The organism is Kribbella koreensis (genome assembly GCF_039525325.1).
Taxonomy (GTDB): domain Bacteria; phylum Actinomycetota; class Actinomycetes; order Propionibacteriales; family Kribbellaceae; genus Kribbella; species Kribbella koreensis.
The window spans coordinates 1-57,671 of sequence record NZ_BAAAHK010000013.1 but is presented as its reverse complement, the minus strand read 5'-3'; the positions used below and the strand labels follow the sequence as shown (position 1 = coordinate 57,671).

Sequence of the window (57,671 nt, the reverse complement as noted above, 5' to 3'; positions counted from 1 at the left end):
GTCGAGCCAGAGGAAGGACGGGATGATGGTTTTGTCCATCTCCATCCGCTCGTGGAACTCGGTGTGGACGAAGCCGGGGCACAGCGCCATCACGGCGACGCCCTTGGAATGCAGCTCGATCGCGAGGCCGGCGGAGAAGTTGGTGACCCAGGACTTGTGGGCGCTGTAGCTGCCGCGCTGCATGAAGCCCGCCACCGACGACACGTTGACGACGGCGCCGGAGCCGCGCTCGATCATCGGCAGGACGGCGGCGTGGGTCAGCCGGAGTACGACCCGGGTGAGCAGGTCGAACTGCTTCTCCTCGACCTCGATCGGGTTCGCCCAGAAGGGTTTCTTCTGGCCGAAGCCGGCGTTGTTCACCAGTACTTCGATCGGGCCGGTCCGGAACCGCTCCTCGACCACCGCGAGCTGGTCCGGCTCGGTCAGGTCCGCCGCGATCACCTCGCAGGCGACGCCGTGCAGCGCGGTGAGCTCGGCGGCGGTCTCCTTCAGCCGGGCCTCGTCGCGGGCCACTAGGACCAGGTCGTACCCCTCGAGCGCGAGCTTGTCCGCGAAGGCCCGCCCGATTCCGGCGGTGGGTCCAGTGATGAGCGCGAAAGCCACAGCTTCGTCCTCCCGTCGATGACGCTGAGCCCCAGTCTGTCACTACTCTGGGACGATGCTGTGTCACGCGGCCCCACCTCACCGCCCCGGTCTGGCCGATGTCGACACCTGGATCCTGGATCTCGACGACACGCTCTACCCGCCGGCCAACGGCCTGGCCGAGCAGATGAAGGCGAAGATCCGCGAATACCTCAGCGAGTACTTCGGCACCGACGACGCCGGCGCCCGCCGGATCCAGGCCGAGCTGATCGCGGCGCACGGCACGACGTTGCGCGGGTTGATGACGACGGAAGGCCTCGACGCGCACGACGTACTGGCGTTCGAGCACCGGCTCGACTACTCGGTACTACGCCCTGACGCGCGCCTGGTCGACGCGATCGCGGCGCTGCCCGGGCGCAAATTCGTGTTCACCAACGGATCGGCGTACCACGCGGAGCAGGCGCTGCCCCGGCTCGGACTGGGTGAGCATTTCGACGGCGTCTTCGACATCCTGGCCGGTCAGCTGATCCCGAAGCCTTATCCGGAGAGCTATCGGCGGTTCGTCGAGCAGTTCTCCGTCGATCCCGCCCGGGCCGCGTTCTTCGACGACCTGGCGGTCAACCTGACGGTGCCGGAGCAGCTCGGGATGGCGACCGTTCTCGTCGGCGGCGAGGCCGCACCCGGCACCGCGCAGTACCAGGTACTGGCACCGCGGCGGTGGCGGGTGTGGGATCTGCCTGCTTTCCTTCTTTCCCTAGGTGGCTAGCCTTCACTCCTTGACGGCGCCGGCGGTCAGTCCCTCGACGATGTAGCGGCTGGCGAAGGCGAACAGGATCATGGTGGGGATGATCGAGAGCACCGCCGCGGCCGACATCGAGCCCCAGTCGATGTTGTAGCTGCTGATGAAGCCGTTCAGGGCGGCCGGAATCGTCTTGTTGCTGTCGCTGTTCATCAGCGTGACCGACAAGAACAGTTCGTTCCAGCAGTTCACGAAGTTGAAGATGTACGACGCCGCGATCCCCGGCGTCATCACCGGCACCAGGACCCGGAACAGCGCCGACAGCCGCGAGCAGCCGTCCACCATCGCCGCCTCCTCCAGCGAGGCCGGCACGTTCTCGAAGAAGCCGCGCAGCATCACCGTGCAGAGCGGGATCGAGACCGCGACGTAGACCAGGACCAGGCCCCACCGGTTGTCGACCAGGTACAGCCTCGTCATCAGGATGTAGAGCGAACCGAGCGCGATGAAGCCGGGGATCATCTGGGTGACCAGGAAGGCGCCCATCACCGCGCCCTTGGAGACGAACTCGAAGCGCGCGAGCACGTACGCCGCGAGCAGCGAGATCACCGTCGCGAACGCGGCCGCGACGGTCGACACGATCAGGCTGTTGACCAGGTAGACGGCGAAGTTCGACTGGTCGAACAGACCGCGGTAGTTGTCCAGCGAGAACTGCGCCGGCCAGTACTTCAACGGGTAGGCGAAGATCGCGCCGGGATCCTTGAAGGACGTCACCAGGATCCAGTAGAGCGGGAAGACCGTGATCAGCAGGCACAGGCCGAGCCCGACGAACCGCGCGATCTTGCCGCCGGTGCTGTAGTCGCGGATCATCGCATCGCCTTCTTGGGCCGGATCGACAGCAGGTAGAAGATCGCGAACAGCATCAGCACGAAGACCACCATCACGCCCATCGCCGACGCCCGCCCGTAGTCACCCTCCTGGGTCACCTGGATCATGTACGACGTGACGATGTGCGTCTCGTTGGCCGGGCCGCCACCGGTCATCCCGAAGATCAGCTCGGGTGAGTTGAAGATCCAGATCACCCGCAGCAGCACGGTCAGCGCGAGCGTCGTCCGGATCGACGGGATGGTGATGCTGAACAGCGTCCGGACCTTGCCGGCACCGTCGATCGCCGAGGCCTCGTAGAGCTCCTCGGGCACCGACTGCAGCGCGGCCAGGATCATGATCGCGAAGAACGTCACGCCGTACCAGACGTTCGCGATGATGACCGCGACCATCGCGTACTTCGCGTCGGCCAGCCACGGCACCGGCTCCACGATCAGGTGCGCCTTCATCAGCAGGTCGTTGACGACGCCGAACTCGCCGTTGAACATCCAGCGGAACAGGATGCCGATCAGGAAGCCCGACACCGCCCACGGGAAGAACACCAGCGCCTGGTACGTCCCGCGGAACCGGAACTTGCGCCGCAGCCACAACGCCATCGCGAAGCCGATCAGGAACTGCGGGACCAGCGACCCGACCACCCAGACGACCGAGTTCTTCACCGTGCCGCGGAACATCTCGTCGTGCAGCAGGGTGCTGAAGTTCTTCAGCCCGACCCACGAGGTGTCGGTCAGGTCGTTCAGGTTGTAGTTGCGGAACGCCATCGAGATGCCGTTGGCCAGCGGGTAGTAGGTGAACATGCCGACGAACCCGATCGCCGGCAGCATGAACAGGAACAAGGTGAGCGCGGTCCGCCCGGTGAACTGCCGTCGCCGGGTGACCGGCCGCCGCGGCACCGGCGCCATCGCGGCGCCGCGGCGTTCCGTGTCGGTCAGAGCCATCGGCTCAGTTCCCCGCCCACTTCTTGGTCCAGTACTCGTCCCAGCTCTTCAGGATCTCGGCCGGCTGGGCCTTGCCGGTGATGAGTTTCTGGACATCGGCGTCGGCCTTGTTGCCCCACTCGGTCGACCACGGCACGCCGCGCGGCTGGGTCACCACGACGTAGGTGTCCGGCGAGGAGTTCATCGCGACGTACGAGGCCCAGGGGCCGTCCTTGAAGTACGGGTCGTCGGCCGCGCTCTTCAGAATCGGGACCAGGCTGTTCTCCTTGGAGAACGTCATCGCCGAGTCACCCGAGGTCAGGAACTTCACCAGCTCCACGGCTTCCTTCTTGTGCGTACTTCCCGCGGCGACACCCCAGCCGGCGTTGGCCAGCGGCTGGGCGGCCTTGCCGGTCGGGCCGACCGGCAACGGCGCCGTACCCCACTGGTCCTCCTTGATCGTCTTCGACTCCTTGACCGTCGCGATCACCTCTGGGTCCTGGAGCAGGAAGCCGGTCGTACCGGAGGTGAAGCCCTGCACCATCTCGGGGTAGCCCCAGCTCACCGAGGACGGCGGCGAGGCGGTCTTGAACAGGTCGACGTACAGGTTGAGCGCGTCGACCGCCTTCGGTGACGAGAAGATCGTCTTGCCGCTGGTCAGCTTGAACGCGTTGTCCTTGTTGAGGTCGTCGATCACGTAGCCGGAGATCACCGCGATCGCGTTGCCGGCCGCGCCGAGACCGCCGCGGAACGAGTAGCCGTACCGGTTCTTCGACGGGTCGTTGATCTTCTTGGCCTGCTCGACCAGCTCCGACCAGCTCTTCGGCGGCCCACTGAAGCCGGCCTGCTGGACGAGATCCTTGCGGTAGAACAGCGACAGGCCGTAGAAGCCGTACGGCACCATGTACGACTTGCCGCCCTGCTCGGTGACCTTGCGCGCGTTCTCGGTCAGCGCGTTCAGACCGTCCCAGCCCTTGAGGTCGGGTGCCATGTCGTAGATCCACTTGTTGGTGGAGAACGGGCCGACCGTGGTGTCGCGGACCTCGAGCACGTCGACGCCCTTGCCGGACTGGAGCATCTGCTGGATCTTCTGGTCCGCGGTGTTGGTCGGTGGTGAGATCAGCTGGACCTTGACGCCGGAGTTCTTCGCCTCGAAATCGGCGATCAGCTTCTTCAGCAGCGCGGTCCTGGTCGGGTTGGTCAGGCTCTCGACCATCTGCAGCTTGACCTCGCCGCCGCTCTGCGCCTTCTCGGCCGGGCCGGGGCCGCAGGCAGTGGCGGCCGCGACCAGGGCAACGGCGGCGGCCAGGGGTGCGAACATCTGTCGGTAACGCATTGGCACTTCTCCTCAGGGGATGTGGGCCAGGGGGACGACTTTGCTCTGACATCAGATGAGTTGCGGAACGATCCCAGCACACTACGCAGATTCACGCCGTGACGACAAGGACTTAGTGAGGACGTGACCGCAAGTGGTCTGAGGACTTACCCTCTGAAGGTGTTCTCACAGGGGAGGTGCTGATGGCAGCCACGGACAAGGCGCTGGCCGGCCTGCGGCAGATGATCGCGTCCGGGGAGCTCGGGCCGGGCGAGAAGTTCCCGCCGGAGCCGGAGCTCTGCGACCACCTCGGGGTGTCGCGCAGCTCCTTGCGGGAGGCAGCGCGCTCGCTGGCGGCATTGGGCGTGATCGAGTCGCGGCACGGCTCGGGCACGTACGTCTCCGCACTGGATCCCGCCGAGATCATCAGCCGGTTCTCGCTGTCGGTCGAGCTGATCCCGCTCGAGGGGGTGCTGGAGCTGCTCGAAGTACGGCGGGTGCTCGAAGCGCATGCCACCGCAGCCGCCGCGGCCAGGCAGGATCCCCTGCTGGAGAAGCAGCTGACCGACATCCTCGACCGGTTGGAGGCGACCACCGACGCGGCCGAGATCCAGGCGCTGGACGCGGAGTTCCACGACGCGATCTGTACTGCGGGTGGCAACCCGACCGTGACCGCGCTGACCGGCGTGATCCGCGGCCGCGGCGGGCACTACCGGATCTTCGAACCGGGCGCGGACTTCGACGCGATCAAGCAGACCAGCGATCGCGGCCACCGGGCGATCCTCGCCGCCATCGCCCACCGCGACCCGGCCGCCGCCGCGACCGCCGCCTCGGCCCACATCGCCCAGACCGAACTCTGGCTCCGCGCCCTTCGCCCCGACCCGCAAGTCGCGCTCGGCGAGGGCTGAAACTCAGGATGTAGAGAGGCCGCCGACAGCTTCGTCCATGGGTACAGCAGCGGCCAGGACAGGCCGCTCGACCCCAGAAGGAGCACCACCGTGACGCTTCAGCGGATGGACAACACCGGCATCGTCGTCGACGACCTCGCGGCGGCCGTCGCGTTCTTCCAGGAACTCGGGATGGAGCTGGAAGGCGAGGCGCAGGTCGAGGGCCCCTGGGCCGACCAGTGCGTCGGACTCGACGGCGTCCGCTGCGACATCGCGATGATGAAGACCCCGGACGGGCACAGCCGGCTCGAGCTGGCGAAGTACCTGAGCCCCGCGCCGATCGGCGACGGACCGCGCGACACACCGCACAACACGGTGGGCATGCACCGCGTCATGTTCGCCGTCGACGACCTCGACGACACCATCGCCCGGCTGCGCAAGCACGGCGCCGAGGTCGTCGGCCAGATCGCCGACTACCAGGACATCGTCCGGATCTGCTACCTCCGCGGCCCGGACGGCATCTTCGTCGGCCTCAGCGAGTTCCGCTAGGACCACTTGCCCGATCGGGCAGAGCTCGGGACCACTTGGTTGGCTCACGATGCGTAGCGGGAAGGTTCCAGGCGGACTAGCCTGAGTGATGTGGATCTCATCCGCCGTGGGGGGCCTCGGCGGGGTCCACCGAGTGGGAGGGGGTGGGCTCGGATGACAGAGCTGCGTCTGCAGCTGTCCGAGTCAGGAGCGGATGCCGAGCGTCTGGACACACTGACGAGGTACCTGCGCCAAGAACTGGTCGACCTCGGCGTCGGTGACGTCACGGCGCAGCCCGCCGGGCCGCCACCACCTGGCGCCCGCGCGTTCGAGGCGCTCGCGATCGGCGGGCTGCTGGTCAGCTTGTCCGAGTCGGCCCAGGGCATCCGGAAGGTGGTGACCGCGATCCGTGGCTGGTTGTCCCAGGGCGGTACCACCAAACGGACCGTACGGCTCGAGCTCGAAGGCGACGTGCTCGAACTGTCCGAGGTCACCGAGAAGGAACAGACCCGGCTGATCGAGCTGTTCGTCAGCCGGCACACGGGATCCGGCGGCTGATGGACGGCCGGCGCAAGGCCCTCATCGTCGCCAACGACGAGTACGACCACGAGGGACTGCGGCACCTGCTGTCACCCGCCGCGGACGCCGAGGCGCTCGCGCGGGTGCTCGGCGACCGGCAGATCGGCGCGTTCGAAGTACAGACCGTCCGCAATCAGCCGACCCACGTGATCCAGACGCACATCGAGGACCTGCTCGCCGACAGCAGCGCGGACGACGTACTGCTGCTGCATTTCTCCTGTCATGGCTTGAAGAGCGAGTCCGGTGAGCTGTTCTTCGCAGCCCGGAACACCCGGCCGAACCGGCTCAGTTCGACGGCGATCTCGGCCGACTTCGTCCAGCGCTGCATGCGGGCGAGCCGGTCCCGCAGCATCGTGTTGCTGCTGGACTGCTGCTACGGCGGCGCGTTCGGGAAGGGCGTCACGGTCCGCTCGAGCGGCGATGTGAACGTGGCCGACAGCTTCCCGGAGAACCGCGTCGGCGGCGGCCGCGGCCGGGCGGTGATCACCGCGTCGAGCTCGATCGAGTACGCCTTCGAGGGTGACCAGCTGGCCGACGACAACACCCAGCGGCCGTCCGTGTTCACCACCGCCCTGGTCGAGGGCCTGGCGACCGGCGACGCCGACCGCGACGAGGACGGCTGGGTCTCGCTGAACGAGTTGTACGACTACGTCTTCGAGCGGGTCCGCGCGCAGACGCCGCACCAGACACCGAGCCGCGACGTCGAGATGCAGGGCGAGCTGTACCTGGCCAGGAGCCGGCGCAAACGGATCAAGCCGATGCCGATCCCGGCCGACCTCCAAGCCGCGATGACCGATCCCAACATGTTCTCCCGGCTGGGTGCGGTCAGCGAACTCCGCACCCGGCTGCTGAGTGAGAACCTGCCGTCGGCGGTCGGCGCCTACGAGGCGCTGGCCGAGATCGCCCGCACCGACATCCAGTACGTCGCAGACCCGGCCAAGGCCGCCTTGGCCGAAGCCGCACTGGACCCCACCCAGACCTCGATCGCCTTCCCCTCGGTCGAACAAGGCGCGGACTCCCCCGCGCAGGAGGTCCGCCTCCAGGGCCCACCGATCGCCCGCGCAGCCATCCCACACGCCGACGACCCCTGGATCCACCTCCAGGAGTCCACCGAATCCTTCGTAGTCACCATCGAAACCACCACCCCCGGCCCCCGCACCGGCACCATCACCCTGAAAGGCCCCAACGGCCAACAAGTAATCCCCGTAACAGCCACCATCACCCCACCCGCACCACCCCCTGCCCCAGAACCCACCCCCGCTCCCACCGAGCCAGCAACCCCACCGGCGAGCACGAAGCCGGAGCCGCCCGCAGCGGGCAGTGCGGCTGTGCCCCCGACGCCCCCTCCGGTGGACGCACCTGCCGTCCCGCCAAAGACGACGCCTCCGGCGGGCGCACCTGCAGCGCCACCCCAGACAACACCTGCGGTAGATACACCTGCTGTCGCGCCAAGGACGACGGCTCCCGTGGGCGCGACGACCACCCCACCAACGACGGCTCCTCCTGTGGGTGCGCCGACTGTCCCGCCAAGGGCGACAGCTCCGGTGAGTGCGCCTGCTGGGCCGTCGCAGGCGGTGCCTCTGCGGAGTGCGCCTGCTGGGCCGTCGCAGGCGGTGCCTCCGTGGGTTGCGCCTATTGCTGCGTCGGTGCCGCCACCGGGTGCCAACCAGGGCTGGGCGCCGGGAGGGTCGAATGCTCCGCAGGGTGTGCCTGCGGGGCAGCTGGGGGTCGGGTCGGCTTTCTGGGCGTTGATTCCGGTTCTGTCGTTGGGGTTGTTGACGCCGGTGCCGTTCATCCACGCGGCGGGCAAGCTCAAAGACGGTGGCGCGACAGCCGCAGCGGTCATCTACTCGGTGGTGTGGCTGGGCCTTCTGATCGGCATCGGCTCGGGCATCCAGTTGACCGCGCTCGTGTTCCTGCTCGCCATCATCGGCACCATCCACGCGTTCGTGCTCCGCCCGCGCGTCTTCGCCCCAGCACCGTCACGCCCAGCGCCACCACCGCAGCCCGTACGCCGGCCCGCAACCCCAACAGCACAAGGGACTCCGGTCACCCTGCTCGCCGGTACGCCGACAGCCCGGCGTACCGCCGAAGCGCCGGCACCGCCGGCCGTCCCGCACTTCCGGGTGGTCGCACTGGGCGTCGCCGGGTCCGGGAAGACCGTCTACCTGTCGAGCATGTTCCACACCGTCAACGTGCCAAAGCCCGGCCGGACCTACTTCCTGGAGACCAACGCGGCCCACCGGGTCTACCTGAGCAAGGTGTTCGACGAGGTGAGCGACACCTCCGAGCCCTGGCCCCGCGGCACCAGGACCGGCGAGACGAGAGAGCTCGACTTCGACTGCGTCTCCTTCGACGCCGGCATCAGGCACACCGTCTTCAGGATCAGCTACCTCGACTACGCCGGAGAGCTCCTGGAGTCCGAGCAAGAAGCAGGCTCCACCGCCCTCAGCGACCTGGAGGCCAGGATTCGCGGCGCACACGGCCTGCTCTGCATGCTGGACGGCTACCGCGTCCTGCAGTACCTCCGCAACGAACCGGCAGGCCGCCGGTACTTCCGCAGCCAGATCCAGCCGATGACCGGCATCATGGCCGGCGCCTCCTGCCCGATCCATTTCGTCCTCACCAAGTGGGACCTCGTCCGCGGCTTCGGCGAACCCGCCGACGCCGACGAGAACACCCGCCTCGATCTCGTCCGCAACGCCTTGCTCGAGACCGCCCATCTCCGTGCCCTGATCCAGACGCACACGTTCGAGAACCGGGTCATCCGGCTGATCCCCGTCAGCGCCGTCGGCCCGCACTTCGCCCAGATGGACCAGCAGGGTCATGTGCTCAAGCTGCCCGGCGGCGAGGTCGAGCCCGCCAACGTCGAGGTACCGCTCACCGCGATCCTCCCGGACCTCTTCCGCCAGGTGGAGTCGTCGCTGGACGCCACGACCCGTCGGCGCCTCACCGAAGAAGCCCGCGCCAGACGCGCCCAGGCAGGGAATGCGTCGCTAGACGGCCTCATGTCGGTACCAGCGGGAGCAGCGCTCCGCCAACGACTCCAAGACGTGGTCGGCGGCTCGTCCGGCAAGGAGGTGATGGGCATGTTCCTCGACTGGATGGGTGGAGCCAGCGCCGAACAGGTCCGCGAGGCCGGTCGCGCCAGGCAGCAGTACCGAGCACAAGCCCAGTCCATCGAAGCTGCCCGCGCAGGAGTCCTGGCGGAGTTCGGCACGGAACTCGACCGGCTTGAACAGCGCCTACCGGCCTCCCGGCTCAGTGGAAGGCAGGGCGAGTGACCCAGCAACCGCCACCCGGATGGGCCTTCCTAGTCGCGCGCGGCCGACGCAAGGGCTACCAGTCCCTGCTCATGCCGGACTTCCTGGTCCAGAGCAATGAGTACGGCGCACTGGGCCAACTGTCGAGCAGTGACCAACCTGGCTCGGCGCCGCGGATCTCTCGCATCGAGGGCCTTGCCGCCGGCGACCTCGCGCTGGCCTACGTCACGTACCGGCTCACCCCGGCCGATCTAGCCGGTACGCCGGCCGTCGGCCCGGTCACCGACGAGTTCGGCCGCCCCCTGGAACTCCTGTACGGCGTCGTCTGCCGCGGCCTCGACATCATCGGCCTCGACGACAGCGATCTCGCGACCGCCCACATCGAGGCCCTGCAGACGTACCAGCGCTTCCTGGCCGACGAATCCGGTTTCGTGCTCGCCTCCGCCCAGCCGTTCGCACTCCGCTCGATCACCGCCCCGATGCCGGTCCGGCAGCCGGCCCCGGTGCCACCGCAACAGCCACCGCTCGGCCTGCTGGAGCAGCCTGAATTCATCGACCAGCCGCCAGTACGGCGAAGGCCGCCCTACGTCCCGATCCTGGCCATCGCCGCCGTCGCCGTCATCGCCCTGATCGCCGGAATCAGCGTCCTCGGCGGCGACGACGGCAAGATCAGCAAAGTCGACTTCGTCGCGCCGACGACGAACAGGATCTCCTGCGACAGTCCGGTCAAGATCCAGGCCAAGGTCACCGTCGACAAGGCGACCACCATCCAGTACCACTGGGAATCGGACCCCGACCTGTCAGCAGAAGAGGGCAACTCGGTGGTCGAACTGAAGCTCCCCAAGGGCGACACGATCATCGAGACGACCGTCGACCTCTCCGATGAAGCCAACCCCACCGGGCTGACCCAGAGCTTCGTGATCGACAGTGCCAATGACAACACCAACGTCGACCACAGGTACCAGTTGACCTGCCGATAGTAGGTTCAGGCGAGAGCGATCGCGACGATGCCGGCCAGTACTACGGCACTGCCGACCAGCCGTCGTTGGGCGCCGGCCTCGCCGAGTACCAGCCAGGCGGCCAGGCCGCTGAGGACGATGCTGACCTCTCGCGCCGGGGCCACCAGGCTGACGGGCGCCAGACGCATCGCGAACAAGACCATCAGGTAGGCGACCGGTGAGAGCGCGCCGACGATCAGCACCTCGCGCCAGTTCTCCTTCCACAGCAGGCGAAGCTGGTCCTTGCCGCGGAGCACCTTCGGGGTGAGCATCGCGCTCTGCAGCAGGGAGCCACCGGCGAAGTAGATGACCGGCGGCACGGCGAGCGTCGTCACGGAGTACGCGTCCCACAGCGTGTACGCCGCGATCAGCGCGCCGGTCGCCACGCCGTACGTGACTCCTGCTCGCACAGCAGATCCCTTGGCGCGCCGGGGGCCGCCACTGCTGATGGTGAGTACTCCGGTGACGATCAGCGCGGCACCTGCCAGGCCAATCGGCCCCGGGCGCTCGTGGAGCAGCAGTACTGCGAACAGGACGGACAGTAGAGGTCCAGTCCCCCGCGCTACCGGGTAGACGACGGACAGGTCGCCGACGTCGTACCCGCGCTGCAGGACGATCCCGTAGCTCACATGCAGTACGGCGGTGACGGCAGCGGCCAGCAACCAGTTCCAGTGCGGCCGTGCATCCGTGACGAGCAAGGTGATGACCAGCGCCGGAAGCAGGAAGATCGCGGCGACTGTGTAGTAGGCCCAGACGAAGGTCGCCCCGCCGTGGCGGACCCGCTTGGCGGCGAAGTTCCACGCCGCGTGCAGGAGGGCTGCGACCAGTACCAGGGACAGCGCTTGGGCGTTCACCGAGACTCTTCAGGCATCGCTTGGCACTCTACCGACGAGCAGGTCTTGTGCGGAACTTTCTTCCATCTGTCGAGATCTTGCAGAGAAACGTCGGCATGCGTAGTGTCCGGGCTCAGTACGGCACCGCCTGTGGGGCGGCCGTGAGTTCGAGGGGGATGTCGCCCGTGTCCCAGCTTCTCTTCCGCCGCCGGCCGGTCGTGATCGGCACAGTCGTCGGCGCACTACTCGCAGTACCAGGTCTGTCCGCGGCCGCCACGTCCAGTCATCATCCACCGCAGCCCACTCCCGCTGCGGTGGTGACCCGCGCGGGGATCGACCCGGCGCTGGTCCAGGGCCGGGGCGCCACCGTTCCGTTCGTCGAGCAGGAGGCGGAGAACGCCGTCACCACCGGCGAGAAGCTCGGCCCCGGCCGCGAGGCGTACACCTTGCCCGCCGAGGCGTCGGGGCGTACCGCAGTACGGCTGAACCAGGCCGGTCAGTACGTCGAGTTCACGCTGTCGCAGCCGGCCAATGCGCTGACCTTGCGGTACAGCATCCCGGACACGGCGTCCGGTGGCGGGCTGCGGTCGCCGCTTGACGTGCTGGTGAACGGCAAGCGGACCAAGACGATGACCCTGACGTCGGAGTACGCCTGGCTGTACGGCATGTATCCGTTCTCCAACGACCCGAACGTCGACCCGATCCCCGGCTGGTGGAAGCCGGAGCCGGACCCGGTCGCCAAGCCGTTCCGGCCGAACCACTTCTACGATGAGCAGCGGCTGTTGCTCGGCAAGACGTACAAGGCCGGCGACAAGGTCCGCTTCCAGTTGCCGGCCGGTGCGCCGGCCGCGTGGACCGTACTGGACGTCGCCGACTTCGAGCTCGTCGCTGCACCGCTGCGGCAGCCCAAGAAGTCCTTGGACGTAAGGCTTTTCGGGGCTGACCCGACCGGGCAACGCGACGCCGCGCCGGGCATCGACAAGACGATCGCGGTGGCCAAGAAGCTCGGCTGGACGGTCTTCATCCCGCCGGGTACGTACCAGGTCAACCGGCACATCGTCGTGGACAAGGTCACCGTCCAGGGCGCCGGCAACTGGTGGACGATCATCAAGGGCAAAGTGCTGCCGCTCGCGGAGCCCGCGCCGGACAAGTCGGTGCACAGCGCGCCGGGCTTCTACGGCAAGTACGCCGACGCCGGCGGCAGTACGAAGGTGCATCTGTCCGACTTCGCGATCGAGAGCGACGTGCGCGAGCGGATCGACACCGATCAGGTGAACGGCATCGGCGGTGCGATCGGTGGTGGGTCGACGATCCAGAACCTGTACCTGCATCACACCAAGGTCGGGATCTGGCTCGACGGGCCGATGAGCGGTCTGCTGATCCGCAACAACATCATCACCGACGCCGTCGCGGACGGGATGAACCTGCATCTGGGTGTCTCGAACGTGCGGGCCACCAACAACTTCGTCCGGAACAGCGGTGACGACGGGCTGGCGATGTGGTCTGAGGCGAACGCGGCCGGGCTGGTCAACCACGACAACGTCTATGACCACAACACGGTGCAGACGCCGGTACTGGCCAACAACATCGCGATCTACGGTGGTCGCGACAACGCGGTGACCGACAACCTCGTCGCCGACCCGATTCGTGAGGGCAGCACGCTGCATGCCGGGTCGCGGTTCGGATCGACGCCGTTCGAGGGGACGCTGTCGTTCGCTCGCAACACGACGGTGCGTGGCGGGCCGCGGGATCTCAACTGGGATCTCGGGCTGGGCGCGATCTGGCTCTACGCGTTGCAGTCGAACATGTCGGGCAAGATCGAGGTCACGGACAGCTCCTTCCTCGACTCGACGTACAACGCCTTCATGTTCGTCGTCGACTGGCCGGTCAAGGACGACTACACCTTGACGAACGTTGCCTTCCGCAACATCAAGGTCGACGGCACCGGCACCAACGTGGTGAACGCCCGGGTCGGCGGCTGGGCCACCTTCGACAACGTCGACGCCCGCAACGTCGGCGCCCCGTTCGTCAACAACTGCGGCACCTTCCACTTCACCGGCACTCCCGAGTTCGACGTCCGCCTGGGCACCGGCAACGACGGCAACTGGACCACCGACGCCGGCGCCCCCGGCCACTGCGAAGACCGCCCACCGGTAGTCCCCCCACCAGCCCCCAGCCCCTGGAACTAGCCCACCACCGTGGGGGTGGGGGCCCGCCCTCACCCCCACCGCACGCCCGACCAGCCCGCCACTGCGGGCCGGCCGGCCTGTCATCCAGCCCACGCAGCCCTGGTGCCTATCCGGCTCGCTCCACGGTCACCCCCACCACAGCTGCGGCCGCTCCTTCTACCTCCGCCGGCTCAGGCGCCGCAGGCGCCTGAGCCGGCGTTGTCTTTGCGCGGAAGGCGAGGATCAATGCGATCGCGCCGAAGAGCGCGAACCCGGCGGCTGACAACGCCGCGACGTGCATCGAGTGGATGAATGAGTCGTTCGCCTGGCCTACCAGCTCGGGGCGACCGATTGCTGCCGCCGTACGCCGGGTCGCTTCGGCCGACCCAGATGCGGCCTCCCGGGCGGCGTCCGGCAGTCCGGCCAGCGACGGGGCGATCGAATGCTGGTAGACGTTCGACACGATCGTGCCGAGGACCGCGATCCCGAGCACGCTGCCGACCTGGCGAATCGCGTTGTTGACGGCCGACCCCGCGCCGATCCGTTCCATCGGGAGCGTTGACAGGATGGCGGCACTGGTCGGCGCAACCGCAGTACCGATCGCGATCCCGGCGACGCCGCCGACGACGCAGTACCAGACGAGTGACGTGTCGACGGAGAAGGTGAGGTTGAGGACGTGGCATCCGGCGAAGACGGCCAGCGCCGTACCGGAGACCGCGGCGACGCTGAACCGGCGGACCAGCCGCGCACCGAGGGCGGATCCGATGACGACGCCGGTCGCGCCCGGCAGGGAGAGCAGGCCGGCGTGCAGAGCCGTCAGTCCGCGAGCGCCTTGCAGGTAGAAGGTGAGGTAGAAGCTCTGCCCGGTGATCGTGAGGAAGAGGGTCGCCATCCCCACGTTGCCCGCGGCGAACTGGCGATTGCGGAACAGGCGGGGGTCGAAGCTCGGGTGGGCTTCCTTCAGTTCGGAGTACAGGAAAGCCGTGATCAGCAGTACGCCGGCCGCGATGCTCCCCCAGACCTGCCAGCGACCCCAGCCGCCACTCTGACCGCCTTCGATCAGCCCGTACGTCACCCCGAGCAGCCCGAACGTCGACAACCCGAGGCCGAGCGGGTCGAACCGGCGACGCTGCGGGCTGCGCGGATTCGGTACGACGAGCGCGGCGCCGACCAGGCCGGCCGCGACGATCGGCAGGTTGATCAGGAAGACCGAACCCCACCAGAAATGGTCGATCAACAGCCCGCCGAGCACCGGCCCGACGGCGACCCCGATACCCGCCGACGCGGACCAGGCGGCGATCGCGCCGGCCCGGCGTTCGGGCGGGAAGACCCAGCCGATGATGGCCATCGAGGTCGGCATGATCATGGCGCCGCCGATGCCCATCAACGCGCGGGCGAGGATCAGGGAGACCGGGCCGTCGGCCCAAGCGGCCCAAGCCGAGGAGGCGCCGAACACGGCCATACCGGACATCAGTACGGTCCGATGACCGAAGCGGTCGCCGAGCGCACCGGCCGCGAAGAGCGCGGTGGCGAAGAAGAGGGAGTAGATCCCGAGCGCCCACTGCAGCTGCCCCGGGGTGGCGCCGAGCCCGTCGACCGGATCGGCGAGCCGCTCCAGCGCGATGCCGAGCACGGTCGAATCGATCCAGATCAGGATCGCGGACACAACAAGAATCGAGAGAATCCGGCGTTGCCGCCGAGGATCGACAGGATGCACGGTGACTCCTACAATTGACAGGGTCCTGACGTGATCGAGTCTGCACGACTCGACAGGAACCTGTCAATCTCTTCGGGCGAACTCTCGGTGGCCGCGGTGCGCGCGGCAGAATGGCGACATGGAGTCTGTCGATGAAGGCATGTGCGTCACCTTCCTGGTCCGCCACGCCTGGCTGAGCATGCGCTCCGCCGTAGCCGTCGCCCTGGCCGAGCACGACCTCTCCGTCCAGCAGTACGGCACCCTGCTCGTCCTCCGCGAAAACCCCGGCCAAACCATCGCCGAGGTAGGCCGCAAGGTAGGCACCGCCCGCCAATCAGCCAACGAGCTGATCACCGGCATGGAACGCTCCGGCCTCCTGGAACGCCGCCCCAACCCGGCAGACCGCCGCACCCACCAGATCTACCTGACCGAATCCGGCCAATCCCGCCTAGCCGAAGCAACCCCCAAAGTCCGAGCCGTAGAAGAAAACCTCGAGTCCGCCCTCACCCCCACCGACCGAGCCGCAGCCCGAGCCTGGCTAACCCGAATGGTCAACCCCGAAGTCCCCATCGACGAGCCGTAGCCCGCCGTGCGGATGCTTCCGCCGAGAGCCAGTGGGTCGGGTTAGGGTCAGAGGCATGCGTGGACAGGCTGGGCGGTTGCAGGGGCTGGGGACGACGATCTTTGCGGAGATGTCGGCGTTGGCGGTGCGGACTGGGTCGGTCAATCTGGGGCAGGGGTTTCCGGATACCGACGGGCCGGATTCGTTGCTGGAGGATGCGATCGCTGCTATCCGCGGTGGGGCGAACCAATACCCGCCGGGGCGTGGGATTCCGGCCTTGCGGCAGGCGATTGTGGAGCATCAGGAGCGGTTCTACGGGCTGAAGTATGACCCGGACACGCAGGTGCTCGTCACCACCGGGGCGACCGAGGCGATTGCGGCCGCGTTGCTCGCGTACGTCGAGCCAGGCGACGAGGTGATCGCACTCGAGCCGTACTACGACTCGTACGCCGCCTGCATCGCGATGGCCGGCGGACGTCGCGTACCGGTCACCTTGCGAGCACCCGACTTCCGGCTCGATATCGACGAGCTCCGGGCCGCGGTCACCCCGCGTACCAAGGTGCTGCTGATCAACTCGCCGCACAACCCGACCGGCACGGTCCTCGACGACAACGAACTGCGCGGCATCGCGTCGATCGCGGTCGAGCACGACCTGGTCGTCATCACCGACGAGGTCTACGAGCACCTGATCTTCGACGGATTGCAGCACCGGCCGCTCACGGCGTACGACGGAATGGCCGACCGCACCATCTCGATCGGCAGCGCGGGCAAGACCTTCTCGGTCACCGGCTGGAAGATCGGCTGGGTCACCGGTACGCCGGAAGTGGTCACCGCCGTGAACACCGCGAAGCAGTTCCTCACCTACGTCTCCGGCGCCCCGTTCCAGCCGGCCGTCGCCGGAGCGCTTGCCCTCGGCAACGACTACTTCGACACCCTGCGCTCGACCATGCAAGCCAAGCGCGACCTGCTCTGCGACGGCCTGCAGTCACTGGGCTTCGGCGTCCACCGCCCGCAAGGCACCTATTTCGTCACCACCGACATCCGCCCCCTCGGCCACACCGACGGCATCGAGTTCTGCCGCATGCTCCCCGAACGCACCGGCGTAGTAGCCATCCCCACCCAAGTCTTCTACGACAACACCGAAGCCGGCCGCCCCCTGGTCCGCTGGGCCTTCTGCAAAAAACCCGAAGTCCTCGAGGAAGCCCTATCCCGCCTAACCAAACTCTGATCTGCCCCAACCTGCCCCACCAATAAACGTGACACCCCACTCACCCCTGTGCAAGACTTGTCTCAGCTCCCTTGGGCTCCATGTGGAGAAGTGAAGCTGGGATTCCCTCCGGATGAAGGGGCCCAGCTTTCGCGCTTCTAGCGCACCTTCACCTGCCGAATGTCAATCGACTCGGAGAGCATGAGTAGCCATCGCGGCTCTCCCAACTCTGCTGCTGTCACCGCACCGGCGAGCGCGTCAGGCAACCAGAGCATCGGTTCATGAGTCGGCCGAGCGAAGTCGACCAGCAAGTCGCGCGAGATCAGTCCCTTCTCTCGCGCACTGTCGACCAGCCTCACATCGTGCCGATCCTGCGCGGGCGCGCGCGATTCGAGCCGGGCACTAGTGACGCCGTAGCCCTCAAGCTCATGCAGCAGGCATTCCATACAGCATCGTCGGGCGCGCTCCTGCTTTTGCCGGTGAACGGGTTTACCAAGGGCCACGACCGAGACGAGGTCCAACTCGGCGATGGTGTGAGTGATCAGGTCGCGTCGCTTCGTCGATTCGGCAACCCAGTGGAGACGGACGACCTTCTTTTCTCTCAAGGCCCGGAAGGTATCGCGAAGGTCATCCACGGCGGATACGTCGGTGATCACCGACGCTAGAGCGTAGGCACCCGGATGATCCTTGCCGACGATGATCGACTCGTCGATCCAGGCGGAGAGAGCGGAAGCAGGCGAATGGTTGCTGAGCATCTGGGGATGATGCAGTGTCTGAGCCGACGTTGGGGGGAGCCACTCGGTGGGCAGGATGGGGCAGCCTTGGGGCAGATCGTCTTACTCGATGGCACACCGATCGCCTTGTATGTAAGGCTTTACCTAGCTCCCGGGGGCTCCTCGTGGAGAAGTGAAGCCAGGATTCCCTCCGGACGGTGGGCCCTGGTGGTCGCGGTCGGCAAGGGCTGGGTACCCCTCGGGAGGGGCGGACCCAGCCCTTGCGGCTTTCTGGCCGTTGGAGTCGGGCAGATCGGGGCAGATCGCTTGGATGGGTGGCAGGCGATTCGCCTTGTGTGTAAGGCTGTTGCCAGCTCCCTAGGGCTCCTTGTGGAGAAGTGAAGCCAGACTCCCGCCGGACGACGGGCTCTGGTGCTCGCGGCACACAAGGCTGGGTCCACCGCTCGGAGGAGTGGACCCGGCCTTGTGTGCTGACTGGGGCAGGGTGGGGCAGATTCGCCGGTGGCTTGGTGCGCGATCGCCTTGTGTGCAAGGGTTGTGGCAGCTCGCCACGGGTTCCTTGGTGGGAAGTGAGGCTGGGATTCCCTCCGGACGGTGGGGCCCAGCTTTCGCGCGTTAGGGACCTAGGAGACGGGTGAGGGTTTCTGGGTCTCGGGCTATGGCTGTGGTGCCGTTGTCTGTGGTGAGGATGGGGCGTTGGATCAGGATCGGGTTGGCGATCAGGGCGGCGATCCAGTGGGGGCGGTGAGCCTCGTCCATGGGGAGAGCTGCGACGGCTTCGGCGGCTGGTTCGTTCATACGAGCTACGTGCCAGGGGGCCAGGTTGAGGCGGGTTAGGACTGCTTCTAGTTCTTCTGCCGTGGGTGGGTCGTCCAGGTAGCGGCGGACTGTGTACGTGGCGCCGGCTTCGTCTAGAGCGGTGGTGGCGGCTTGGCATTTGGAGCAGGCTGGGTTGATCCAGATTTCCATCAGCGGGGGCCTTGGAACCAGCGCTTGGTGGGTTCTTGGAGCATCAGGTATAGGAGGGTGGCGTGGAGGGCTACGCCGAGGATCGATGCTGGTAGGGCGGTGAGGCCGCCGGCTATGCCCAGGGCGGCGACCACGATCAGCAGGGTGCGGGCCCAGCGGCGGCGGTGGCGGAGGAAGAAGGCTGGGAGCAGGTAGAGGGCGCTGCTGATCAGGACGGCGGCGACTACTACGCCTTTGGCCGACGGGTCGCCGGTGAGGGTTTTGGCGATCTCGGTGCCGGCTGAGGTGAGCATGAAGAGGCCGAGGAGGACGCAGAGTACGCCGAGGGCCAGGGAGATCGCAGCGGCGATCTTCACCTGCTTCGGCGGTACCGCCTCCCGCCCGGGAACCGACGAGTACGGGTTCTGGCCGAAGGCCCCGCCGTACGGGCCAGGGCCGGGACCGGAACCGGGCTGTCCGCCAAAGGGGGGTTGCTGGCCGGGCGAGCCGAAGGCGCCTTGGTAGGGGCCCGGCCGATCGTCACCGCCGTACTGATCGCTCACCCCTTGATCCTCGCAGACAAAGCCAAAACCACCCCGCACCCAACAGGCACGAGGTGGTTTCGGGCGGAGGTCAGGCGGCGGTGACCTCCAGGGTGTCCTTGGCCTCGCTGAGGCGGACGTGGACTGTGTCGCCGTCTCGGATGGTGCCGGAGAGCAGGCCTCGGGCCAGTTCGTCGCCGATGGCTGATTGGACCAGGCGACGGAGAGGACGAGCACCGTAGACCGGGTCGTAGCCGGTCATGGCCAGCCACTCCATCGCGTCTTCGCCGACGTCCAACGTGATCCGGCGGTCGGACAGCCGCTTCTGCAGGGCGACGATCTGGAGGCCGACGATCTTGGTCAGTTCCTCCGAGCCGAGCGCGTCGAACAGAACGATCTCGTCGAGCCGGTTGATGAACTCCGGCTTGAACGCCTGCCGGACCACGTTCATCACCTGGTCGCGCTTGACCGAGTCCTCGATCGACATGTCCGCCAGGTACGCCGAACCCAGGTTGCTGGTCAGCACCAGGATGACGTTGCGGAAGTCGACCGTCCGGCCCTGGCCGTCGGTCAGTCGCCCGTCGTCGAGCACCTGCAGCAGGATGTCGAAGACCTCGGGATGCGCCTTCTCCACCTCGTCGAGCAGGATCACGGAGTACGGACGCCGCCGGACCGCCTCGGTCAGCTGGCCGCCTTCCTCGTACCCGACATAACCAGGCGGCGCGCCGACCAGCCGCGACACGCTGTGCTTCTCCCCGTACTCCGACATGTCGATCCGCACCATCGCGCGCTCGTCGTCGAAGAGGAAGTCCGCCAGCGCCTTCGCCAGCTCCGTCTTACCGACACCCGTCGGCCCGAGGAACAGGAACGACCCCGTCGGCCGGTCCGGGTCGGAGATGCCCGCCCGCGCCCGCCGCACAGCGTCGCTGACGGCCTTGACCGCCTCGCGCTGGCCGATCAGCCGCCGACCGAGCTCGTCCTCCATCCGGAGCAGCTTGCCGGTCTCGCCCTCGAGCAGCCGGCCGGTCGGGATGCCGGTCCACATCGCGATCACCTCGGCGATCTCGGTCGGCCCGACCTCCTCGTTGACCATCGCGTCCGGCCCGTCCAGAACCTCAGGCTCCGCGGCGGCCGCCTCCAGCTCCTTGGTCAGCTCGGGAATCTCGCCGTACAGAATCTCGGAGGCACGCGCCAGCTCGCCGTCACGCTGAGCCCGCTCGGCCTGACCGCGGAGCTCGTCGATCCGCTCCTTGATCTCGCCGACCCGGTTCAGCCCGGACTTCTCCTTCTCCCAGCGAGCCTCGAGCGCACGCAGCTCTTCCTCGCGATCCGCGAGGTCCGCACGCAGCCGGGCCAGCCGGTCCTGCGACGAAGCGTCCTCCTCGCGCGACAGCGCGAGCTCCTCCATCTTCAACCGATCGACGGTACGCCGCAGCGAGTCGATCTCGACCGGCGACGAGTCGATCTCCATCCGCAGCCGGGAAGCAGCCTCGTCGACCAGGTCGATCGCCTTGTCGGGCAGCTGCCGGCCGGTGATGTACCGGTTGGACAGCGTCGCCGCGGCCACCAGCGCGGAGTCGGAGATGGCGACCTTGTGGTGCGCCTCGTACCGCTCCTTCAGCCCGCGCAGGATCGCGATCGAGTCCTCGACCGACGGCTCACCCACGAACACCTGCTGGAACCGTCGCTCCAGCGCCGGGTCCTTCTCGATCCGGGTCCGGTACTCGTCCAGCGTGGTGGCGCCGATCATCCGCAGCTCACCGCGCGCCAGCATCGGCTTCAGCATGTTGCCGGCGTCCATCGCGCCCTCGCCGGACGCGCCCGCGCCGACGACCGTGTGCAGCTCGTCGATGAACGTGATGACCTGGCCGTCCGACTCCTTGATCTCGGTCAGCACGGCCTTCAGCCGCTCCTCGAACTCACCCCGGTACTTCGCTCCGGCGACCATCGCCCCCAGATCCAGGCTGATCAACCGCCGCCCGCGCAGCGACTCGGGTACGTCACCCGCGACGATGCGCTGGGCCAGTCCCTCGACCACGGCCGTCTTGCCGACGCCGGGCTCACCGATCAGCACCGGGTTGTTCTTCGTACGCCGGGACAGCACCTGCACCACGCGCCGGATCTCCGAGTCGCGCCCGATCACCGGGTCGAGCTTGCCGTCGCGAGCCCGCTCGGTCAGGTCGACGCCGTACTTCTCCAGCGTCTTCGTCGTACCCTCGGCCTCCGGCGAGGTGATCCGCCGGTTGCCGCGCATCTTGTCGAACGCCTGCAGCAACGCATCCGCAGTCACGCCCAGCGCGGTCTGCGCGACCCCTTCGACGGTGGCCAGCGAGATCAGCAGGTGCTCGGTGGAGACGAACTCGTCCCCCAGCCCCAGCGCCCGCTGCTCAGCCTGGTTGAGCACGTCGCTCGTCTTCGGCGACAGGCTCGGCGCCTGCACGCTGCCACCGCTCGCCTTGGGCAAGCGGCTCATCGCCTCCGCCGTGCGGCGGCGTACCGCGTCGAGGTCACCGCCGGCGGCCTCGAGCAGACCGACAGTGGTCCCCTCGGGCTGCGCGAGCAGTGCCGACAGCAGGTGAATCGGTTCCACGGTCGGGTTGCCGGCCGCAGACGTCTGACGGATCGCGACCGACAGGGTTTCCCGGGCCAGCGTCGTCAACCGCTGAACGTCCATCTGGTTCCAGCCTTTCAAAGCTCAGTTACAGGTCCTACTAGAGACAACTTATCCAAACTTGAGTCCATTCCGCTCAACTCTGTCGAATCCTGGGGAAAACTCAGGGAACTCCCGGGCCGCCCGACCCTTCGAGGAACCTCGAAACGAGAACCACCGGACGCTCAGTCGCGTCTTCCTCACAGAACGCAGCTTCTGCCCACTGGAGGTCCGTCTTGCCCAGCCATCGCTGGATCCCGCCCTTGCTGGGGGCCGCGCTCCTGCTCTCCGCGGCACCCCTGCCCGCCCAGTCAGCACCACCCAGCCAGCCCGCCAAGCGCAGCCACCCCGCCAAGCAACAGGCGAGCGCCACCGTGACCCTGATCACCGGCGACCGCGTCCGGGTCACCACCCGCCCCGGCAAGCCGGACCAGATCGCCTTCGAGCCGGTCAGCGGCAGCCGCTCCGACTCAGCCGTCACCAGCTACTCCAACGGCCACACGTACGTCGTACCCTCCGCAGCCACCGCCGATGTCGTGGCCGGCCGCCTCGACCGCACCCTGTTCGACGTCACCACCCTGATCGCCGAGCACCGCGACGACGCGCACAGCAAGACGATGCCCGTCATCATCCGGTACTCCGGACCCGCCGCCCTCACGAAGGCCAAGGCCAAGATCCCCGGCTCAGCCAGAACCCGCACACTCACCAGCCTCGGCGCCAACGCCGCCGCGATCACCAAGACCAAGGCCGCCGACTTCTGGCGCTCCCTCACCCCGGGCAAGACCGACCGGGTCGCCGGCACCGTCCAGCACATCTCGCTGGACCGCAAGGTCACCGCCAACCTCGACCAGAGCGTCCCCCAGATCGGCGCCCCTGCCGCCTGGCAACGCGGCCTGACCGGCAAGGGGGTGAAGGTCGCGATCCTCGACACCGGCATCGACCCGACCCATCCGGACGTGGCCGGCCGGATCGCCGATACAAGGAACTTCACCCGTACGCCGGACGCGGTCGACCACAACGGCCACGGCACCCACGTCGCCAGCATCACCGCCGGCAATGGCGCTGCATCCGGCGGGAAGTACAAGGGCGTCGCCCCCGAAGCCAGCCTGCTCGTCGGCAAGGTCCTGGACGACGACGGGAACGGCGACTTCTCCGACATCATCGCCGGTATGGAGTGGGCCACGGCCCAGGGCGCATCCGTCGTCAACATGAGCCTCGGCGGCGATGCCAGCGACGGCACCGACGACCTGTCCCAGGCCGTCAACCAGATGAGCCGATCCACCGGCGCCCTCTTCGTCATCGCCGCAGGCAACTGCTTCTGGCCACAACCGTTCACGGTCAGCACACCGGCCGCCGCCGACGACGCCCTCGCCGTCGGCAACCTGACTCGCACGGGCGAGCTGAACGATTCGTCCTGCCGCGGCCCGCGCAAGGGCGACGGCGCCCTCAAGCCGGAGATTTCCGCACCAGGCACCGGCATCGTCGCGGCCCGCGCCGCCGGCACCAGCCTCGGCGACCCGGTCGACGACAACTACACAACGCTGTCCGGTACGTCGATGGCCAGCCCTCACGTCGCCGGCACGGCAGCTCTCGTCGCGCAGGCCCACCCGACCTGGAAGGCCGCGCAACTCAAGGCCCGCCTGATCTCGACGGCCGACCCGCAGCCCGGCAGCCGGGTCGACGAACAAGGCGCCGGCCGCGTCGACGCCGACCAGGCCACCGACGACAGCGTCACGGTCGGCACGGGCGAGCTGGAGCTCGGCGTACTGCGCTGGCCCTACCCCGCGAGCGACCCGGTCAGCCGCGAGCTGACATACCACAACCCCAGCAGTTCTCCGGTCACACTCGACCTCGCCGCCGACCTCGACCCGGCCAAGGCGGCCCCGAAGCTCAGCGCGAGCCAACTCGTAGTACCGGCTGGTGGTGATGCGACGGTGACCGTCACCGCCGATCGCGCGGCGGCCGGCACGGGCACTTTCTCGGGTCGGGTCACAGCGACCGCGGCCGGCGCGGACCCGATCGTGACGACCATCGGCTGGTACGCCGAGCCCGAGCTCTACGACCTCACCATCAAGGGCATCAACCACGACGGGAGCCCGGCCAACACGTTGCTGAACATCGCCCGGCTCGACGGCGAACCGATCGACTTCGGCCCGTTCGGCGTCGCGATGCAGGACGGCACGGTCACGGTCCGGGTGCCACCGAGCAAGTACGAGGTGACGAGCACCTTCATCGGAACGTGGCCCGAGAGCGGCCTGCAGCGGTTCGACCTGGTCGTCGGCCCGGAAACGACCGTCACGAAGGACACCACCGTCACGCTCGACGCGCGCAAGACGAAGCCGGTCCAGACCAAGGCACAGGGCCGCCCGGACCTGACCTTCCGTGAGGCCGGACTCTCCTACCTGCGCAACGGTTCCGACGGCAACCTCGCTGGCGGCAACGGCATCTCGTTCACCGGCGCGCCCCGCGTCCTCGCGGTCACTCCGACGGCGAAGGCGACGATCGGCCGGAGTGAGTTCTCGACCGGCGGCCGGCTGGAGGTTCCGCCGTACCGGGCCAAAGTCGTTGGCGGCAAGGCGATCACCGCCCTCGACTTCTACGTCGGCCCGCGCTTCACCGGCACCAAAACCCTCGATCTGTACGACGGTGGCGCGGCGAACCCGGGTGAGCTGGCCGGCGCCAAGGGCAAACTCGTCCTGATCAAGTCGACCGACACCGACCCGCGCTGGAACGGCGTGCTGGTGAAGCTGGCCGAGGACGCCGGCGCCGCCGCGACGCTGCTCTACAACCCGGACTACCCAGGCATCGACGGTGTCTTCGCCTACTGGGCGACCGGCGACGGCCCCGTAGCGACGATCCCGGCCGCTCGCACGTCACGCGTGCAGGCCCAGCAACTGATCGACCGGCTGAAGAAGGGGCCGGTGTCCGTCAAACTCACCGGCGTGACCGCGACCCCGGTCGTCTACGACTACGCGAAGGCCTGGGCGAATCAGGTCCCGGCAGGCGCCCAGCTCGTCCTGAAGCCGAACCAGCTGGCCCGGGTCGACGACATCTTCGGCGCGCACGTCGCGGGCACCGAGACGTCGGAGATCCGCACGTCGACCACCCCGCTGGGCGGCGGATTCGGCAGCTGGCTGCTCCCGGTCATGCCCACACCGGTACGCCGTACGTCGTACGTGCTCGCCAACGGCCTCAAGTGGAACAGCAGTCTCGTCGTCAACAACAACGGCGACGGCGCCGGAGTCCAGACACCCGACAGGACCTACCGGGCCGGGACTCACACCACTGAGCGCTGGATCGCGCCGGTGGAGAACAGCGGCCTGCCCGCGGCGACGACGCCGTACGCCTTCGTGAGCAGGGCCGACAACGGTCTGGGCGTCTCCCTCAGCCCGTTCCGGCGCGGGCCGTTCGAGTTCGGCGACACGTTCGGCGGGCTCGGCGAGTTCGCGACCACGCTCCAGCGCAACGGCGAGGAGGTCGCCTCCTCCGACCAGCCGGGGCTCTGGGCTGAGGTGCCCGCGGACGCGGCGGAGTACAAGATCACCCTCGACGCCAAGCGGGAGGCGGCGTTCTGGCTGTACTCGACGCAGGTGAAGTCGGTCTGGTCGTTCAGGTCGAGCGGTAGCGACGAGGAGGTGATGCCGCTCGTGCTGGCGGATGTCGATGTGCCGCAGGCGGACGACCTCAACCAGGTCAAGGTGGGCAAGCCGACGACGATCACCCTCGGCCTGCGGCACCAGGCCGGCTCCAGCTCGAAGGCGAAATTCACCGAGGCGACGCTGGAGTTGTCGTACGACGGTACGCACTGGACCACGCTGCCGCTGACGAAGGTTGCTGACGGCAAGTACCGGACGACCGTGACGCACCCAGCCGCTCAGGCAGGCAAGGCGCCGTCGCTGCGACTGACCGTCGGCGACTCGGCCGGCGGCAAGCTGGAGCAGCAGATCACCAAGGCCTACGGGCTGAAGTAGCCGGTCGAGGGGGTGGCTGAAACCACCCCCTCGACTTTCTTCAGGACTGGTAGGCGCCGGCGTCCAAGTGCTCGATACCGGCCAAGGGCTTGCCCGCGAGGTCGAACGCGAAGTCGGAACTCTCACCGCGTCCGATGGCCGGGCTGCCCGCCTTGGGGCGCAAGTTGGTGGCGCTGGTGAAGAGCGGGTCCGCCTTCACCGAGTTCGGACCGAGCGTGAACTGGTACTGGCTTCCGGAGTAGACACCACGGTCCTCGTCCGCGCTGTCGGCCGGGTTGCCGGTGTCGAAGGCGTCCTCGTAGCCGACCTTCTTGCCGACCTTGATGATGTTGCCGCTCAGCTTGAGGATCCCCGCGCCACAACCCTCGTCGCAGCTGAAGCCGTCGCCGTTGGGCAGGTAGACGGAGTTGTTCCGGGCCACGGTGCCACGGACCGGTCCGATGTCGCTGCTCGCGCCGCGGGTGACCAGGAAGCCGCCCTGGGCCTTGGTTGAGGTGACGCTGTTGTAGCCGAACACGTTGCCGTCCGCGGTCTTGCCGGTGCCGTTGCGGCCGAGTTCGGTGAAGGTCTCGTTGTCGGCGGTGGTGTTGTACTCGATCCGGTTGTCGTTGCCGTTGAAGATCTCGACCGCGGCCCCGTCGAAGCCGTAGTCGTAGCTGAACGCGTACTGGCCGGCGATCACGTTGCGGCTGATCAGGTTGTCGTTGCCGTGCACCAGGAAGCCGAACGCCCCGGCGTCGTCGTCGGGGTCCACGTCCTTCGGTGTCAGCACGCTCATCTTGGTGTTGTCCTTGATCGTGCTCCACCGGACGATGTTGCCGTCCGAGCCGTCGACGATCGAGATCCCGGCGGCGTTGGCGTCGGCCTGGACGGTGTCCATCACGATGTGGTCGCCGAACAGCTCGAAGCCGGCCCACTCGCAGTTGCTCGCGCGCAGGTCGCCGACGAACCAGTACGAGCCGGTGATCTTCACGCAGTCGGTGACCGGGCCGCCGACGACCGGCAGGTTGCCGCTGCCGTAGGCGCCGACGACGATCGGGCTCGCGGCGGTCCCCGATCGCGACAGGGTGAGGGTGCCGGTCCAGGACCCGCCCCGCTTGAAGTTGATCTGGTCGCCGGGCTGGAAGGCGAATCCGTTGACCTTGGCCAGACTGCGCCAGGCGGTCGCAGTACTGGTGCCGACGGCTGAGTCGCTGCCGGCGGACGAGTCGACGTAGTAGGTGGCGGCGCTGGTCGTGGCGTGCGCGGTTGCCGGTGCTGTCAGGAGGGCGGCGGACAGGGCAAGTGCAGGTACTGCGGCTAGCTTTCGCATGCGATCCTCGTTCTTCACGGGGTGCGCTGGCTGCAGCGGCGTCGCAGTTATCTTTCCGGAGTTTTGCCCCGGCCGTCAACGCCTGACATTCACCGTTGGCCCGCCGTCACCAGGCCGGCGTCGTAGGCGAGGATGACGGCCTGGACCCGGTCGCGCAGGCCGGTCTTCGCGAGCATCCGGCTGACGTGGGTCTTGACCGTGTGTTCGGTCAGGTGCAGTCCGGCCGCGATCTCCGCGTTGGAGTTGCCCTTGGCAACCAAGATGAGGACCTCGCGTTCGCGGGCGGTGAGCACGTCGAGCCGCGCGGCGACGGACGGGTCGAGGCTGTTGTCGGCGAAGCGGTCGATCAGGCGGCGGGTCACCGGTGGCGCGAGCAGCGCGTCGCCGGCCGCGATCACCCGGACGGCGTTGATCAGCTCGTCGCGGGACGAGCGCTTGAGCAGGAAGCCGCTGGCGCCGGCCCGCAGCGCGTCGTACACGTACTCGTCGAGGTCGAAGGTGGTCAGGATCAGGACTCGTGGCGCGTTCACCGTGGCGGCCAGCCGGCGGGTCGCCTCGATGCCGTCCATCACGGGCATACGGACGTCCATCAGTACGACGCCGAGGTCGAGCACCGCGGCCGCCTTGCGGATCGCGTCCGCGCCGTCGACGGCCTGCGCCACCACCTCGATATCCGGCTGACCGTCCAGGATCATCGCGATCCCGTCCCGCACCAGATCCTGGTCGTCCACCACCATCACCTTGATCGGCGCACCCCCGTCGCTCACCGACCCACCTCCGCCTTCGCGGCGACCGGGAGCCAGGCTTCGACGGTGGTACCGGTGCCTGGAGACGTGTGGATGTCGAGGGTCCCATGGTGAATGCGGACCCGCTCGCGCATACCGGGGAGCCCATGGCGGCTGCCCTTGCGCGCCGCCGCGAGATCGAACCCACGCCCGTCGTCCGTCACCGTGACGGCAATCCCTTCGGTGCTGATCTTCACCGCCACCTTCGCTCCCGTCGCCTCGGCATGCTTGGCCACATTGGTCAACGCCTCCTGCACCAGCCGGTACGCCGTGAGCTGGTGCCCCACCGGCGGCACCTCGGGATCACCGTCCAGCTCCAACTCGACCGCGAGCCGGTCATGCGACACGTCCCGCACCAGCTGCCTGAGCTCCGCCAGCCCGGGCTGCGGCGCCAGCTGTGGATCCGGCACCCCGTCAGCATCCCGCAACGCCGACAACAACCGGTCCAACTCGCCGAGTGCCCGCCGCCCGGTGTCGCCGATCCGCTGGAACCCCTCCAGCACGTCCCGATCCCCACGCCGCAACAGATCCGGCCCGGTCTCCGCCTGGATCACCATCAGGTTGACCGCGTGCGCCACCACGTCATGGAGATCCCGCGCGATGTTCGACCGCTCGGTGAGCACGACCTGCGCCGCATCCTGCTCCTCGCTCCGCCGCTCCAGCTCGGCCTCACGCGCCGCGGCCGCCCGGTTCCGGCGATAGAGCCTGGCCAGTACGCCGGCAGCGACCGCCAGCGCCAACGCGGCCGACAGCAAGACCGGCCACTGGTGGTCGACCATGATCTCGTACGGGAAGTTCCGCTCCCGGCCGGTGAAGCCGTCCCAGTCCAGATACCCCTTCAGCTTGGGGAAGACGAGCTTCATCTGCGAGTACCTGATCAGCTCGGCGACGACCGGCAGCGCCACCAGCACAGCGGTTGCCACAGGCAACGACAGCCGAAGCCGTCGGTTGGAGGCCAGCGAGTACAGGGCGACCGCGAGCGCCCCGACGATGCTCCAGCTGAACGACGTCTGCCAGTACGCCAGCAGGGCGCCGATCGCGAGCACCACCGCTGGCACGACCGGCCACTTACGCCGAAGTACCAGCGTCAGAGCCGAGAACGCAATGCCGTAAGTCATCCAGCCGGGCGCGCTCCACCACAGCCCTTTGCCAAGGTCCCTGCCGAGGTCGAGCAGGATCAGGGACGCCGCCGCCATGGCCAGGACCCCATCGAGAGTGACCACGGCAGGTACGAAGGCACGGAGGTCATCGAGGCGTCCCCGGGCACCTCGCTCGACCACCACGCGCTGACGGACGAGCCGGTAGACCACGCCCAGCACGCACACCGCGAAGAGCGCGGCCGAGAGCCAGACCGGCCACTCCATCGACAGGATCCGGCTGTAGCCCCCCGGATAGGAATCCGAGGCGTCCGGCAGGCTGGAGTAGTCAACCGCACCGTCGTAGATCGCCGGAAACAGCCAGTTCGCGATGAAGGGCCAGCTGACCTTGGCCCCGATCGGCAAGGCGGTGATCACTGCCCCGGCCACCAGCGCCGTGACGAGTCGGCATCGCGAGGCCAACGACCAAAGGGCGAGCGCGGTTCCGGCCAGGATGACGAAGTCGATGTCCCCGACCACCACCGAGCAAAAAGTACCGATCAGCAGCCCCACCGATGCCAGCACCGGATCGACCCGCCGAATGGCGATCAGCGCCGGAGCGACCGCCATGAACAGCTGAACCGCCAGCGACGCGTGGGTCCATCCCCCATTCACCTTGATCAGCTGCACCTGCGTGATCGCCAGGCCGATCACCGCCAGCGCGATGTCGGACTGAGTGCTCGCCAGGAAGGCTCTGAGCCGGGTGTTCATCCGTTCGCCTGTTCTTCGGAGTACGGGAGCAGGGCGCTGATCGTCGTACCGATGCCTGGCTGGGAGTTGATCGTGAGGGTGCCGCCGTGGACCCGAACCCGTTCGCGCATCCCGACCAGGCCGTGCCGGCCGTCGGCCGGGCTGTCCGGATCGAAGCCCTGCCCGTCATCGGTGATCCGCACCCCGACACCGGTGGCGCTCACCTCGACCAGCACCTGTACGGCGCTCGCCCGCGCGTGCTTGACCACATTGGTCAGCGCCTCCTGCACCAGCCGGTACGCCGTGAGCTGCGCGCCGTCGGGGACCCGGTCGGTCTCACCGTGAATCTCCAAGGAGACGGGCAGGCCCTGCTCGGACAGGCCGTCGGTCAACGCCCGCAGTTCCTTCAGACCCGGCTGGGGCGTGAGCGACGGATCCGGTACGCCGTGCGCGTCGCGCAGCGCCGACAGCATCCGGTCCAGCTCCCCCAACGCCTTGCGGCCGGCGTCGCCGATGCGCTGGAACCCCTGCAGTACGTCGCCTTGCTCACGCTGGACCAGGTCAGGCCCGGTCTCGGCCTGGATCACGATCAGGTTCACGTGATGGGCGACCACATCGTGCAGGTCACGCGCGATCTGTGACCGGCCTTCCAGGAGTACCTGGACCTGCTCGTGTTCCTGGTTCTGCTTGAGCAGCTCGGACTCCCGGACCGCGGCCAGCCGGTTCTCCCGGCCCATCCGCACCAGCAGACCCACTGCCCAGGCGGCGAGCATCAGCGCCGACAACCAGATCGGCCACGCCCTGAGCGCCCACGGCTCGTCTCCTTCGACACTGCCGACGTCGGTGACCAGCCGGGCAATCGGCCTGCCCGCGACCAGCCGGCCCACCACCGGAAGGGCGACGAGACCGCTTGCCGCCACCGCCAGCGATCGTGGCCAGGAGCGCCAGACGCCGAGCGAGTAGAGCGCCACCGCGAGGGCAGGCGTCAGCACCCAATGGGTCTGAGTCACCGGATAGATGAGCAGGCCGGTGAAGCCGAGGATCACGCTGGGGATCTCCGGGGCCACTCGGCGCAGGGTCAGCGACGCGGGAGCAGCGCAAGCGAAGAGCAGCAGCTCGGGCCGGGCTCCGGCCCAGGCCCAGTGCGTCCCCTGACTCCGGTTCGCGGTGATGTCGTAGACCATCGCCGCGACCAGGGCGCCCGCCAGCAGCCCGTCCAGCCAGAGCCGGTTGGCCGGGTCGGTCAGGAATCGCCGGATCGAGGGCAGGGAGGGTCCACTCACCTGTTCATTCTGCGACTTGACAGGGGGCTGCGCCGTCACTCTTTGGAGTGATGGTCTGTTGCGATCGGTCATCCGTTGCAGTGAGCAAGGAAGGCTCTTGACGGCGATGTGGCGGGTGGGGTCCGGCCGCGAGGCTCGAGAACATGACCACAAGTCCCGTTCTCGAGCCGGTGAAGACCCGGAAGCTGCTGCCCTACTTCGCCTTGGCGGCGATCGCCGTCGTCGCCCTCTGTGTGGCGCTCTGGCCCCCGTCGTCGTCGATGTCCGACCTGCGCGTGTACTACGCGGCAGCCAAGGGCTTCGCCGACGGCGAGGACATCTACACGATCCACCACAAGTACCCGGGGATGGGCCTCGGCTTCACGTATCCACCGTTCGCGGCGATGATCATGGTTCCGCTGGCGATCGGCGAGCACTTCGCCCGGCTGCTGATGACCACGCTGTCGGCCGTCTCGCTGCTGACGATCGCCTTCGTCACCGTCCGTACGGTCCGGCCGCTCTGGTCCCGGGACCGCGCCCTCGTCGCCGGGCTGAGCTTCGCGGCACTGGGCCTGCTGCTCGAGCCGGTGCGGTCGACCTTCGGGATGGGGCAGATCAACCTGGTCCTACTGGCCCTGCTGCTGGTCGATCTGCTCGGCTACACGCCGCGGCGGCTCCGCGGCGTACTGGTCGGCGTTGCCACCGGCATCAAGTTGACGCCTGGCATCTTCATCGTGTTTCTGCTGGTCACCAAGCGCTTCCGTGAGGCAGCCGTCGCCACAGCCGCTACCGCCGGCACCCTGCTGCTCGGCTACGTGGTGATGCCCGGCCCGACAGTGGACTTCTGGACCCGCTACATCTTCGACCCGGGCCGCCCGGGCCCAGCGCACTACATCAGCAACCAGTCGATCCGTGGCGCGATCGCCCGGATCACCCAGGGCTCGACCATGACCGCTCCACTTTGGTTGCTCGGTGCAATGATCATCGGTACCGCCGGACTGCTGATCGCCCGTCGCCTGTACGCCGCCGGCCGACCGCTGGACGCGGTGGTGGCGACCGGATTCACCGGGTTGCTCGTCTCGCCGATCTCCTGGTCGAACCACTGGGTCTGGGCCCTCCCGGCCGTCGCCATGGTGTGGTCGTGGGCTGCTCGTAGTACGGCGATGAAGGTGTTCGCTGGCGCCTGGACCGTCGTGTTCCTGATCGGACTGCCGTGGCTGGCGCCGTGGGCGCATGACCAGGAGTTCCACCACACCTTCCCGCAGGCGCTGGTCGGCAACTCGTACGCGATCGCCGCAATCGCCTTGCTGGTAACGGGTCTGCTCACTACATCCAACCAGAAAGAGCTCGTATGAGGACGCTGTACGACGGCCTGCTGCGCCGGCGCCTGCAACTCCTGGTGCTAGTGGTCATCCTCACCCCACTGCTCTACTTCAGCTGGTCGGGCAACGTCGATCTGAATGTCTACCGGACCGGCGGCTACGCGTACCTGCACGACATCAGCCTCTACTCGGAAGGATTCGGGCAGCTCGTCCCCTGGGTCGCGCTCCCCTTCACCTATCCGCCGATCGCAGCTGTGCTCTTCGTCCCGCTGCATCTGCTGCCGATGCCGCTGGCCGACCTGACGATGTGCGTTGGCAGCGCGGCCGGCCTGACGGCGACCATGCTGGTGATCGCCTACCGGCTCCGGGGGTGGAACAAGCACGCCATCACCCTCGGTTTGGCGGCTACCGTCGCGGCGTTCGCCTTCGAACCGATCCGGTCGACGATCGGCTTCGGCCAGATCAACCTCATGCTGATGGCGCTGGTGGCGCTGGACTGCCTGCTGCCCCAGACCCGCTGGCCCCGCGGCGCGCTCGTCGGCCTCGCGGCGGCGATCAAGCTCACGCCGGCCGTCTTCGTCGTCTATTTCCTGGTACGCCGCCAGTACCGCGAAGCGGCCGTCGCGATGGCGACCTTCGTCGGCGTCGGCGTGCTGGGATTCGCCCTCGCCCCGACCGACTCCGCGAAGTACTGGTTCGGCGTACTACTCGACCCGGACCGGATCGGCGGCGCAACCTACGCCTTCAACCAGAACTACCAGGCGCTCCTGAGCCGCGTGATGGCCGACGGCGCGCTCCGCTCACTCCTATGGCTCGGGCTGGTCGCGGCAACCGGCGTACTGGCCGCCGTAGTCGCCCGCCGAGCCCGCACCTCAGGCGACGACGTCCTAGCCCTCCTAGCAATAGCCACCTGGGGCCTCCTGTCCTCCCCCGTCAGCTGGTCCCACCACTGGGTCTGGATAGTCCCCGCCGCCCTCTACTTCCTCTGCACCCGCCACTGGTGGATGCTCACAGCAACAATCGTCTTCGCCATCGGCCCTCACCAACTCCTGGACCCCGAAGGCCGCCACTGGTCCTGGCCAGAACAATTCCTGGGCGACAGCTACGCCGTCCTAGCCCTTGCCTTCCTCGCAACCGCTGCCCTTTCAGGCACCTTCCACCCCCGATTCCCAGTAGACGAACCAACCCCCATCCCCCAACGTCAGTCCTGAAGGCGGGACCCACCCGCCCTCAACAACTCGGGGGAGTTCCACATGCGATCAACCAAACCGATGGCGGCGCTGCTGTCCGCAGCACTGCTGACCGCAGGCGTTGGCGCCGCCGCAGGCGCAACAGCAGGCACCGCTCAGCGCACCGCTGCCGGCCCGCTCTCTGATCCGCCCGGTGGGTGGGAGGTGGGGACGCAGGCGGGGGGTGTGCATCGGCAGTTGACTTTGGTTACGGGCGATCGGGTAGACGTGGAGGTCCGGGCGGGGGTGCCCGAACGGGTGAGGTTTCTGCCGGGGGCGGGCAGTGGGTCGGTTAGTTCTGCGGGTGGGCATTTGTTTGCTGTGCCAGCCGGTGCTCGGGAGGCGATTGCTTCGGGGCGGTTGGATCGGCGGTTGTTCGATGTGACGACGTTGCTGGCTGAGTTGGGGGATGACAGCAAGTCGGCGTCGATTCCGGTGATCGTGGAGTACAGCGGGGATCAGGCCAAGGCACGGCGGGCAGGCACGTTGTTGCCCTCGCTCGGTGCTCGGGCGGAGAAGGTGCGCAGAGGGTCGGCTCGGGACTTCTGGAAGTCGGTTGACGAGACGAGCGCTGTTCGCCGGGTTTCGTTGGATCGGAAGGTGACGGCGGCGCTGGACTGGAGCGTGCCGCAGATCGGCGTACCGGCTGCGTGGAAGCGTGGGCTGACCGGCAAGGGGGTGAAGGTTGCCGTGTTGGACACCGGCATCGACGCAACCCACCCGGACCTGCGCGGCAAAGTCGTCAAGGCCAAGAACTTCTCCGCCGCGGACAACGTGACCGACCACTACGGCCACGGCACCCACGTCGCCGGCACGATCGCCGGCAGCGGTGCCGCATCCAAGGGCAAGTACCGTGGCGTCGCACCGGACGCCACGCTCCTGAACGGGAAAGTCCTCGACGACGGTGGCGACGGCAGCGAGTCGACCATCATCGCCGGGATGGAATGGGCCGTCGCGCAAGGCGCCGACATCGTCAACATGAGCCTCGGGACCCAGGACGAGAGCAACGGCACCGACCCGGTCTCCCGCACGCTCGACGCGCTGAGCAAGAAGTCCGGCGCCCTCTTCGTCGTCTCGGCCGGCAACTGCGAAGGCAAGAACCAGATCGCCGCCCCAGGTGCCGCCGCCCGGGCTCTGACCGTCGCCAACCTGATGCGCAACGGCGAACTCGAGGAGACCTCCTGCCACGGCCCGCGCGCCGACCGCGCGACCAAGCCCGACATCAGCGCCCCAGGCACCGACATCGTGGCGCCGCTCGCAGCAGGCGCAGACATCGGCTCTCCCGTCGGCCAGTACTACACCTCCCTGACCGGTACGTCGATGGCCTCACCCCACGTCGCCGGCACGGCCGCCCTCCTAGCCCAACAGCACAAGGACTGGAACGCCACCCGCCTCAAAGCCCGCCTGATCTCCACGGCCGACCCGCTCCCCAAAGGCCCGGTCGACAACGAAGGCGCCGGACGTGTGGACGCCGACCAGGCCACGGACAACAGCGTCACCGTCGACACCGGCGAACTCGAGTTCGGCACCACCCTCTGGCCACACCCGACACCCAAGCCCGTCAGCCGAGCCCTCACCTACCAGAACTCGACCAAGACAGCCGTGACGCTCAAGCTGACCACCCCGCTCGACGCAGGCGACACCGCAAAGCCTCCGAGGTTGAGCGCGACGCAGGTCGTAGTACCGGCCGGCGGCAACGCGTCTGTCACGGTGACGACCGATCCCGGCGAGGGCAAGGTCGGGCGGCACACCGGGCGCGTGATCGCGACTCCGGCGACGGGCGATCCGCTCGTCACGACGTACGGGTGGTTCCTCGAGCCGGAGATGTACGACGTGACGGTGCGCGGCTACTACAGCAACGGCAAGCCGGCCGACGGCGAATTGCTCTTCGTCACCAGACCCGATGGCGGGCCGGTCGACACGTTCGACGGTCTGGGCGGGCCGGAGATGTTCAACGGCATCGCCAAGATGCGGATCGCGCCAGGGACGTACTCGGTCTCGTCCACCTTCTTCCAGCCCGCGACGGACTCCGCGCCGGACACGTTCACCGTCGTCGCGTTGCCGCAGGTCAAGGTCGCCAAGACGACGCAGTTGACGCTCGATGCGCGCAAGGCGGTGGATGCGGGCGTCTCGCTGGACAGCAGGGTCCAGCCGCCGGCCGGGCGGACGACGCTCGCGTACTACCGGCTCGATCGGTTCGGGAAGCTGAGTGGGTTCGAGGAGGTGTCGAGCAGTGGCGGTCCGGTGCGGACTCTCGCAGTACCGACAGGGCCGGTATCGATCGGCAAGCTGGAGTTCAGCGCCGGGACGCGGCTGGAAACACCGGCGTACAAGCTCTTCCTCGGCCGCGCGAGCCTGCCGGTCGGCGAACTGCCGGGTGGGCCGCGGGTTGCCGGAAGCAAGCAGTTGGTCGTCGTAAAAGAGCTGGCTCACGCGGCCGGCAAGCTGGCGCTGATCGCCGCCGATCCGGAGGACGCGGATCTGGACGCGCTCGCGCTGGAGGCCCAGCAGGCCAAGGCCGCCGGTGTCCTGTTCTACAACCCGTCAGAGCCAGGATTGTCGACCAACCCGACGGCGCTGACCACCACCGGCGTGAAGATTCCGGTACTCCGTACGTCGCGCGCCGTCGCCGACCTGCTGGCCAAGAAGCCCGGCCAGGTGGTCCGCCTCGACGGAACCATCTCCTCCCCGATCGTCTACGACCTTCTGAAGGCCTGGCCGGACCGGATCCCAGCCGATCCCCGGTATGCCGCCAAGGTCGCCGAGCTGGCGCGGATCCAGGAGACGTACGGCGCGCAGACCAAGGCCACACGCCTGGCGGAGACCCGGGTGGGGTACACCCCGCTGGGCGAGGCGCACGGGCTCGATACCCGGCCGCTCGGGGTCGGACCGGTCAATCGGATCGCCTATGTGACCGCCGGTGAATGGGAGCAGCGAATCGAATCGGCTGAAGGCGACAACTCCGCCTTCTGGCGCAGTGGCGTGCATCGCTATCGTGCGGGCGAAAGTCAGTCGATCCGATGGGGCAGCCCGGTGATCAACTCGGGCCTCCCGGCCAAGACGTCGAAGTGGCCGTCCGACGCCGGGGTCAAGCGAACCGGCGGCAATCTGGTGATCGGTCTCGCGGGCTTCACCCAGGGATCGGATCACTACGAAGAGCCGGGTGGCATACCGGACGGAACCTATGCGGTGGCCCTGCAGCGTGACGGCAAGACGCTGGTGAAGGCGGATGAGCTGGTCATCAATGGGCCGGTACCGGAGGCCCCGGGCAGCTACCGGCTGACCCTGGACGCCAGGCGGACGTGGACGAAGTACTCGCCCCGGGTCCAGTCGATCTGGGACTTCAGGTCGCGCGGAGGTGCCGCGGAGGCGATGCCGCTCGTGCTCGCGGACCTCAACCTGCCGCAGGCGAACGCCTTCGGCCAGGTGCGGGTCGGCACGGCGGTGAAGGTGACGCTGAACCTCCGCCAGCAGACCGGCGCCCCGACGGCTGCGTTCACCCGGGTGAGGGTGTGGCAGTCCTACGACGGCAAGACCTGGACACCGGTACTCGTGACGAAAACGCCAACCGGCAGTTACGTTGCCACGAGCAACCATCCTGTCGCGCACGCCGGTGGCACGGTCGACCTCAGGCTCGACGCGACCGACGCCGCGGGCGGCCGGCTGCAGCAGACGATCACCAAGGCGTACGGGCTGACCCGGTGACGGCGAAGGGCGGTCCCTTGTGCAGGGACCGCCCTCTCGTCAGTCTTTGAACTCGGAAGCCCGGATCCGGTAGACCTGCAGGTTCAGGTCGTAGTACTTGTCGGTCTCGCCGACCCACTCCATCCCGAGTCGTTTGGCGGTCGCGATGGCGCGCTTGTTGTTCGGCCGGGCCACCGCGTACAGCTCGTCGGTCGCGCCCTCGTCGAACGCCCACGTCATCAGCGCCCGGCTCGCCTCGCTGGCGTACCCGTTGCCCCAGGCGCTCGGCCGCAACTGCCAGCCGATCTCCAGGTCCTCCTCGTACGGCGGGAGCAGCCGGATCAGCAGCCCGCCGACCACCTCGCCGTCGTCCTTGCGGGTCACCGCCCAGCGGCCGGCCGGTACGACGAAGTTCGGCTGGGCCTCGATCCAGGCCTGCAGGATGACTCGCATCGTGGCGGCATCGGTGACCTTGTCGATCGCCGGCGACAACCACTGAGCCACATCGGCCGAGCCGTAGATCTCCAGCGCGGCGTCGGCATCGTCTTCTTCCCAGTCCCGGATCAGCAACCGGTCGGTCTGCAAGGTGAGCGTCACCCAGCCAGCGTAGGCGGTGTTCGTTAACGGAGTATGAGGAAGCCCCCGGACCTGGGTCCCGGGTCCGGGGGCTCGGGCCGGGGCCGTCTGGGGGAGGACAGCCGCCGGCCGCGGCCGGAGTCGTCTCGGGGGGAGAGACCGACTCCGGCGGGGGCCGGAGAACACCTGAGGGGATCGGGTGTCTCCGGGCGCCGGCAGCTTCTGGGGGAAGAAGCCACCGGCCGAAGCCGGGCGCCCCGCGGGGGTAGAAGCGCCCGGAAGTCTGTCGCCGGAAGCCCCATGTGGGGCTGCCGGACGTTTGGCTGCTCCCTCCGGGAGCCTCGTTGCGGAGGCTCCCGGAGAGGGTCAGCGTTGGCCCAGTTCGAGGGGCTGGGTGCGGATCCAGCGGGTGGTGGTCTGCTGGCGGCCCATGGCGATCACGTCGCCGGCCGGTCCCGCCGAGAAGACCCGGCTGCGCTGGGTCTGCTGGCGGGAGACGCCGACGCCGCGCTGGACCTCGGCGAGGAGCTGGTTCACCCGGTAGCGCAGGCCCTCCACCTCCGACTGGAGGTCGAGGATGTGCCGGATCCCCGCCAGGTTCACCCCCTCCTCCTGCGACAGGTGCTGCACGTACCGGAGCTTGGCCACGTCGTACGCCGAGTAGCGCCGCCCGCGCCCACTCGCCCGGCTCGGCGTCACGAGCCCGAGCCGGTCGTACTGCCGCAGCGTCTGCGGGTGCATGCCGGCCAACTGCGCGGCCACCGAGATCACGTAGATCGGGGTGCGGTCGTCCCAGGTCGGCACCTGGTTGAACGGGATGCCCATCAGGAACTCCCGAACAACCCGGCGCGCAGATCCGGTTGTGCCGACGCGGTGTTGAACTCCTGCAGCTTCGTGCGCTGCTCGTCGGTCAACTCGTGCGGCACCTGCACCTCGATGGTCAGCAACAGGTCACCCTTCGACCCGTCCCGGCGGACCGAGCCCTTGCCGCGAACACGCAACTTGCTGCCGTTCGCCGTACCAGCAGGGATCCGGACCGTGACCGGCAGGCCGTCGAGCGTCGGGACCTTGATCTCGGCGCCCAGCGCGGCCTCGGTGAAGCTCACCGGCACCGCCAGGGTCAGGTGCTCACCCTGCCGGCCGAAGATCCGGTGTGGCTTGACGTGCACGCTCACGTAGAGATCCCCTGCGGGTCCCCCACGCTCGCCTGCGGCGCCCTTGCCCTTGAGCCGGATCCGCTGACCGTCCTGCACGCCCGCCGGGATGCGGACCTGCATGGTCTTGCTCGACTGGCCGCGGCCGGAGCCGTGGCAGGTCTCGCAGGGCTGGTCGACGACCAGGCCGCGACCCTTGCACTCGGTGCACGGCTCGGTCATCGCGAAGACGCCACCCTGGACCGAGGTCTGCATGCCCGTGCCTTCGCACTTCAGGCAGACCTTCGGCACCGTGCCGTACTTCGCCCCGGTGCCGCGGCACGTCTTGCAGGGCTCGTCGCTGGTCATCCGGAGTGCGACGGTGACACCGTTGACGGCCTCGGCGAACTCGATCGTCGCCTCGGTCTCGATGTCGGCGCCACGCCGCGGGCGGGCCGTCGAGGTGGTGGTCGTCGTGCGGCCACCACCACCGAACATGCCGCCGAGGATGTCGCCGAGACCACCGCCACCGCCACCAGCCTGGCCGCCCCGGTTGAACAGGTCGCCGACGTCGAAGCCGAATCCCTGTCCACCCTGCGCCCCGCCACTGCCCGGCATCCGGAAGCCACCACTGCCGAACAGCCGGCGGGCCTCGTCGTACTCCTTGCGCTTCTTGGCGTCCCCGACGACGTCGTACGCCTCGGAGACCTCCTTGAACTTGGCCTCGGCCGACGCGTCCCCGGCGTTGGAGTCCGGGTGGTACTTGCGCGCCAGCTTGCGGTAGGACTTCTTGATCTCGTCCTGCTCAGCCGTCTTGGAGACGCCGAGAACCTTGTAGAAGTCCTTCTCCAACCAGTCTTTCGTACTCATCGACGCCCCACCTCCTCGGGGAGAATCCCTTACTCCGTTGGCTTGTCGGCCTCGTCAGCATCGGCCTGCTCGGCCGGGAGCTGCTCGGTCGGTTCGGAGACCGCGACCCGGGCCGCGCGCAGGATACGCTCGCCGAGGCGGTACCCCGGTTGCATCACCAGCGTCGCGGTCGGACCGTCGACCTCGTCGGAATAGTTGTGCAGCAGGGCCTCGTGGATCCGCGGGTCGAAGGTGTCCCCGACCTCGCCGAACTTGGTCAGCCCCAGCTTCTCGGTGACACGCTCGACCGACTCGGCGACCGCCTTGAAGGCGCCTTCGAGCTCACCCGCCTCGCGGGCCCGGCCGATGTCGTCCAGGGTCTGCAGCAGCTCGGTCAGCACCGACCCGATGACCAGCTCGCGGTTCGTCTCCCGGTCCCGGTCGACCCGGCGCTTGTAGTTCACGTACTCCGCCTGCAGTCGCTGCAGGTCGGCCGTACGCTCGGCGAGCGCCTCGGTCAACAGGGCCTCCTGGGCGGACGGTCCGGCGATCAGGTCGGACGGATCACGCGGCGGCTGGGCGCCCGGCGTACCGGGCATCCCTGCTGCCGCGCCACCCGCGGGGGCGGCTGATTGCTCAGCCGGCTCCCGCAGGTTGCCCGTCTCCGGGTCGATCCGGCGCTTGTCCCGGACGACGGGTTCACCGTCGCCGAACTCGCTGCCTGGGTCGCGATCGGTCACTTGTCGTCCTCAGGCTTCTTGTCCTGCGGACGCTCGTCGTCGACGATCTCGGCGTCGACGACACCGTCGTCGTCGTTGCTCGAGCTGTCGTCGGCAGCCGACGCGTTGTCGTCCGATCCACCGGCGGCCTGAGCGTTCGCGTACATCGCGGCACCCATCTTCTGGCTGGACTGGGCGAGCTTCTCCGACGCCGCCTTGATCGCGTCGTCGTCGGTGCCCTCGAGCGCCTTCTTCAGCTCCGCGACGCCGTCCTTGACCTCGGTCTTGACGTCGTCGGGGATCTTGTCCTCGTTCTCCTGCAGGAACTTCTCGGTCTGGTAGACCAAGCCCTCCGCCTGGTTGCGGGACTCGACCGCCTCGCGGCGCTTGCGGTCCTCCTCGGCGTACTGCTCGGCGTCGCGGACCATCTGGTCGATGTCGGTCTTCGGCAGCGCGGAGCCACCGGTCACCGTCATCCGCTGCTCCTTGCCGGTGGCCAGGTCCTTGGCGTTGACGTGCACGATGCCGTTCGCGTCGATGTCGAAGGTGACCTCGATCTGCGGCACGTTGCGCGGCGCCGGCGGCAGGCCGGTCAGCTCGAAGTTGCCGAGCGACTTGTTGTCGCGGGCCATCTCGCGCTCGCCCTGGTAGACCTGGATCATCACCGACGGCTGGTTGTCCTCGGCGGTGGTGAAGATCTCCGAGCCCTTGGTCGGGATCGTCGTGTTCCGCTCGATGATCTTGGTGAAGACGCCGCCCTTGGTCTCGATGCCCAGGCTCAGCGGGGTCACGTCGAGCAGCAGGACGTCCTTGACCTCACCCTTCAGCACACCGGCCTGCAGGCTGGCGCCGACGGCGACGACCTCGTCCGGGTTGACGCCCTTGTTCGGGTCCTTGCCACCGGTCAGTTCCTTGACCAGCTCGGCCACCGCGGGCATCCGGGTGGAGCCACCGACGAGGATGACGTGGTCGACCTTCGACACGTCCACGCCGGCGTCCTTGATGACGGCCTTGAACGGCGCGCGGGCGCGCTCGAGCAGGTCGTTGGTGAGCTTCTGGAACTCCGCCCGGGAGAGCTTCTCCTCCAGGTGCAGCGGGCCGGAGTCGGTCAGGCTCAGGTACGGGAGGTGGATGCTCGTCTCGGCGGCGCTGGACAGCTCGATCTTGGCCTTCTCAGCGGCCTCCTGCAGACGCTGCATGGCCATCTTGTCGCCGGACAGGTCGGTGCCGTTCTTGTTCTTGAACTGGGTCACCAGCCACTGGACGATCCGCTGGTCCCAGTCGTCACCACCGAGGTGGTTGTCACCGCTGGTGGCCTTCACCTCGAAGACGCCGTCACCGATCTCCAGCAGCGACACGTCGAAGGTGCCGCCACCGAGGTCGAAGACCAGGATGGTCTGCTCGGTGCCCTTGTCCAGGCCGTACGCCAGCGCGGCCGCGGTGGGCTCGTTGACGATCCGGTGCACGTTCAGACCGGCGATCTCGCCGGCCTCCTTGGTCGCCTGGCGCTGCGCGTCGGAGAAGTAGGCCGGCACGGTGATGACCGCGTCCGTGACCTGCTCCCCGAGGTACGCCTCGGCGTCCCGCTTCAGCTTCTGCAGCACGAAGGCGCTGATCTGCTGCGGGGTGAACTTCTTGCCGTCGATCGAGACGTTCCAGTCCTCGCCCATGTGACGCTTGACGGACCGGATGGTGCGGTCGACGTTCGTGGTGGCCTGGCGCTTGGCCACCTCGCCGACCAGGACCTCGCCGTTCTTGGCGAAGGCCACGACCGAGGGCGTCGTGCGCGCTCCCTCGGCGTTGGGGATGACGGTGGGCTCGCCACCTTCCAGTACGGCGATGACGGAGTTCGTCGTACCGAGATCGATACCGACCGCGCGGGCCATGTGTGTTACCTCCACGAAGTTGAGTGATACAGACTCAAGTTTGCCTCCCGGCCTGTCCGGATTCAAATCGGACCGGAGGTCCAGATCCGCAGACTTGAGTTCACCTGGCTCAACATTGCACCACTGCCGGTCCATTCCCAACCCCGGCCCTGGAATTTCAGGGTTCGGGCCCGGTAAGGCCCTGATCGGACCCCTGCCGCGGAAGGGTCTCCGCGTGGGAAGGTGTGCTCGTGAAACTCCGCCCCATGACGTCAGCCGACGAACCGGCCGTGCTCGCCCTGAACGCCGCCGCCGTCGAGCAGACGGACCCGCTGGGCCCCGACCGGCTGGACTGGCTCCGGCTGATCGCCGCCCACGCCGCCGTGGTGGAGATCGAGGGCGAGATCGCCGCCTTCGTCCTCACCTTCGCGCCCGGCTCCGCCCACGACTCCCTCGACTTCCAGTGGTTCGTCAACACCTACGCCGACCGCTTCCTGCACCTCGACCGGATCGTCGTCGCCGAGGCGCACCGCCGGACCGGCATCGCCACCTCGGTCTACCGGGCCGTCGAACGCGCCGCCAAGCCCTTCGACCGCCTGGTCGGGCGGGTCCAGTCCGACCCGCCCGACGCCCCCTCCCTCGCCTTCCACGCCGCCCGCGGCTTCGTCGAGGTCGGCAAGCTCCGCCGCCCGAACGGCACCACCAGCGCCATGCTCTCCAAGGAGCTGGCGGACTAGAGGGTCCGTACGTCGAGCAGTGCCCTGATCGGCAGGTCATGGCGCAAACGGGGGTCCATCAACCCGTCCACGATGACCGCGGCGCCGATCCACTGCGCGCCGCAGTCATCGACCAACTGGCGCACCACCCGGGCGGTCGCGCCGGTATCGGCCCAGTCGTCGACCATCAGCACCCGGTCCCCGGCCCGCACCAACTCACGCCGGAACCCGAAGTCGACATGCCGATCCCGATAGTCCGGCCCGGTAGTCCGCAGTACCCACCGATCGCTGTCATGCGCCGGCCCACCGTTCTTCCGGACCTCCACAAACCCGACACCGAGCGCAGCCGCCGTGAGCGCCCCGACCAGCGACCCCCGAGACACCGGCCCCAAGACGACCGTCGGCTCCGTCTCGTACAAACGCCCCAGCGCCGGCCCTAGCTCCCGCAGCAACGCGGCATCACGCCACCACCCGGTGATGTCGGCGTAATTCCTTCACGTACCGCCGTCGGTCTGCCACCGAAAGGCGGACCGCAACCGCCACCCCAGCGCAACCTCGGCTTTCATCTGCTTGGCCATGCCTCCAGGGTGAGGGGTCGCTGGCGAGCGCGCACCGGGTTTTCCAACCGCCAGCCCATCAAACGACGCCTCCCGGTCGTTCCCCCCGCCTGCGGAGCCCCGACCCGGGCTCCTTTGATGGGCTGGCGGTCGCGGACCTGTGGACAACCCCCGACGCTCCGGGCCGAAATCGGCCACCATCTCCCCCATGGTGGTCTCCCCCACGGCGGTCGCCCAGGTCCTCGGGTCCGCGAACGGCCTGGCCACCTTCGCCGAACTGCGGGCCTCGGTGTCCGGCGACGCCATCCGGAAGGCTCTCGCGGCCGGCTCGATCCAGCGCCTCGCCAAGGGGGTGTATGCGCTACCACCGGTCAAGGACCCCGAGGCGGCGGCTCGTGCCCAGGGTGGGGTCGTGTCGCACTCGAGCGCGGCCGTCCTGCACGGATTCGACGTGCTCGAAGCGCCGACCACGGCACAGGTGACGGTCCCGCGAGGCCAACACCGACGGGCGAGCACGCTCGCTTGCGACCTGTACTGGGCGGACGACGTCCCCGCTTTCGACGGAAGGACCACCAAGCTGCGGACCGTCCTCGACTGCGCTCGCGCGCTGCCCTTCGCGGACGGGCTCTGCGTGGCCGACTCCGCGCTCCGCAAGGGTGCGATCCAGCGGGACCGACTCATGACGGCGGCCGCCGGGCTCGCGGGTCCGGGCAGCGCGCGGGTGAGGCGGGTGGCCGCGGCGGCCGACGGCCGGGCGGAGTCGCCACTGGAGTCCGTACTCCGGGCGAGGCTTCTCGAGGCCGGCTTCGACGAGTTCGTCCCGCAGTGGGTGGTACGGGACAAGACCTTCTCGGCCCGGATCGATCTCGCACAGCCGCGGCTGAAGCTCGCCTTGGAAGCTGACAGTTTCGCTCACCATGGCAGTCGGAGCGCCCTGACCCGGGACTGCCGGCGGCACGCCAATCTGACCATCCGGGGGTGGCGGCTGATCCGGTTCTCCTGGGAGGACGTGATGCTGGATCCGGGGTGGGTGGTGGACGTGGTCACGAAGGCCCTACAACCGCCAAGCCATCAATCGCCCACCGTAGTGACGCCGGTGCGGCTGACGGGAGGCGCCGCGGTGAGGGTTTGATGGGGTGGCGGTTGGGCCCTACCCCTCCCGCCCACCCACGAACGTCCGATGCACCAGCGGAACCCCCGGCCGGTAGGCGAGGTGGAGGTACGACGGGGCGTCGAGGACGGCGAGGTCCGCCCGTGCTCCGACGGTGAGGCGGCCGACGTCCGTACGCCGGAGCGCCGCGGCGCCGCCTGCGGTGGCGGACCAGAGGGCTTCGGCTGGGGTCATGTGCATTTCGCGGACGGCCAGGGCGATGCAGAAGGGCATGGAGGAGGAGTAGCCGGAGCCAGGGTTGCAGTCGGTGGCCAGGGCGATCGTCACGCCGGCTGCCAGGAGGCGTCGGGCGTCCGGGTACGGCGACCGAGTGGAGAACTCGATGGCGGGGAGGAGGCCGGCGACGACGCCGGCCGAGGCCAGGGCGTCGACGTCTGCGTCGGTCAGGTAGGTGCAGTGGTCGGCGGCAGCGGCACCGACCTCGCAGGCGACCTGTACGCCGGGTCCCTCGCCCAACTGATTGGCGTGGACACGGGCCGACAACCCCGCCGCCTGGCCGGCTCGCAGGATGGCGCGGGCCTGGTCGGCGTCGAAGGCGCCTCGCTCGACGAAGACGTCCACCCACTTGGCGTGCTTGGCCGCGGCCGTCAGCATCGGCCCGGTGACCAGGTCGACGTAGCCGGCCGGATCGTCGGCGAACTCCGGCGCCACCACATGCGCACCCAGGTACGTCGTCTCGTCGGTGAAGCCCGAGGCGATCGCCAAGGAGCGCGCCTCGTCGCCGACGGTCAGCCCGTAGCCCGACTTGATCTCCACCGTCGTCGTGCCCTGCCGGCGCATCTCGGCCACCAGGCGGCCGACGTTCGCCGTCAACTGCTCGTCGGCGGCGGCACGGGTCGCGGCGACCGTCGTACGGATGCCACCCGCGCTGTATGGCTGCCCGCTCATCCGCGCCGCGAACTCCTCGGCGCGATCCCCGGCGAAGACCAGGTGCGAATGCGAGTCGACGAAGCCCGGAATGACCGCACGGTCGCCGCAGTCCGTCGAACTGTCAGCCGCCGGCGCGGCCCGGCGCGAGCCGACCCAGGCGACCTTGCCGCCCTCGATCACCAGCGCTGCGTCGTGCAGTTCGCCGAGCGGCCCACCGTGCGCCGGGTCGTTGGTCACCAGCGAACCGATCCCGGTCACCAGCAGGGAGCTCATCGCGTCACCGCCTCGATCGAGGCGGCCAGTTCGGCACCGACCGCCAGCTTCACATGATTGCCTTCAGCCACAACCTGTACGCCGCCGGCCACCACATCGGTCACATCGGCGGCCGACGCGGCGAAGACCGCGGTCTCCACCGACCCACCGGTCCCCGCCGTCCGCACACTGTCCAGCCGCAACGCGACCAGATCCGCCCGGGCCCCGACCTCGATCACCCCGGCGTCGCCGAACCCGATCGACCGATGCCCCGCCACCGTCCCAGCAGCGAGCAACTCAGCCGCCGTCCAGTGCCCACGCTCCTGCGACGCCAGCCGCTCGTCGAGCTCGACGGCTCGCATCTCCTCGAAGAGATCGATCACCGCGTGACTGTCAGATCCCAACGTCAGCGGCGATCCCGCGTCCCGCAATGCCACCGACGGACCGATGCCGTCGGCAAGATCCCGCTCGGTCGTCGGACAGAAACACGAGTACGTCCCGGTACTCCCGAGCAACCCGATATCCACCGGCGTCAGGTGCGTCGCATGCACCGCACTCGTCCGCGGCCCGAGGAACCCGGACTCGTCCAGGAGTTGCGTAGGAGTCCGCCCGTACGCTGCCAGGCAAGCCTGGTTCTCCGCGACCTGCTCGGACAGATGCACATGCAAAGGGGCCTTGGGCAACGCATCGGCGACGGCCGTGAGCTGATCGTCCGGCACCCCACGGACCGAGTGCGCCGCCGCTCCGATCACCACGTCGTCCGCCCCACGCAGGTCGCGGACCCGAGCAGCCCAGCCCGCCGCATCCCCATCACTGAAGCGTTTCTGCACGTCATTCAGCGGCTGATCGATGCCCCCGGCCACATAACACGTGTCCAGCAAGGCGATCCGCAGCCCGACATCCTGTGCCGCCGCGATCAACGCAGCACCCATCGCGTTCGGTTCGTCGTACCGCTGCCCGCCCGGTCCGTGATGGAGATAGTGAAACTCCCCGACCGACGTGATCCCGGCCAGCACCATCTCGCCGTAGACCGCTCGCGCCAACCGGTAGTAGCTGTCCGGCGTGAGCACCGACGCCACGGAGTACATCTGCTCGCGCCAGGTCCAGAACGTCCCGCGCTCGGTCTGCGTGCGACCGCGCAGCGCCCGGTGGAAGGCGTGACTGTGACAGTTCGCCAGCCCCGGAATCACCAACCCAGCAAGCCGTACAGCATCACCAGACTCAGCTCCGACCTCGACCGACGTGAACCGGCCGTCAGCGACGGTAACCAGCACAGACGACGCGAGCCCCGTTGGCAGCAAGGCTTGTGCGCACCAGTAAGCAGTCACTGGGCAAGCTCTTTCAACACCGTCGCCAGCGCCTCGACCCCGGCCAGACAGTCGTCCATCTCGGCATGTTCGGCCGGCGAGTGCGAGATGCCGGTCGGGTTCCGCACGAAGAGCATCGCCGTCGGGATCCCCGCATCGGAGAACACCCCGGCGTCATGCCCGGCCCCCGTCGGCAACACCGGCGCATCATCCAGTACTGCGCTCAGCCGATCCCGCAACCCAGGCTGGAAATCCACGACCGGCGAGACCGACTCCGGCACCATCTCGACCGCGGTCCCGTCCCGCTCAGCCCGTTCGGTCGCCTGCCTGGTGATTGCTGCCAGCAACGACTCCAGCACCTCCGCCGATGCGGCCCGGGCATCCAGCCACGCGGTCACCTGCGACGGTACTGCGTTGGTCCCGTTCGGCTCGACAGCAAGCCTGCCGAACGTAGCCCGCGCACCCGCCAGCCGCGCCTGCTTGTTCGCCGCCAGGGCTGTCATGGCATACGTCAGCATCGGGTCGTGCCGGTCCTCCATCAGCGTCGTACCGGCGTGGTTGGCCTCACCGGTGAAGGTGAACCGGAACCGCCCGTGGGGCCAGATCGAGCTCGCCACCCCCACCGGCGCTGTCAGCGCCCGCCCTTGCTCCACATGCAATTCGACGAACGTCCCCATCCGCGACAACAACGACGACGGCCCCACCCGATCCAGGTCGGCACCGTTGTCTCTCAGCGCGTCGGCCAGCGAGACACCCGTACGGTCCTGCAGCGCGAAGGCCTTCTCGGGCGTCAGCACTCCGGTGGCGATCCGGGACCCGAGACACGGCATCCCGAAGCGTGACCCCTCTTCTTCCACGAAGGCACCGACGCCGATCGGCACCGACGGCACGAATCCCTCCGCCCGCAGTCGATCGACCGCCGAGAGCGCCGACACCACGCCGAGCGGCCCGTCGAAGGCCCCACCGTCGATGACGGAGTCGAGGTGGCTGCCAGTCACCACCCCTGGAAGCCGAGCCCCGTGGGCGGCGCCGACTCCCCGCCCCCCGCCGAAGCCCGCTCCGCCCGACCCCGCTCCGGCGGCGCTTTCGCCGGGTTCCCACCAGGCGACCAGGTTGCCGATGCCGTCGGATTCGATTGCCAGGCCGCGCTGTGCGCACTGGTCGCGGAACCAGGCGGTCGCCTCCCGCTCGGTCGGGGTCCAGCCGCCGCGGTGGTAGCCGCCGGTCGAGGGGTCCTTGCCGATCGCGGCAAGGTCGGCCCACAGCTGCTCGAACGACTCGGTCACGCGCACTCCTCCATCGATCACGACATGGCAAGGGGTCGCCGGGAACCTGTCCCGGCGACCCCCAGCGTTACTTCAGGACAGCGGGTTCTTGCTCAGCCAGTCGGTGGCGACCGCCTTCGCGGCCTCCTTGCCGACGTCGATCCGCTTGACCAGCTCGGTCAGCGCCTCGGTGGTGAGCTTGGCCGACACCTTGTTCAGCACGTCGCTGATGTTGGCGCCGTTGTGGTCGGTCCGGATCAGCGGAACGATGTTGTTCGGCGGCAGGATGTTCTCCGGGTCCTCCAGCTGGACCCAGCCGTTGTCCGCGATCACCGACTGGGTGGTGAAGAAGTTCGACAGCTGGATCTGGTTGGTCTGCAGGGCCTTGGTGCTCAGCGGGCCGCCGGCGTCCAGCGTCTTGTACTCCTTGAACTCGACGCCGTACTTCTCCTTCAGCCCCTTCAGCCCGGCCTCGCGGACCTTGAACTCCGAGCTGCCGCCGGCCACCATCTCCTTGGAGTGCGCCTTCAGGTCCGACAGCGACTTCAGGTTGTACTTGGCCGCGGTCTCCTTGTTGACCACGATGGTGTCCTCGTCGGCGGCCGGCGACTTGTCCAGCACCTCGAGGCCGGCCGGCAGCGCCGCCTTCAGCGCGTTGTACGCCGCGTCGTCCTCGGTCTCGGTGGCGCCCTTCTTGAAGTAGTCCAGCGCCGCGCCGGTGTACTCCGGAAGCAGGTGCACCGAACCGTCCTTGATGGCCGCCATGTAGGTCTCGCGGTTTCCGATGTTCTGCTGGTACTTCACGTCGACGCCCTTGGCCGCGAGGGCCTGGCCGTAGATCTCGGCCAGCAGCTGGCTCTCGGAGAAGTCGGCAGACCCGACGGTGATGCTCTTCACCTCGCTCGGCGCCGGTGAGGTACCCCCGTCGCCGCTGGACAGCGGATCGCCCCCACCCCCACAGGCAGCCAGACCGAGGACCGCGACCCCGGCAATCGCAGTACGGATGAGTGTGTTTCTCAACACGGGAGCCTCCAGGATTTCGATGGGTACCGGCGAACGCCGCCGGTGTTCGGTGTCGAGGGATGGGTTCCGGCCATCAGTCGACCCGTAGACCTTTGGAAACGGTGATCCGGCCGGCCAGCGCGAACAGCAGGTCGAGCAGGATCGCCAGCAGCGCCACCAGCAGCGCGCCGCTGAACATCTGCGGGAAGTCGCGCAGCTTCAGCCCGTCCACGACGTACCGGCCCAGCCCGCCGAGCGAGACGAGCGCGGCGATGGTCGCGGTGGACACGATCTGCAAGGTGGCCGCGCGCAGACCGGAGATGATCAGCGGCATCGCGATCGGGATCTCCACCTTGGTCAGGATCTCCCGGCCGGTCATCCCCATCCCCCGCGCCGCGTCGATCGTGGCCGGATCGACACCGGACAGCCCGGCGTACGTCGAGGTCAGGATCGGCGGGATACCGAGCGCGACCAGCGCGATCAGTACCGGCAGGAAGCCGATCTGGTTGGTCAGCAGCACCGCGATCATCAGCAGCCCGAGGCTGGGCAGCGCGCGGGCGGCGTTGCCGATGTTGATCGCCAGGAACGCGCCGCGCCGGGTGTGCCCGATCCGCAGGCCGATCGGCAAGGCGATCAGCGCGGACAGACCGAGGGCGGCGAAGGTGTACCAGATGTGCTGGATGATCCGGGCCGTGATGCCTTCCGGACCGGACCAGTTGTACGAGTCGAAGAGGTACTCGAGCATCTCAGGCCTCCTGCACCGAGGTGACAACGCGGGCCCAGGGGGTCAGCACACGTTGCAGGGTGACGATCAGCAGGTCGGCCAGCAGCGCGAGTAGCAGGGACAGCACCACGCCGACCACGACCGGGGTGAGGAAGTCCTTCTGGAAGCCCAGCGTGAACAGCTCGCCGAGACCGCCGATACCGATCACCGCGCCGACGCTGACCATCGAGATGTTGGCGACCGTGACGACCCGCAGGCCGGCGAAGATCACCGGTACGGCGATCGGCAGGTCGATCGTCAGCAGTCGCCGGGCCGGGCCGTACCCGACCGCGATGGCGGCCTGCCGGACCTCTGGTGGCACCGAGCGCAGACCGTCGATCACGTTGCGGATCAGCAGCGAGACTGCGTAGATGGTCAGCGCGATGATGATGTTGATCCGGTCCAGCACCCGGGTCCCCAAGATCACCGGCAGCACGATGAACAACGCGATCGAGGGCAGCGAGTAGAGCACGCCGCCGAGCGCGATCAGCGGGTTGGCCAGCCAGGAGAACCGGGTCGCCACGTAGCCGAGCGGGATCGCGATGATCAGCCCGAAGATCACCGGCAGGATCGCCAGGTAGATGTGCTCGCTGAGCTGCTCCCAGATCAGCGAGAGGTTGTCGCCGATCCAGGTCATGACCGCAGCGCTCCGGCGAGGATGTTGTGGTCGACGATGCCGATCGCCTTGCCGGTCTCGTCGACGCAGACGCCCTGCTGGGTCGGCGAGGTCAGCAACGAGTCGAGCGCGGCCCGCATCGAGTCCGACTTGGTGAACACCGGGCCGACCGGGAGCAGGTCCGCGGCGCCGTTGCGCCAGCCCATCGGGCGGCCGGCCTCGTCGAGTACCAGCTCGGCCGGCAGCGGGCCGAACTCGAGCTCGCTGATCTGCAAGAACGTAAGGGCCCGGTAACCGCGGTCCTGGCCGACGAAGCTCTCCACGAAGGGATCCGCGGGGTTGGCGAGCAGCTCCGACGGTGGCGCGAACTGGGCCAGCTTGCCGCCGACCTGGAGCACCGCGACGTTGTCACCGAGCTTGATCGCCTCGTCGATGTCGTGCGTGACGAACACGATCGTCTTGCCGATGTCGCGTTGCAGGCGGAGCAGTTCCTCCTGCAACTGGTGCCGCACGATCGGGTCGACGGCGCTGAACGGCTCGTCCATCAACATGATCTTGGGATCGGCCGCGAGTGCGCGGGCGACGCCGACTCGTTGCTGCTGGCCACCGGACAGCTGGGCCGGATACCGCTCGGCCAGCTTGAGATCGAGGCCGACCCGCTCCAGCAGCTCCATCGCCGTGGCCCGGGCCTTCTTCCTGTCCCAGCCCAGCAACAGCGGCACGGTCGCGACGTTGTCGACGACCTTCTTGTGCGGGAACAGCCCCGCATGCTGGATCACGTAGCCGATCCCGCGCCGCAGGGTGACCGGATCGCCGGCGTTGATGTCCTCGCCGTCGATCGAGATCGTCCCGCTGCTGCGCTCGATCGTCCGGTTGATCATCCGCAACGAGGTGGTCTTGCCACAGCCCGAAGGTCCGACGAACACGGTGATCTCGTTGCTCGGGATCCGCATGCTCAGCTTGTCCACGGCCACGGTGCCGTCGGGATACTGCTTGGTGACGTCTTCGAACTCGATCATGGCGCCCCTTCGCGCTCGTCGGAGATCGCCCGAACGATCCTAGGGGAACGAGAGCCCGCGAACACGGTATTCCCGGGTATCTCGCCCCTCAAGAATGTGCACCTTAGCGCTATGGATTGCCTCGGTCGCACAGTGCAGCGATCAGCTCTCCCGCATCGGGATCCTGACGCCTCGTTCGGCTGCTATTTCTTCTGCTCGTTCGTACCCGGCATCGACATGCCGAATCACACCCATGGCGGGATCGTTGCTCAGTACCCGCTCGAGTTTCTGCCGGGCCAGGTCGGTGCCGTCGGCAACTGATACCTGGCCGGCGTGGATGGAGCGGCCCATCCCGACGCCGCCGCCGTGATGGATGGAGACCCAGGAGGCGCCGCTGGCGACGTTGACCATCGCGTTCAGCAGCGGCCAGTCGGCGATCGCGTCCGAGCCGTCCAGCATGCCTTCGGTCTCCCGGTACGGCGAGGCGACGCTGCCGGTGTCGAGGTGGTCGCGGCCGATCACGATCGGCGCCTCCAGCTCACCCGACGCGACCATGTCGTTGAACCGTACGCCGGCCTTGTCCCGCTCGCCCTGGCCGAGCCAGCAGATCCGGGCCGGCAGCCCCTGGAAGGCCACCCGCTCCTGCGCCATCTTGATCCACCGGGTCAGGTGCTCGTTGTCCGGGAAGAGCTCGAGGATCGCCTGGTCGGTCTTGTGAATGTCCTTGGGGTTCCCGGACAGAGCGGCCCACCGGAACGGGCCCTTGCCCTCGCAGAACAACGGCCGGATGTACGCCGGTACGAAGCCAGGGAACTCGAAAGCCCGCTCGTACCCGGCCTTCCGCGCCTCGTCCCGGATCGAGTTGCCGTAGTCGAACACCTCGGCGCCCGCGTCCTGGAAGCCGACCATCGCCGCGACGTGCCGGGCCATCGAGGCCTGCGCCCGCTCGGTGAAACCGGCCGGGTCCTTCTCGCGAGCGGTCGCCCAGTCGTCGAAGTCCACGCCCACCGGCAGGTACATCAGCGGGTCGTGCGCCGACGTCTGGTCGGTGACGATGTCGATCGGGGCGCCCAGCTCGAGCAGCTCCGGCACGATCACCGCGGCGTTGCCCAGCAGACCGATCGAGAGCGGCTTGCGCGCCTTCTTGGCCTCTTCGGCCAGCCGCAGCGCGTCGCTCAGGTCCTTGGCCCGGACATCGAGATAGCGGTGCTCGATCCGGCGATCGATCCGGCTGCCGTCGACGTCGATGCAGATCGCGACGCCGTCGTTCATCGTGACGGCCAGCGGCTGCGCGCCGCCCATGCCGCCGAGGCCGGCGGTCAACGTGATGGTGCCTGCCAACGTACCGCCGAACTTCTTCGCGGCGACCGCGGCGAACGTCTCGTAGGTGCCCTGCAGGATGCCCTGGGTGCCGATGTAGATCCACGAGCCGGCCGTCATCTGGCCGTACATGGTCAGGCCCAGCGCCTCGAGCCGGCGGAACTCCTCCCAGTTGGCCCAGTCGCCGACCAGGTTGGAGTTCGCGATCAGCACCCGCGGCGCCCACTCGTGCGTCTGCATGACGCCGACCGGCTTGCCCGACTGCACCAGCATGGTCTCGTCGTTCTTCAGCGTGGTCAGCGTTCTGACCATCGCGTCGAAGGAGTTCCAGTTCCGCGCGGCCTTGCCGGTACCGCCGTAGACGACGAGTTCGTCGGGGTGCTCGGCGACCTCCGGGTCGAGGTTGTTCTGCAGCATCCGCAGCGCGGCTTCCTGCTGCCAGCCCTGGGCGGTGAGGGTGGTACCGCGGGCGGCGCGAACGGGACGTGGTCCGGACATGTGTGATCCAGCCTTTCAGAGCAGGGGGCCGGTGACGGCCTCGACAGCGGACAAGAAGGTGCCGTCAGCAACAAGCTGGACGGAGTGTTCGATCTCGGGAGCAAGGTGCCGGTCGGTGCCCGGACCCTGCACGTGCTCGCGCAGCTTGCTTCGTACTGCGGCCGACGCGGGCGACGGCTCGAGCGGCGCACGCAGGTCCAGCGCCCGTGCGGCCGTGAGGATCTCGATCGCCAGAACCCGTTGCAGGCCGTCGATGCTCTTGCGCAGCTTGCGGGCGGCGTGCCAGCCCATCGACACGTGGTCCTCTTGCATCGCGCTGCTCGGAATCGAGTCGACGCTGGCCGGTACTGCGAGCCGCTTCAGCTCCGACACGATCGCGGCCTGCGTGTACTGGGCGATCATGTGCCCGGAGTCGACGCCGGGATCGTCTGCCAGGAAGGCGTTCAGACCGTGGTTGCGGGCAACATCGAGGAAGCGGTCGGACCGTCGCTCGCTGATGCTGGCGACGTCGGCCACCGCGATCGCGAGGAAGTCGAGCACGTAGCCGACGGGCGCGCCGTGGAAGTTGCCGTTGGACTCGACGCGGCCGTCGGGTAGTACGACCGGGTTGTCGATCGCGGCGGACAGCTCGTAGCCGGCGACTGATGCGGCGTGGGTGGCCGTGGCGCGGGCGGCGCCGTGCACCTGGGGTGAACAGCGGAGTGAGTAGGCGTCCTGAACGCGGTTGCAGTCAGGGCCGCGGTGGCTTGCGACGATCCCGCTGTCGCTGAGTACTGCGCGCAGGTTGGCGGCCGAAGCGCCCTGCCCGGGGTGGGGGCGGAGTGCTTGCAGGTCTGCGGCGAACACGCGATCGGTGGCGAGCTGACCCTCCACGCTCATCGCGGCGGCGATGTCGGCCGTCTTGAGCAGCCGGTCGAGGTCGGCGAGCGCGAGCACCAGCATGCCGAGCATGCCGTCGGTGCCGTTGATCAGCGCGAGGCCTTCCTTCTCGGCGAGGACGACCGGCTCGAGGCCGTGTTCGGCCATCGCCTCGGCGGTGTCGCGCAGGTTGCCGTCGGCGTCGCGGACCTTGCCTTCACCCATGACTGCGAGGGCAACGTGGGAGAGCGGTGCGAGGTCGCCGGAACAGCCGAGGCTGCCGTACTCGTGCACGACCGGGGTCAGCTGAGCGTTCAGCAGACCGGCGTACGCCTGGGCGGTCTCGACCTTCACTCCGGTACGGCCGGTGGCGAGGGTGGAGAGTCGCAGGAGGGCGAGGGCGCGGATGACCTCGGTCTCGACCTCGGGGCCGGAGCCGGCCGCGTGCGACCGGATGAGGCTGCGCTGCAGCTGGGCGCGGAGCTCGGGCGCGATGTGTCGCGTCGCGAGAGCGCCGAAGCCGGTGGAGACGCCGTAGTGCGGGGTGTCCGCATGCGCGAGCGCCTCGATCGCCGCCCGGGACTTCGCGATCTCCTCGAGCGCCTGGTCGTCGATCCGCACAGGCGCCCGGTAGCGCGCCACCGCGACGACGTCCGCCGGACTGAGCGGCCCGACACCGACTGTCACTGCCTGGGATGTTTGGCTGTTCACCCGCCCATTGCACCGCGCTGCGGCCCCCGCGGATAGCACCGCCACCCACCCATCCGTCTCAGACCCGAGACATCTCGCGCAGCGGCAGATCTGGTGCCACCGCCACCGGGGAACCGGGGGCCGGGCCCCGCGCCGCTGGGACCGGGGCGGCCCTTGCGAGGATTAGGGTCGGGGGATGGGGTTCGAGGTTCGGGCGGCTACGCCTGAGGATGCGGTCGGGATTGCCGGGGTCTGGGCTGCGGCGATGCCGCACCTGGTGAAGACGGCTCGAGGCATCGAGGCGGAGCTCCGCACCGGAAGCTCGCGGATCGTGCTGATCGCGGTCGAGGACAGCGGCACGGTGGTCGGCTACGGCAACGTGTACCTGCCGGCCCCTGAAGACCTCGCACCACGGGTGCGGATCACCGTGCAGGTGTCACCTGCCAGCCGACGCCAGGGTATCGGCGGCGCGCTCGCCGATCAGATCAGCGCCGCAGCAGCCGCGGCGGGTGCCCACAAGCTCCTGATCGTGGTCAATGACGAGGACGACGCCAAGGAGTTCGCGATCCACCGCGGCTTCGAGATCGGGCGGCGGATGGCACACTCGCGCGCCGACCTCACCGCCGTACCGGAGCCGACGCGGGCGCCGGCCGAGCTTCGGCTCGTCGACTTCACCGACGTCGACCCGCGGCGCCTCTGGGAGGCGAACACAGCCGTCGGGGACGACGATCCGAGCGGGTTGTCGCACACCCCGGAGTACGACGAGTGGTTGGCCAGGGACTGGGGTCACCCGGATCTGCGCCGGGACCTGAGCATGGCGCTGCTCGCCGGCGACCAGGTCGTCTCGTTCGTGAGCACGACGGCGGACGAGGAGCGCCGCGTGATCTGGTCCAATCTGACCGGGACGGTTCCAGCGTACCGGGGGCGGGGGCTGGCGAAGGTGGTGAAGTCGGCCGCGCTCACACGGAGTCGCGACGCGGGGTTCGAGCAGGCGTTCACCGGGAACGACGCGGCCAACAAGCCGATGCTCGCGGTCAACGAGTGGCTCGGCTACCGGGTGGCTGCCGCCGCCTGGACGGCCGAGAAGACGCTCCAGCCGGTGGACCAGACGCCTGAGCCGGCGGAGCAGCCATCTGGACCCGCAGAGCAGACGTCCGAGCCGGTGGAGCAGCAGCGGTGACCCGGTTTCTGCTGTCGGTGGGCTTCTTCGGCGTGCTGTCCGTCGGGGTCGGGTTCCTGCTCTCGGGGGATGACTTCTTCGACTGGTGGACGGCGCTCGGGCTGTTCGCGCTGGCTCTGGTGGGCGAGGGCGTGCGGTTCCGGATCCGGCGCGGACGCACCGAAACCCGTCAATCGTCCGAAATCTGAGACGGGCGGGCTACTCTCACTGTTGTGAGCGGCAACGTTCCCGCCTCGACCCGCACTCTGCGGGTGCTGACGTTCCTGGCCACCCAGCCCGGACCGGTACCGATGGAGCGCATCGCCTCCGCGGTCGGACTGCCACGCTCTTCGACCTACCACTTGCTGAAAGCAATGATCAGCGAGGGATTCGTGGTGCACCTGCCGGAGGAGAAGCGGTACGGACTCGGCGTCGCAGCCTTCGAAATCGGCTCCGCGTACCTGCGCCACGACCCGCTCGAGCGCCTGGCCAGGCCGTTGCTGGCCCAACTCGTCGCCGAAGTCGGCCAGACCGCCCATCTGGGCGTCCTCCATGGGCGGGAACTCGTCTACCTCCTGAAGGAACAGCCCCCGCGGCCGGTCACCCTGGTCACCGACATCGGCGTACGCCTCCCTGCGACCCTGACCGCATCCGGCCGCGCTCTGCTCGCCGCCCTACCGCCGGCCCAGGTCCGCGCCCTGTTCCCCACTCCCGAGAGCTTCGTACGCCGTACTGACCACGGCCCGCAGACGTTGAGTCAGCTCCGACGGATCCTGGCCGACGAAAAGCGGCAGGGGTATGCGGTGGAGGACTCGCACATCACCCCTGGCGTCGCCTCGGTCGCGAGTGCGGCCGTGGACTATGCGGGGCATCCGGTGGCGGCGATCAGCATCAGCTTCCGCACGGATGCGGTCCCGGCCGGCGAACGGTTCCTGCTGGCCCGCCGGACCCGGCAGGCAGCGGACGCCCTCACCCGCCGGCTCAGCCACTGAAGAGGTCTGTAAAACACATTAAGGGCCACCCCTTGCGGGGTGGCCCTTAACAGTGTGAATGTCCGGCGACGTCC

General features: G+C 68.3%; 47 protein-coding genes (1 of these 47 running past the window's edge). 18 read left to right on the top strand and 29 right to left on the bottom strand.

Annotated elements, in window-relative coordinates; genetic code table 11:
- On the bottom strand, positions 1 to 603 hold the 5' portion of the coding sequence (locus ABD116_RS24350) for an SDR family NAD(P)-dependent oxidoreductase (RefSeq protein ID WP_343974552.1). The gene continues 165 nt to the left of window position 1, outside the view; only the first 603 of its 768 coding nucleotides appear in the window; it begins with the start codon at positions 601 to 603; its stop codon lies beyond the left edge, outside the window.
- A 55-nt stretch (positions 604 to 658) separates the two neighbouring features.
- Between ABD116_RS24350 and ABD116_RS24345 the strand changes: the two genes are divergently transcribed.
- Positions 659 to 1,348, top strand: coding sequence for a pyrimidine 5'-nucleotidase (locus tag ABD116_RS24345; protein ID WP_343974549.1), 690 nt, complete (start codon positions 659 to 661; stop codon positions 1,346 to 1,348).
- A 3-nt stretch (positions 1,349 to 1,351) separates the two neighbouring features.
- Here the strand turns inward: ABD116_RS24345 and ABD116_RS24340 are convergent, their stop codons facing one another.
- Genes ABD116_RS24340 through ABD116_RS24330 form a run of 3 tightly spaced genes read right to left on the bottom strand, consistent with a single transcriptional unit; the run spans position 1,352 to position 4,456 of the window.
- Entirely contained in the window at positions 1,352 to 2,188 is an 837-nt protein-coding gene (locus ABD116_RS24340) for a carbohydrate ABC transporter permease (protein WP_343974546.1), read from the bottom strand.
- Positions 2,185 to 3,141, bottom strand: a complete 957-nt coding sequence (locus ABD116_RS24335; protein WP_343974543.1) for a carbohydrate ABC transporter permease — start codon at positions 3,139 to 3,141, stop codon at positions 2,185 to 2,187. Before ABD116_RS24335 ends, ABD116_RS24340 begins: the two co-directional genes overlap by 4 nt.
- A 4-nt stretch (positions 3,142 to 3,145) precedes the next feature.
- Positions 3,146 to 4,456, bottom strand: a complete 1,311-nt coding sequence (locus ABD116_RS24330) for an ABC transporter substrate-binding protein (protein ID WP_343974540.1) — start codon at positions 4,454 to 4,456, stop codon at positions 3,146 to 3,148.
- Between the two features lie 182 nt (positions 4,457 to 4,638).
- On the opposite strand from ABD116_RS24330, the gene ABD116_RS24325 reads away from it, so the two are divergent.
- From ABD116_RS24325 to ABD116_RS24305, 5 genes are all read left to right on the top strand, one after another.
- Positions 4,639 to 5,343, top strand: a complete 705-nt coding sequence (locus tag ABD116_RS24325) for a FadR/GntR family transcriptional regulator (RefSeq protein WP_343974537.1) — start codon at positions 4,639 to 4,641, stop codon at positions 5,341 to 5,343.
- A gap of 90 nt (positions 5,344 to 5,433) precedes the next feature.
- Positions 5,434 to 5,871: a VOC family protein gene (locus tag ABD116_RS24320; protein WP_343974534.1), complete on the top strand. Its 438-nt coding sequence runs from the start codon at positions 5,434 to 5,436 to the stop codon at positions 5,869 to 5,871.
- A gap of 153 nt (positions 5,872 to 6,024) precedes the next feature.
- Complete coding sequence (locus ABD116_RS24315) at positions 6,025 to 6,408, top strand: hypothetical protein (RefSeq protein ID WP_343974530.1); 384 nt, start codon at positions 6,025 to 6,027, stop codon at positions 6,406 to 6,408.
- On the top strand, positions 6,408 to 9,713 hold the full coding sequence (locus tag ABD116_RS24310) for a caspase family protein (RefSeq protein ID WP_343974527.1): 3,306 nt from the start codon (positions 6,408 to 6,410) through the stop codon (positions 9,711 to 9,713). Before ABD116_RS24315 ends, ABD116_RS24310 begins: the two co-directional genes overlap by 1 nt.
- Positions 9,710 to 10,672 (top strand): hypothetical protein, encoded by a 963-nt coding sequence (locus ABD116_RS24305; protein WP_343974524.1) that lies wholly within the window; start codon positions 9,710 to 9,712, stop codon positions 10,670 to 10,672. Before ABD116_RS24310 ends, ABD116_RS24305 begins: the two co-directional genes overlap by 4 nt.
- Before the next feature lie 5 nt (positions 10,673 to 10,677).
- Here ABD116_RS24305 and ABD116_RS24300 read toward each other — a convergent pair whose 3' ends face one another.
- Positions 10,678 to 11,544: a DMT family transporter gene (locus ABD116_RS24300; protein ID WP_343974521.1), complete on the bottom strand. Its 867-nt coding sequence runs from the start codon at positions 11,542 to 11,544 to the stop codon at positions 10,678 to 10,680.
- Between the two features lie 155 nt (positions 11,545 to 11,699).
- On the opposite strand from ABD116_RS24300, the gene ABD116_RS24295 reads away from it, so the two are divergent.
- Entirely contained in the window at positions 11,700 to 13,712 is a 2,013-nt protein-coding gene (locus tag ABD116_RS24295; protein WP_343976801.1) for a glycosyl hydrolase family 28-related protein, read from the top strand.
- A gap of 106 nt (positions 13,713 to 13,818) precedes the next feature.
- On the opposite strand, the gene ABD116_RS24290 is transcribed toward ABD116_RS24295, so the two are convergent.
- Positions 13,819 to 15,408: a DHA2 family efflux MFS transporter permease subunit gene (locus ABD116_RS24290; protein WP_343974518.1), complete on the bottom strand. Its 1,590-nt coding sequence runs from the start codon at positions 15,406 to 15,408 to the stop codon at positions 13,819 to 13,821.
- A 118-nt stretch (positions 15,409 to 15,526) separates the two neighbouring features.
- Between ABD116_RS24290 and ABD116_RS24285 the strand changes: the two genes are divergently transcribed.
- Together ABD116_RS24285 and ABD116_RS24280 are read left to right on the top strand one after the other, a co-directional pair.
- Positions 15,527 to 15,970, top strand: a complete 444-nt coding sequence (locus ABD116_RS24285; protein WP_343974515.1) for a MarR family winged helix-turn-helix transcriptional regulator — start codon at positions 15,527 to 15,529, stop codon at positions 15,968 to 15,970.
- A 55-nt stretch (positions 15,971 to 16,025) separates the two neighbouring features.
- The gene (locus ABD116_RS24280; RefSeq protein WP_343974513.1) at positions 16,026 to 17,177 is read left to right on the top strand and encodes a pyridoxal phosphate-dependent aminotransferase; all 1,152 of its coding nucleotides are present in this window, start codon (positions 16,026 to 16,028) and stop codon (positions 17,175 to 17,177) included.
- A gap of 137 nt (positions 17,178 to 17,314) precedes the next feature.
- Here ABD116_RS24280 and ABD116_RS24275 read toward each other — a convergent pair whose 3' ends face one another.
- The 4 genes from ABD116_RS24275 to clpB form a co-directional block, all read right to left on the bottom strand.
- Positions 17,315 to 17,911, bottom strand: coding sequence for a hypothetical protein (locus ABD116_RS24275; protein WP_343974510.1), 597 nt, complete (start codon positions 17,909 to 17,911; stop codon positions 17,315 to 17,317).
- A gap of 594 nt (positions 17,912 to 18,505) precedes the next feature.
- Positions 18,506 to 18,859 carry an ArsC/Spx/MgsR family protein gene (locus ABD116_RS24270; RefSeq protein WP_343974507.1) on the bottom strand — a complete coding sequence of 118 codons (354 nt, stop codon included), beginning with the start codon at positions 18,857 to 18,859 and terminating at the stop codon, positions 18,506 to 18,508.
- The gene (locus ABD116_RS24265; protein WP_343974504.1) at positions 18,859 to 19,401 is read right to left on the bottom strand and encodes a hypothetical protein; all 543 of its coding nucleotides are present in this window, start codon (positions 19,399 to 19,401) and stop codon (positions 18,859 to 18,861) included. The genes ABD116_RS24270 and ABD116_RS24265 overlap by 1 nt, the downstream gene beginning before the upstream one ends.
- 70 nt (positions 19,402 to 19,471) lie before the next feature.
- The gene (gene clpB, locus ABD116_RS24260) at positions 19,472 to 22,054 is read right to left on the bottom strand and encodes an ATP-dependent chaperone ClpB (RefSeq protein ID WP_343974501.1); all 2,583 of its coding nucleotides are present in this window, start codon (positions 22,052 to 22,054) and stop codon (positions 19,472 to 19,474) included.
- A gap of 212 nt (positions 22,055 to 22,266) precedes the next feature.
- Here clpB and ABD116_RS24255 point away from each other — a divergent pair, with 212 nt between their 5' ends.
- On the top strand, positions 22,267 to 26,001 hold the full coding sequence (locus ABD116_RS24255; protein ID WP_343974498.1) for a S8 family peptidase: 3,735 nt from the start codon (positions 22,267 to 22,269) through the stop codon (positions 25,999 to 26,001).
- A 40-nt stretch (positions 26,002 to 26,041) separates the two neighbouring features.
- On the opposite strand, the gene ABD116_RS24250 is transcribed toward ABD116_RS24255, so the two are convergent.
- The 4 genes from ABD116_RS24250 to ABD116_RS24235 form a co-directional block, all read right to left on the bottom strand.
- The gene (locus ABD116_RS24250; protein ID WP_343974495.1) at positions 26,042 to 27,313 is read right to left on the bottom strand and encodes a hypothetical protein; all 1,272 of its coding nucleotides are present in this window, start codon (positions 27,311 to 27,313) and stop codon (positions 26,042 to 26,044) included.
- Positions 27,314 to 27,402: 89 nt separating this feature from the next.
- Positions 27,403 to 28,080 (bottom strand): response regulator transcription factor, encoded by a 678-nt coding sequence (locus ABD116_RS24245; protein WP_343974492.1) that lies wholly within the window; start codon positions 28,078 to 28,080, stop codon positions 27,403 to 27,405.
- Positions 28,077 to 29,945, bottom strand: a complete 1,869-nt coding sequence (locus tag ABD116_RS24240; RefSeq protein ID WP_343974489.1) for a sensor histidine kinase — start codon at positions 29,943 to 29,945, stop codon at positions 28,077 to 28,079. Before ABD116_RS24240 ends, ABD116_RS24245 begins: the two co-directional genes overlap by 4 nt.
- Positions 29,942 to 31,207, bottom strand: a complete 1,266-nt coding sequence (locus ABD116_RS24235) for a sensor histidine kinase (RefSeq protein ID WP_343974486.1) — start codon at positions 31,205 to 31,207, stop codon at positions 29,942 to 29,944. The genes ABD116_RS24240 and ABD116_RS24235 overlap by 4 nt, the downstream gene beginning before the upstream one ends.
- 143 nt (positions 31,208 to 31,350) lie before the next feature.
- On the opposite strand from ABD116_RS24235, the gene ABD116_RS24230 reads away from it, so the two are divergent.
- Genes ABD116_RS24230 through ABD116_RS24220 form a run of 3 tightly spaced genes read left to right on the top strand, consistent with a single transcriptional unit; the run spans position 31,351 to position 37,442 of the window.
- Positions 31,351 to 32,541, top strand: coding sequence for a glycosyltransferase 87 family protein (locus tag ABD116_RS24230; protein WP_343974483.1), 1,191 nt, complete (start codon positions 31,351 to 31,353; stop codon positions 32,539 to 32,541).
- Positions 32,538 to 33,719: a glycosyltransferase 87 family protein gene (locus ABD116_RS24225; RefSeq protein WP_343974480.1), complete on the top strand. Its 1,182-nt coding sequence runs from the start codon at positions 32,538 to 32,540 to the stop codon at positions 33,717 to 33,719. The genes ABD116_RS24230 and ABD116_RS24225 overlap by 4 nt, the downstream gene beginning before the upstream one ends.
- A 42-nt stretch (positions 33,720 to 33,761) precedes the next feature.
- Complete coding sequence (locus ABD116_RS24220; RefSeq protein WP_343974477.1) at positions 33,762 to 37,442, top strand: S8 family peptidase; 3,681 nt, start codon at positions 33,762 to 33,764, stop codon at positions 37,440 to 37,442.
- 39 nt (positions 37,443 to 37,481) lie between these two features.
- On the opposite strand, the gene ABD116_RS24215 is transcribed toward ABD116_RS24220, so the two are convergent.
- The 5 genes from ABD116_RS24215 to dnaK all read right to left on the bottom strand — a co-directional run bounded on the left by ABD116_RS24215 (position 37,482) and on the right by dnaK (position 42,584).
- On the bottom strand, positions 37,482 to 38,018 hold the full coding sequence (locus ABD116_RS24215; RefSeq protein WP_343974474.1) for a GNAT family N-acetyltransferase: 537 nt from the start codon (positions 38,016 to 38,018) through the stop codon (positions 37,482 to 37,484).
- Positions 38,019 to 38,363: 345 nt separating this feature from the next.
- Positions 38,364 to 38,822: a heat shock protein transcriptional repressor HspR gene (locus tag ABD116_RS24210; RefSeq protein ID WP_343974472.1), complete on the bottom strand. Its 459-nt coding sequence runs from the start codon at positions 38,820 to 38,822 to the stop codon at positions 38,364 to 38,366.
- Positions 38,822 to 40,000, bottom strand: coding sequence for a molecular chaperone DnaJ (gene dnaJ, locus ABD116_RS24205; protein ID WP_343974469.1), 1,179 nt, complete (start codon positions 39,998 to 40,000; stop codon positions 38,822 to 38,824). Before dnaJ ends, ABD116_RS24210 begins: the two co-directional genes overlap by 1 nt.
- 29 nt (positions 40,001 to 40,029) lie before the next feature.
- Positions 40,030 to 40,719, bottom strand: coding sequence for a nucleotide exchange factor GrpE (grpE, locus tag ABD116_RS24200; RefSeq protein WP_343974467.1), 690 nt, complete (start codon positions 40,717 to 40,719; stop codon positions 40,030 to 40,032).
- Positions 40,716 to 42,584, bottom strand: coding sequence for a molecular chaperone DnaK (gene dnaK / locus ABD116_RS24195; RefSeq protein ID WP_343974464.1), 1,869 nt, complete (start codon positions 42,582 to 42,584; stop codon positions 40,716 to 40,718). Before dnaK ends, grpE begins: the two co-directional genes overlap by 4 nt.
- Positions 42,585 to 42,814: 230 nt before the next feature.
- On the opposite strand from dnaK, the gene ABD116_RS24190 reads away from it, so the two are divergent.
- Entirely contained in the window at positions 42,815 to 43,300 is a 486-nt protein-coding gene (locus tag ABD116_RS24190) for a GNAT family N-acetyltransferase (RefSeq protein WP_343974461.1), read from the top strand.
- Here the strand turns inward: ABD116_RS24190 and ABD116_RS24185 are convergent.
- Positions 43,297 to 43,698, bottom strand: coding sequence for a phosphoribosyltransferase family protein (locus tag ABD116_RS24185; RefSeq protein WP_343974459.1), 402 nt, complete (start codon positions 43,696 to 43,698; stop codon positions 43,297 to 43,299). The two genes, ABD116_RS24190 and ABD116_RS24185, sit on opposite strands and share 4 nt — an antisense overlap.
- A gap of 346 nt (positions 43,699 to 44,044) precedes the next feature.
- Between ABD116_RS24185 and ABD116_RS24180 the strand changes: the two genes are divergently transcribed.
- Positions 44,045 to 44,968, top strand: a complete 924-nt coding sequence (locus ABD116_RS24180; RefSeq protein ID WP_343974457.1) for a DUF559 domain-containing protein — start codon at positions 44,045 to 44,047, stop codon at positions 44,966 to 44,968.
- A gap of 18 nt (positions 44,969 to 44,986) precedes the next feature.
- Here the strand turns inward: ABD116_RS24180 and hutI are convergent, their stop codons facing one another.
- The 9 genes from hutI to hutH form a co-directional block, all read right to left on the bottom strand.
- Positions 44,987 to 46,150 (bottom strand): imidazolonepropionase, encoded by a 1,164-nt coding sequence (hutI, locus tag ABD116_RS24175; protein WP_343974455.1) that lies wholly within the window; start codon positions 46,148 to 46,150, stop codon positions 44,987 to 44,989.
- A complete protein-coding gene (locus tag ABD116_RS24170; RefSeq protein WP_343974453.1) occupies positions 46,147 to 47,457 on the bottom strand; it encodes a formimidoylglutamate deiminase in 1,311 nt (436 codons plus the stop codon). The genes hutI and ABD116_RS24170 overlap by 4 nt, the downstream gene beginning before the upstream one ends.
- Complete coding sequence (locus tag ABD116_RS24165; protein WP_343974451.1) at positions 47,454 to 48,722, bottom strand: allantoate amidohydrolase; 1,269 nt, start codon at positions 48,720 to 48,722, stop codon at positions 47,454 to 47,456. Before ABD116_RS24165 ends, ABD116_RS24170 begins: the two co-directional genes overlap by 4 nt.
- Before the next feature lie 72 nt (positions 48,723 to 48,794).
- Complete coding sequence (locus ABD116_RS24160) at positions 48,795 to 49,724, bottom strand: ABC transporter substrate-binding protein (protein ID WP_343974449.1); 930 nt, start codon at positions 49,722 to 49,724, stop codon at positions 48,795 to 48,797.
- Positions 49,725 to 49,797: 73 nt separating this feature from the next.
- On the bottom strand, positions 49,798 to 50,448 hold the full coding sequence (locus ABD116_RS24155) for an ABC transporter permease (protein WP_343974446.1): 651 nt from the start codon (positions 50,446 to 50,448) through the stop codon (positions 49,798 to 49,800).
- A gap of 1 nt (position 50,449) precedes the next feature.
- A complete protein-coding gene (locus ABD116_RS24150; protein ID WP_343974443.1) occupies positions 50,450 to 51,103 on the bottom strand; it encodes an ABC transporter permease in 654 nt (217 codons plus the stop codon).
- A complete protein-coding gene (locus ABD116_RS24145; RefSeq protein ID WP_343974440.1) occupies positions 51,100 to 52,101 on the bottom strand; it encodes an ABC transporter ATP-binding protein in 1,002 nt (333 codons plus the stop codon). Before ABD116_RS24145 ends, ABD116_RS24150 begins: the two co-directional genes overlap by 4 nt.
- Before the next feature lie 141 nt (positions 52,102 to 52,242).
- Positions 52,243 to 53,898, bottom strand: a complete 1,656-nt coding sequence (gene hutU, locus ABD116_RS24140) for a urocanate hydratase (RefSeq protein ID WP_343974438.1) — start codon at positions 53,896 to 53,898, stop codon at positions 52,243 to 52,245.
- A 15-nt stretch (positions 53,899 to 53,913) separates the two neighbouring features.
- Entirely contained in the window at positions 53,914 to 55,467 is a 1,554-nt protein-coding gene (gene hutH, locus ABD116_RS24135) for a histidine ammonia-lyase (RefSeq protein ID WP_343974435.1), read from the bottom strand.
- A 175-nt stretch (positions 55,468 to 55,642) separates the two neighbouring features.
- Between hutH and ABD116_RS24130 the strand changes: the two genes are divergently transcribed.
- From ABD116_RS24130 to ABD116_RS24120, 3 genes are read left to right on the top strand one after another with little or no spacing between them, the layout of a single operon-like run.
- The gene (locus ABD116_RS24130) at positions 55,643 to 56,626 is read left to right on the top strand and encodes a GNAT family N-acetyltransferase (protein WP_343974432.1); all 984 of its coding nucleotides are present in this window, start codon (positions 55,643 to 55,645) and stop codon (positions 56,624 to 56,626) included.
- Complete coding sequence (locus ABD116_RS24125; RefSeq protein ID WP_343974430.1) at positions 56,623 to 56,814, top strand: hypothetical protein; 192 nt, start codon at positions 56,623 to 56,625, stop codon at positions 56,812 to 56,814. The genes ABD116_RS24130 and ABD116_RS24125 overlap by 4 nt, the downstream gene beginning before the upstream one ends.
- A gap of 24 nt (positions 56,815 to 56,838) precedes the next feature.
- Complete coding sequence (locus ABD116_RS24120) at positions 56,839 to 57,597, top strand: IclR family transcriptional regulator (RefSeq protein WP_343974427.1); 759 nt, start codon at positions 56,839 to 56,841, stop codon at positions 57,595 to 57,597.
- The last annotated feature ends 74 nt before the right edge of the window (positions 57,598 to 57,671 follow it).

Bases quoted from the DNA above. Each gene is read 5' to 3' on its own strand.
- ABD116_RS24155 (WP_343974446.1), bottom strand. From the start codon at position 50,448: ATGCTCGAGTACCTCTTCGACTCGTACAACTGGTCCGGTCCGGAAGGC.
- ABD116_RS24240 (WP_343974489.1), bottom strand. From the start codon at position 29,945: ATGAACACCCGGCTCAGAGCCTTCCTGGCGAGCACTCAGTCCGACATC.
- ABD116_RS24130 (WP_343974432.1), top strand. From the start codon at position 55,643: ATGGGGTTCGAGGTTCGGGCGGCTACGCCTGAGGATGCGGTCGGGATT.
- ABD116_RS24295 (WP_343976801.1), top strand. From the start codon at position 11,700: ATGTCGCCCGTGTCCCAGCTTCTCTTCCGCCGCCGGCCGGTCGTGATC.
- ABD116_RS24285 (WP_343974515.1), top strand. From the start codon at position 15,527: ATGGAGTCTGTCGATGAAGGCATGTGCGTCACCTTCCTGGTCCGCCAC.
- ABD116_RS24340 (WP_343974546.1), bottom strand. From the start codon at position 2,188: ATGATCCGCGACTACAGCACCGGCGGCAAGATCGCGCGGTTCGTCGGG.
- ABD116_RS24150 (WP_343974443.1), bottom strand. From the start codon at position 51,103: ATGACCTGGATCGGCGACAACCTCTCGCTGATCTGGGAGCAGCTCAGC.
- ABD116_RS24330 (WP_343974540.1), bottom strand. From the start codon at position 4,456: ATGCGTTACCGACAGATGTTCGCACCCCTGGCCGCCGCCGTTGCCCTG.
- ABD116_RS24335 (WP_343974543.1), bottom strand. From the start codon at position 3,141: ATGGCTCTGACCGACACGGAACGCCGCGGCGCCGCGATGGCGCCGGTG.
- hutU (WP_343974438.1), bottom strand. From the start codon at position 53,898: ATGTCCGGACCACGTCCCGTTCGCGCCGCCCGCGGTACCACCCTCACC.
- dnaJ (WP_343974469.1), bottom strand. From the start codon at position 40,000: ATGAGTACGAAAGACTGGTTGGAGAAGGACTTCTACAAGGTTCTCGGC.
- ABD116_RS24310 (WP_343974527.1), top strand. From the start codon at position 6,408: ATGGACGGCCGGCGCAAGGCCCTCATCGTCGCCAACGACGAGTACGAC.
- ABD116_RS24180 (WP_343974457.1), top strand. From the start codon at position 44,045: ATGGTGGTCTCCCCCACGGCGGTCGCCCAGGTCCTCGGGTCCGCGAAC.
- hutI (WP_343974455.1), bottom strand. From the start codon at position 46,150: ATGAGCTCCCTGCTGGTGACCGGGATCGGTTCGCTGGTGACCAACGAC.
- dnaK (WP_343974464.1), bottom strand. From the start codon at position 42,584: ATGGCCCGCGCGGTCGGTATCGATCTCGGTACGACGAACTCCGTCATC.
- ABD116_RS24145 (WP_343974440.1), bottom strand. From the start codon at position 52,101: ATGATCGAGTTCGAAGACGTCACCAAGCAGTATCCCGACGGCACCGTG.
- ABD116_RS24345 (WP_343974549.1), top strand. From the start codon at position 659: ATGCTGTGTCACGCGGCCCCACCTCACCGCCCCGGTCTGGCCGATGTC.
- ABD116_RS24210 (WP_343974472.1), bottom strand. From the start codon at position 38,822: ATGGGCATCCCGTTCAACCAGGTGCCGACCTGGGACGACCGCACCCCG.
- ABD116_RS24220 (WP_343974477.1), top strand. From the start codon at position 33,762: ATGCGATCAACCAAACCGATGGCGGCGCTGCTGTCCGCAGCACTGCTG.
- clpB (WP_343974501.1), bottom strand. From the start codon at position 22,054: ATGGACGTTCAGCGGTTGACGACGCTGGCCCGGGAAACCCTGTCGGTC.
- ABD116_RS24225 (WP_343974480.1), top strand. From the start codon at position 32,538: ATGAGGACGCTGTACGACGGCCTGCTGCGCCGGCGCCTGCAACTCCTG.
- ABD116_RS24280 (WP_343974513.1), top strand. From the start codon at position 16,026: ATGCGTGGACAGGCTGGGCGGTTGCAGGGGCTGGGGACGACGATCTTT.
- ABD116_RS24270 (WP_343974507.1), bottom strand. From the start codon at position 18,859: ATGGAAATCTGGATCAACCCAGCCTGCTCCAAATGCCAAGCCGCCACC.
- ABD116_RS24250 (WP_343974495.1), bottom strand. From the start codon at position 27,313: ATGCGAAAGCTAGCCGCAGTACCTGCACTTGCCCTGTCCGCCGCCCTC.
- ABD116_RS24275 (WP_343974510.1), bottom strand. From the start codon at position 17,911: ATGCTCAGCAACCATTCGCCTGCTTCCGCTCTCTCCGCCTGGATCGAC.
- ABD116_RS24230 (WP_343974483.1), top strand. From the start codon at position 31,351: ATGACCACAAGTCCCGTTCTCGAGCCGGTGAAGACCCGGAAGCTGCTG.
- ABD116_RS24325 (WP_343974537.1), top strand. From the start codon at position 4,639: ATGGCAGCCACGGACAAGGCGCTGGCCGGCCTGCGGCAGATGATCGCG.
- ABD116_RS24315 (WP_343974530.1), top strand. From the start codon at position 6,025: ATGACAGAGCTGCGTCTGCAGCTGTCCGAGTCAGGAGCGGATGCCGAG.